38 protein-coding genes and 1 tRNA gene (1 of these 39 running past the window's edge) are annotated in these 44,668 nt (G+C 67.8%); 21 read left to right on the top strand and 18 right to left on the bottom strand.

Translation table 11 applies throughout. The features are described 5' to 3' along the window. Positions 1 to 265 precede the first annotated feature (265 nt). Entirely contained in the window at positions 266 to 901 is a 636-nt protein-coding gene (locus ABID37_RS20685; RefSeq protein WP_354198227.1) for a DNA-3-methyladenine glycosylase I, read from the bottom strand. A 206-nt stretch (positions 902 to 1,107) separates the two neighbouring features. On the opposite strand from ABID37_RS20685, the gene ABID37_RS20680 reads away from it, so the two are divergent. After that, positions 1,108 to 1,893 carry a L,D-transpeptidase gene (locus tag ABID37_RS20680; protein WP_354198225.1) on the top strand — a complete coding sequence of 262 codons (786 nt, stop codon included), beginning with the start codon at positions 1,108 to 1,110 and terminating at the stop codon, positions 1,891 to 1,893. Between the two features lie 102 nt (positions 1,894 to 1,995). Here the strand turns inward: ABID37_RS20680 and glcF are convergent, their stop codons facing one another. From glcF to ABID37_RS20650, 6 genes are all read right to left on the bottom strand, one after another. Beyond that, complete coding sequence (glcF, locus tag ABID37_RS20675; RefSeq protein WP_354198223.1) at positions 1,996 to 3,297, bottom strand: glycolate oxidase subunit GlcF; 1,302 nt, start codon at positions 3,295 to 3,297, stop codon at positions 1,996 to 1,998. A 17-nt stretch (positions 3,298 to 3,314) separates the two neighbouring features. Next, a complete protein-coding gene (locus tag ABID37_RS20670; RefSeq protein ID WP_354198221.1) occupies positions 3,315 to 3,698 on the bottom strand; it encodes a DUF4870 family protein in 384 nt (127 codons plus the stop codon). Next, positions 3,695 to 4,936: an FAD-binding protein gene (locus ABID37_RS20665; protein ID WP_354198219.1), complete on the bottom strand. Its 1,242-nt coding sequence runs from the start codon at positions 4,934 to 4,936 to the stop codon at positions 3,695 to 3,697. Before ABID37_RS20665 ends, ABID37_RS20670 begins: the two co-directional genes overlap by 4 nt. Beyond that, positions 4,933 to 5,514, bottom strand: a complete 582-nt coding sequence (locus ABID37_RS20660) for an ASCH domain-containing protein (RefSeq protein WP_354198217.1) — start codon at positions 5,512 to 5,514, stop codon at positions 4,933 to 4,935. Before ABID37_RS20660 ends, ABID37_RS20665 begins: the two co-directional genes overlap by 4 nt. Beyond that, positions 5,514 to 7,010, bottom strand: a complete 1,497-nt coding sequence (locus ABID37_RS20655; RefSeq protein ID WP_354198215.1) for an FAD-linked oxidase C-terminal domain-containing protein — start codon at positions 7,008 to 7,010, stop codon at positions 5,514 to 5,516. Before ABID37_RS20655 ends, ABID37_RS20660 begins: the two co-directional genes overlap by 1 nt. A 208-nt stretch (positions 7,011 to 7,218) precedes the next feature. Then, complete coding sequence (locus ABID37_RS20650) at positions 7,219 to 8,493, bottom strand: DUF3422 family protein (RefSeq protein WP_435521609.1); 1,275 nt, start codon at positions 8,491 to 8,493, stop codon at positions 7,219 to 7,221. A 232-nt stretch (positions 8,494 to 8,725) separates the two neighbouring features. Here ABID37_RS20650 and ABID37_RS20645 point away from each other — a divergent pair, with 232 nt between their 5' ends. The 3 genes from ABID37_RS20645 (at position 8,726) to ABID37_RS20635 (ending at position 11,543) form a co-directional block, all read left to right on the top strand. Further along, a complete protein-coding gene (locus ABID37_RS20645; RefSeq protein ID WP_354198211.1) occupies positions 8,726 to 9,508 on the top strand; it encodes an FCD domain-containing protein in 783 nt (260 codons plus the stop codon). Positions 9,509 to 9,608: 100 nt separating this feature from the next. Continuing rightward, on the top strand, positions 9,609 to 10,748 hold the full coding sequence (locus tag ABID37_RS20640; protein WP_354198209.1) for an alpha-hydroxy acid oxidase: 1,140 nt from the start codon (positions 9,609 to 9,611) through the stop codon (positions 10,746 to 10,748). 3 nt (positions 10,749 to 10,751) lie between these two features. After that, positions 10,752 to 11,543, top strand: coding sequence for a metallophosphoesterase (locus tag ABID37_RS20635; protein WP_354198207.1), 792 nt, complete (start codon positions 10,752 to 10,754; stop codon positions 11,541 to 11,543). Here ABID37_RS20635 and ABID37_RS20630 read toward each other — a convergent pair. Together ABID37_RS20630 and ABID37_RS20625 are read right to left on the bottom strand one after the other, a co-directional pair. Next, positions 11,516 to 11,656: a hypothetical protein gene (locus ABID37_RS20630; RefSeq protein WP_354198205.1), complete on the bottom strand. Its 141-nt coding sequence runs from the start codon at positions 11,654 to 11,656 to the stop codon at positions 11,516 to 11,518. The two genes, ABID37_RS20635 and ABID37_RS20630, sit on opposite strands and share 28 nt — an antisense overlap. 272 nt (positions 11,657 to 11,928) lie before the next feature. Beyond that, on the bottom strand, positions 11,929 to 12,627 hold the full coding sequence (locus ABID37_RS20625) for a type 1 glutamine amidotransferase (protein ID WP_354198203.1): 699 nt from the start codon (positions 12,625 to 12,627) through the stop codon (positions 11,929 to 11,931). A gap of 91 nt (positions 12,628 to 12,718) precedes the next feature. Between ABID37_RS20625 and ABID37_RS20620 the strand changes: the two genes are divergently transcribed. Together ABID37_RS20620 and ABID37_RS20615 are read left to right on the top strand one after the other, a co-directional pair. After that, a complete protein-coding gene (locus ABID37_RS20620) occupies positions 12,719 to 13,357 on the top strand; it encodes a hypothetical protein (RefSeq protein WP_354198201.1) in 639 nt (212 codons plus the stop codon). A 31-nt stretch (positions 13,358 to 13,388) separates the two neighbouring features. Continuing rightward, complete coding sequence (locus ABID37_RS20615) at positions 13,389 to 14,123, top strand: 16S rRNA (uracil(1498)-N(3))-methyltransferase (protein WP_354198198.1); 735 nt, start codon at positions 13,389 to 13,391, stop codon at positions 14,121 to 14,123. A gap of 7 nt (positions 14,124 to 14,130) precedes the next feature. On the opposite strand, the gene ABID37_RS20610 is transcribed toward ABID37_RS20615, so the two are convergent. Then, positions 14,131 to 16,122 (bottom strand): AI-2E family transporter, encoded by a 1,992-nt coding sequence (locus ABID37_RS20610; protein ID WP_435521606.1) that lies wholly within the window; start codon positions 16,120 to 16,122, stop codon positions 14,131 to 14,133. 229 nt (positions 16,123 to 16,351) lie between these two features. On the opposite strand from ABID37_RS20610, the gene ABID37_RS20605 reads away from it, so the two are divergent. Both ABID37_RS20605 and ABID37_RS20600 read left to right on the top strand, forming a co-directional pair. Continuing rightward, positions 16,352 to 17,725 carry a glutamate--cysteine ligase gene (locus ABID37_RS20605; protein WP_354198196.1) on the top strand — a complete coding sequence of 458 codons (1,374 nt, stop codon included), beginning with the start codon at positions 16,352 to 16,354 and terminating at the stop codon, positions 17,723 to 17,725. A 66-nt stretch (positions 17,726 to 17,791) separates the two neighbouring features. Further along, positions 17,792 to 18,730 (top strand): DUF937 domain-containing protein, encoded by a 939-nt coding sequence (locus tag ABID37_RS20600; RefSeq protein WP_354198194.1) that lies wholly within the window; start codon positions 17,792 to 17,794, stop codon positions 18,728 to 18,730. Positions 18,731 to 18,820: 90 nt separating this feature from the next. On the opposite strand, the gene ABID37_RS20595 is transcribed toward ABID37_RS20600, so the two are convergent. Then, complete coding sequence (locus ABID37_RS20595) at positions 18,821 to 19,102, bottom strand: DUF1127 domain-containing protein (RefSeq protein WP_354198192.1); 282 nt, start codon at positions 19,100 to 19,102, stop codon at positions 18,821 to 18,823. A gap of 187 nt (positions 19,103 to 19,289) precedes the next feature. Here ABID37_RS20595 and ABID37_RS20590 point away from each other — a divergent pair, with 187 nt between their 5' ends. Beyond that, the gene (locus ABID37_RS20590; protein WP_354198190.1) at positions 19,290 to 20,246 is read left to right on the top strand and encodes a LysR substrate-binding domain-containing protein; all 957 of its coding nucleotides are present in this window, start codon (positions 19,290 to 19,292) and stop codon (positions 20,244 to 20,246) included. 63 nt (positions 20,247 to 20,309) lie between these two features. Then, the gene (gene xseA / locus ABID37_RS20585; protein ID WP_354198188.1) at positions 20,310 to 21,887 is read left to right on the top strand and encodes an exodeoxyribonuclease VII large subunit; all 1,578 of its coding nucleotides are present in this window, start codon (positions 20,310 to 20,312) and stop codon (positions 21,885 to 21,887) included. Between the two features lie 148 nt (positions 21,888 to 22,035). Here xseA and ABID37_RS20580 read toward each other — a convergent pair whose 3' ends face one another. The 3 genes from ABID37_RS20580 to ABID37_RS20570 form a co-directional block, all read right to left on the bottom strand. Next, positions 22,036 to 22,341 carry a hypothetical protein gene (locus tag ABID37_RS20580; protein WP_354198186.1) on the bottom strand — a complete coding sequence of 102 codons (306 nt, stop codon included), beginning with the start codon at positions 22,339 to 22,341 and terminating at the stop codon, positions 22,036 to 22,038. Positions 22,342 to 22,748: 407 nt separating this feature from the next. Further along, positions 22,749 to 22,825: transfer RNA gene (locus ABID37_RS20575), tRNA-His, on the bottom strand. Positions 22,826 to 23,091: 266 nt separating this feature from the next. Further along, complete coding sequence (locus tag ABID37_RS20570) at positions 23,092 to 23,541, bottom strand: phasin (protein ID WP_354198184.1); 450 nt, start codon at positions 23,539 to 23,541, stop codon at positions 23,092 to 23,094. A 248-nt stretch (positions 23,542 to 23,789) separates the two neighbouring features. On the opposite strand from ABID37_RS20570, the gene ABID37_RS20565 reads away from it, so the two are divergent. Then, complete coding sequence (locus tag ABID37_RS20565) at positions 23,790 to 27,062, top strand: PAS domain S-box protein (protein WP_354198182.1); 3,273 nt, start codon at positions 23,790 to 23,792, stop codon at positions 27,060 to 27,062. Positions 27,063 to 27,503: 441 nt separating this feature from the next. On the opposite strand, the gene ABID37_RS20560 is transcribed toward ABID37_RS20565, so the two are convergent. After that, the gene (locus ABID37_RS20560) at positions 27,504 to 29,462 is read right to left on the bottom strand and encodes an acetoacetate--CoA ligase (RefSeq protein ID WP_354198181.1); all 1,959 of its coding nucleotides are present in this window, start codon (positions 29,460 to 29,462) and stop codon (positions 27,504 to 27,506) included. Between the two features lie 186 nt (positions 29,463 to 29,648). Between ABID37_RS20560 and ABID37_RS20555 the strand changes: the two genes are divergently transcribed. The 4 genes from ABID37_RS20555 (at position 29,649) to ABID37_RS20540 (ending at position 34,340) form a co-directional block, all read left to right on the top strand. Further along, on the top strand, positions 29,649 to 31,520 hold the full coding sequence (locus ABID37_RS20555; RefSeq protein ID WP_354198179.1) for an AsmA family protein: 1,872 nt from the start codon (positions 29,649 to 29,651) through the stop codon (positions 31,518 to 31,520). A 144-nt stretch (positions 31,521 to 31,664) separates the two neighbouring features. Further along, complete coding sequence (locus ABID37_RS20550; protein ID WP_354198177.1) at positions 31,665 to 32,009, top strand: hypothetical protein; 345 nt, start codon at positions 31,665 to 31,667, stop codon at positions 32,007 to 32,009. Between the two features lie 140 nt (positions 32,010 to 32,149). Next, positions 32,150 to 32,677, top strand: a complete 528-nt coding sequence (locus ABID37_RS20545; RefSeq protein WP_354198175.1) for a YcnI family copper-binding membrane protein — start codon at positions 32,150 to 32,152, stop codon at positions 32,675 to 32,677. A 55-nt stretch (positions 32,678 to 32,732) separates the two neighbouring features. Further along, on the top strand, positions 32,733 to 34,340 hold the full coding sequence (locus tag ABID37_RS20540; protein ID WP_354198173.1) for a copper resistance CopC/CopD family protein: 1,608 nt from the start codon (positions 32,733 to 32,735) through the stop codon (positions 34,338 to 34,340). Between the two features lie 2 nt (positions 34,341 to 34,342). On the opposite strand, the gene ABID37_RS20535 is transcribed toward ABID37_RS20540, so the two are convergent. After that, entirely contained in the window at positions 34,343 to 35,065 is a 723-nt protein-coding gene (locus ABID37_RS20535; RefSeq protein ID WP_354198171.1) for a L,D-transpeptidase, read from the bottom strand. A gap of 289 nt (positions 35,066 to 35,354) precedes the next feature. Between ABID37_RS20535 and asnB the strand changes: the two genes are divergently transcribed. Genes asnB through nadE form a run of 4 tightly spaced genes read left to right on the top strand, consistent with a single transcriptional unit; the run spans position 35,355 to position 40,111 of the window. Further along, positions 35,355 to 37,280 (top strand): asparagine synthase (glutamine-hydrolyzing), encoded by a 1,926-nt coding sequence (gene asnB / locus ABID37_RS20530; protein ID WP_354198169.1) that lies wholly within the window; start codon positions 35,355 to 35,357, stop codon positions 37,278 to 37,280. 24 nt (positions 37,281 to 37,304) lie between these two features. Beyond that, positions 37,305 to 37,565 (top strand): acyl carrier protein, encoded by a 261-nt coding sequence (locus ABID37_RS20525; protein ID WP_354198168.1) that lies wholly within the window; start codon positions 37,305 to 37,307, stop codon positions 37,563 to 37,565. A 6-nt stretch (positions 37,566 to 37,571) separates the two neighbouring features. Further along, the gene (locus tag ABID37_RS20520) at positions 37,572 to 39,128 is read left to right on the top strand and encodes a class I adenylate-forming enzyme family protein (protein WP_354198166.1); all 1,557 of its coding nucleotides are present in this window, start codon (positions 37,572 to 37,574) and stop codon (positions 39,126 to 39,128) included. 2 nt (positions 39,129 to 39,130) lie between these two features. Continuing rightward, complete coding sequence (gene nadE, locus ABID37_RS20515; RefSeq protein ID WP_354198164.1) at positions 39,131 to 40,111, top strand: NAD(+) synthase; 981 nt, start codon at positions 39,131 to 39,133, stop codon at positions 40,109 to 40,111. A gap of 7 nt (positions 40,112 to 40,118) precedes the next feature. On the opposite strand, the gene hutC is transcribed toward nadE, so the two are convergent. Further along, positions 40,119 to 40,844 carry a histidine utilization transcriptional repressor HutC gene (gene hutC / locus ABID37_RS20510; RefSeq protein WP_435521608.1) on the bottom strand — a complete coding sequence of 242 codons (726 nt, stop codon included), beginning with the start codon at positions 40,842 to 40,844 and terminating at the stop codon, positions 40,119 to 40,121. A 166-nt stretch (positions 40,845 to 41,010) separates the two neighbouring features. Then, on the bottom strand, positions 41,011 to 42,369 hold the full coding sequence (locus ABID37_RS20505; protein ID WP_435521607.1) for a formimidoylglutamate deiminase: 1,359 nt from the start codon (positions 42,367 to 42,369) through the stop codon (positions 41,011 to 41,013). A gap of 122 nt (positions 42,370 to 42,491) precedes the next feature. On the opposite strand from ABID37_RS20505, the gene hutI reads away from it, so the two are divergent. After that, positions 42,492 to 43,718, top strand: coding sequence for an imidazolonepropionase (hutI, locus tag ABID37_RS20500; protein ID WP_354198158.1), 1,227 nt, complete (start codon positions 42,492 to 42,494; stop codon positions 43,716 to 43,718). Between the two features lie 23 nt (positions 43,719 to 43,741). Then, positions 43,742 to 44,668, top strand: the 5' portion of a protein-coding gene (gene hutH, locus ABID37_RS20495; protein ID WP_354198156.1) for a histidine ammonia-lyase. Its footprint extends 609 nt past the window's final position; 927 of the gene's 1,536 nt are visible here — the first part of the coding sequence; it begins with the start codon at positions 43,742 to 43,744; its stop codon lies off the right edge, out of view.

Genomic DNA, 44,668 nt, shown 5'->3' with positions numbered 1-44,668 from the left:
TGCAGGCCCGCAGCCTCGCTGCTCAACCTACCCCATATCGATCAAACAATCCCGGAAGCCGAAGCAAAGCGGAGGCTGTCCGGGATCCATTCCGGGACCTTGCCGGCAGGACCGGGCAGCGGCCACTCGTCATCCGACCGGCATGGATCCCGGCTCGCGGTCGCTGACGCTCCCTTGGCCGGGATGACAGGCGCTTCAAGCCGCCAGTCAAATCTGAATACTGCCCCTTATGGGGAGGAGGCATACCAAGTGCGAAAACCCACTTTCAGCCCGGCCGCCTGAAACGGGCGCGCTCGGCCTCGACCTCGGCGCGGCAGGCGCAGCCCTCGATATGGTCGTTGACCATGCCCATGGCCTGCATGAAGGCATAGACCGTGGTCGCGCCGACGAAGCTCCAGCCGCGCTTCTTCAGTTCCTTCGAGATGCGGGTGGAAACGGCTGTGGTCGGGTTGGCGCGCAGATGGGCGAGGTCCACCACCGCCGGCCGTTCTTCCGGAGCCGGCTCGAACTTCCAGAACCACGCGGCCAGCGAGCCGGCCTCGTCCGCCAGTTCGCGGGCGCGGCGGGCATTGTTGATGGTGGAGACGATCTTGCCGCGGTGGCGAACGATGCCCGCATTGCCGAGCAGGCGCTCGACATCGGCCTCGGTGAATTCGGCCACGCGCCCGAAATCGAAGCCATCGAAGGCCTCGCGGAAATTCTCGCGCTTGCGCAGGATGGTCAGCCAGGACAGGCCCGACTGGAAGCCCTCGAGGCAGATTTTCTCGAACAGGCGGCGGTCGTCAGCCACCGGGCGGCCCCATTCATGGTCGTGATAGTGGATGTAGTCCGGCAGATTGCCGTGCCAGAAGCAGCGGTCCACGCCGTCCGGGCCGGTGATGATGCCGTCATTTCCGCTCATGCGATCCATCCGTTGCTACCTTCCCGGCAGGTTTACCGGCGCTTTACCAGATTCCTGAACCGCCGGATAACCATACCGAAAGCTTTCCTGACAAATGGGCATTCGACGCATCGGCGATTCACCTTTCGGTTGTCCTTCGCGCACAGGATCGCGTCATGACCGGACAAGCGTTTCCGGCCGACGACCATGTTCCAAGAGTGCGTCACATGAAACGAGCCCTTTTCCTGTTTACCTGCCTGGCCGGGGTGTTCTCCATGGGCTTTTCGCCGGCGCTGGCCCACGACCGCTATATCGAGCGCCCGCCGGTGCGGGTCAGCCCGGACCTCGCGGCGCCGTGGCTGCTGCAACTCGGCCACGCTCCTGACAGCGCGCGCCGCGCGGCACCGGAGCAGCGGCGCGCCTACCGCACGCAGCCGGCGCCGCGCGCCACCAAGCAGGCCCCGCAGCGCCAGCGCGCCGTGCAGACGCAGCCCGCGCGGGTGCAGCAGGCATCCGCGCCGAGGATGGTGCAGAAACGCGCCGTGCGTCCGCAGATCAACCCGATCTACCTGCCGCAGGTCGTCGCCTATGACGGCAAGCACAAGCCCGGCACCGTCATCATCGATACGCGCGACAATTTCCTCTTCCTGGTGGAAAAGAACGGCAAGGCGCGCCGCTACGGCGTCGGCACCGGCAAGCCGGGCTTCAAATGGGCCGGCACCCACAAGGTTTCGGCCAAGCGCGAATGGCCCGACTGGCGCCCGCCGGCGGAGATGATCGCCCGCGAGAAGGCCAAGGGCCGCCATTTGCCGACTTTCGTGGTCGGCGGCATCGAAAATCCGCTCGGCGCGCGCGCGCTCTATCTCGGCTCGACGCTCTACCGCATCCACGGCACCAACCAGCCATGGACGATCGGCGCCGCCGTCTCGTCGGGCTGCATCCGCATGCGCAACGAGGACGTGGTGGATCTTTACGAGCGCGTGCCTGTTGGCGCGACGGTCGTTGTCATGTAGAAGCTTTTCCCAACAACGGGGGACGGGCCGTGTCGGGGGACGTGGCCAGTCGCAGAAAAGGCAGCCGGTGAAAGCCGTGCTGCCTTTTCTGTTTTTGGCACCTCACTGCAACTGTCTGGGTTGCGCCCCGCCATAGGCCCAGTCGAGCAGTTCCACCGTATGCACCACCGGCAGCTTCGCCGCCGAGGCGATCTGGGTGATGCAGCCGATATTGCCGGTGGCGACCACCGCTGCCCCCGTGGCCGAGATATTCTTCACCTTGCGGTCGCGCAGCTTTGCCGAAATCTCCGGCTGCATGATGTTGTAGGTGCCGGCCGAGCCGCAGCACAGATGCCCCTCACGCGGCTCCTTGACCACGAAACCCGCTTTGGCCAGCAGCGTCTTGGGCTGGCGGGTGATCTTCTGGCCGTGCTGCATGGAGCAGGCCGAGTGATAGGCGACCACCGTGCCGGGTTTCATCGCCGGTTCCGGCAGGTCGAGCGTGTCGAGATATTCGGTCACGTCCTTCGCCAGCGCCGAGACCCGCGCCGCCTTTTGCGAATAGGCGGGATCGAGCCGCAACATGTAGCCGTAATCCTTGATCGTCGTGCCACAGCCCGAGGCGGTGATGACGATGGCATCCAGCCCGCCCTCATCGATCTGGCGTGTCCAGGCATCGACATTGCGGCGGGCAAAGGCAAGCGCCTCTTCCTCACGGCCCATATGGTGGACCAGCGCCCCGCAGCAGCCCTCGCCCGGCGGCACCACGACCTCGACGCCGAGGCGGTTGAGCAGCGAGATGGTGGCCTCGTTGATGCCGGGATCGAGCACCGGCTGGGCGCAGCCGGTGAGGATGGCGACGCGCCCGCGCTTCACCCCCCTGCCCCGATGCACGCCCGGCGAGGCAGCGGAAGACGCGCGCGGCACGCTGGCCGGGGCAAGCCTCAGCATCGCCGCCAGCGGCTTCAGCGCGGCACTGCGCTCGAACAGGCCGGCGAACGGCTTGCCCAGCTTCGCCAGCTTCAGGGCGGCGCGAAAGCGGGCCGGATAGGGCAGCACGGCGGCCAGGACGGCGCGGATCAGCCGGTCCGGCAGCGGACGCCTGTAGGTCTGTTCGATATGGGCGCGGGCATGGTCAACCAGATGCATATAGTTCACACCGGACGGACATGTGGTCATGCACGACAGGCAGGACAGGCAGCGGTCGATATGGGTGACGATCTCGCGGTCGGCCGGCCTGCCGCCCTCCAGCATGTCCTTGATCAGGTAGATGCGCCCGCGCGGGCTGTCCAACTCGTTGCCGAGCGTCACATAGGTCGGGCAGGTGGCGGTGCAGAAGCCACAATGCACGCATTTGCGCAGGATTTTTTCCGATTCCGCCACATGCGGATCGGCAAGCTGCTCGGGGGTGAAATGGGTTTGCACGGGCTTTCCGTCCTTGGTCAGTTGCCGAGCAGCCAGCTTTGCGGGTCCCGGACCGGCTCGCCGCGCTGCAAGGCCTGCATGCCGATGACGCAGCGGGCGATGAACCAGACGGCGACCGCCAGCATCAGCAGGAAGCCGATCCCGACGATCAACAGCACCGCCGACACCAGCGCGTAAAGCAGCCCGATCCAGAAGGTGCGGATCAGGAAAGCATAGTGGCTTTCGACATAGGTGCCCGCCTTGCCGCGGTTGATATAGGCGATCACCAGCCCGGCCAGCGCGCTGATGCCTATCACCAGGCCGAGCAGATAGAGCACGTAGATCACCAGCGCATTGGTGGGACCCGGTTCCAGCCAGCGATCGGTCTGGCGCGGTTGCGGCCTCATGTTGGTATCGCTCATGTCGATGCTCCCTCCATTGTCCGCACCGGAGCGGACCCCATCCGCCCCGGATTGAGGATGTTCTTCGGATCGAACTCGGCCTTCAGCCTTGCCGACAGGGCGGCGAGCGCCGGCGGCTGCGGCTGGAAGGTCGGAATTTCGGCGCGCTGTTCAGGCGTCGCACGCACCAGCATGGCATGGCCGCCGCCGCACTTCTTCACCAGCGACCGGACCAGCCCGGCTTCCGGATCGCCCGCCGCCATGGCGAGCCAGATCAGCCCGCCCTGCCAGTCGTAAAACGCCTCGACCGCCGCCTGCATGCGCAGCGCCATCACCATGTGGTGGCCGTTGGCCGGCGGCATGGACACGCGCCACACCGGCATGTGCGGCACCGATGCGAAAGGCAGGCAGTCGCGGACTTCGCGCCACAGCGCGCGCGAGGCTTCCGCTTCGATCTCGTGCATCGGCCCGGCCTTGGCCAGAAGCTCCTTCAGCAGCCGGATGCGATAGGCGACCGAAGGTCCGAAGCCCTCGACGCGCAGCAGGGTCGCCGGGTCGCTGCCGAGCGCCCCCCCGGCGACGCGGGTGACCGCCGGATAGGGCAGGTGCGCGGCACCCGACACTTCGGCGCTGGAGCCGAGCGCCAGGGACATCGCCGCCACGGCATTGTCGTCGAGCAGGCCGACAACGACCAGGGTCGTTTCCGTCTCTGCCGCCGGCAGCACCTTGAAGGTGACGTCGGTGGCGACCGCCAGCGTGCCCCAGCTGTTGGCCAGCGCCTTGGAGAGGTCATAGCCGGTGACGTTCTTGACCACCCGGCCGCCGGACTTGAACGCCTCGCCACGGCCGGAAACGGCGTGGATGCCAAGGATATGGTCGCGCGCCGCGCCCGCCTTCAGCCGCCGCGGCCCGCTGAGATTGGCCGCCAGCACGCCGCCAATGGTGCCGCGCCCGGCCTCCTGCCCGAGCAGCGGGCCATAGTCCAGCGGCTCGAAGGCAAGTTCCTGCCCGCGCGCCGCCACCACAGCCTCGATCTCGGCCAGCGGCGTGCCGGCCCGCGCCGACAGGATCAGCTCCTCCGGCTCGTAGAGCGTGATGCCGGACAGGCCCGACAGGTCGAGCACATGCCCCGCCTCGACCCTGCCGCCGATGGCGCGCTTGGAGCCGTGGCCGACGATCTCGACGGGCTGCTCCTCCGAAACCGCCCATTGCACGGCTTCCAGAACATCTTCGGCAGATGTGGGGGCAAAGGTGGTCATGGTCGAATTCCCAGGCGCTTGATGGCCGCCTCGCCTCGCACGGAAAGCCGGTACCCTGTTGCAAGGCTTTCGGTAAGGCCGAGTTCCTTCAGCTTGCGCACATCCTGCTTGAACCGCAGCTTTTCCACCTTCAAGCTTTCCGCCAGCACAGCCGCCGGCACTTCCGGATTGTCGCCGATCGCCTTCAGGATCGCGGGAAAATAGCCGGGCCGCGCCTTTTCCCAACGCGCGAAACGCTGTTCAAGCTCCGCAATCCCGGCCGCATCGAATGCGGCACGCGTGCGCAGCGTCACGCGCCTGTCGGCCTCGATGCCTGCCAGCGCGATCCGGTAGAGCGGCTTTTCGCCATCCGCGCCAAGCTCCCTCACCAGAGCGGCGCGGTCGTCATAGCCTGCCTTCCGCGCATCCGCCGGCGCAATGTCGCCAAGTTCGATCACCTCGAGAGCGCCTATCCGGACCACCCCCGCCGCAGTGCGGACGGCACCACCCGCCTTGACGGACGGCCTGCTCCAGCGGCGGAAGGCAAGCGTGATGCGGCCTTCGGCAATTCCTTCCAGAACAGCTTGCCTGAACAACATCAGAACCTCGGAATGTCCGGGAACGGCATCTGGCCGCGATGGATGTGCATGCGGCCGAGCTCGGCGCAGCGGCGCAGTTGCGGGAACACCTTGCCCGGATTGAGCAAATGGCCCGGATCGAAGGCGCATTTCACCCGCATCTGCTGGTCGAGGTCCGTTTCCGAGAACATTTCCGGCATCAGGTCGCGCTTCTCCACGCCCACCCCGTGCTCGCCGGTCAGCACGCCGCCGACCTTGACGCACAGCCGCAATATGTCGGCGCCGAAGGCCTCGGCCCTGTCCAGTTCGCCGGGCACATTGGCGTCATAGAGGATCAGCGGGTGCAGATTGCCGTCGCCGGCATGGAAGACATTGGCGACGCGCAGGCCATACTGTTCGGAAAGCTCGCGCATGCCGGCCAGCACGCGCGGCAGCTCCTTGCGCGGAATGGTGCCGTCCATGCAGTAATAGTCCGGCGAGATGCGCCCCACGGCCGGAAACGCCGCCTTGCGGCCGGCCCAGAAGGTCAGCCGCTCCTCCTCGCTTTGCGAGATGCGGCAGGAGGTGGAGCCGTTGCGGATCGCGATCTGCTCGACGAGGCCGATGAGGTGATCGACCTCCACCGCCGGGCCGTCCAGCTCGACGATCAGCAGCGCCTCGCAATCCAGCGGATAGCCGGCATGGACAAAATCCTCCGCCGCGCGGATCGCCGGCAGGTCCATCATCTCCATGCCGCCGGGAATGATGCCGGCGCCGATGATGTCGGCCACGCACTGGCCGCCCTGCTCGTTGGTGGGAAAGCCGATGAGCAGCGCCCGCGCCGTCTCCGGCTTGCGCAGGATGCGCACCGTGACCTCGGTGACGACGCCCAACAGCCCCTCCGAGCCGGTCATGACGCCCAGAAGATCGTAGCCTTCGGCATCGAGATGCATGCCGCCGAGGCGCACAACCTCGCCGTTCATCAGCACCATCTCCAGCCCCAGGAGATTGTTGGCGGTGAGGCCGTATTTCAGGCAGTGTACGCCGCCGGAGTTCTCCGCCACATTGCCGCCGATGGAACAGGCGATCTGCGACGACGGATCGGGTGCATAGTAGAAGCCCTCCGATTCGACCGCATGGGTGATGCCGAGATTGGTGACGCCCGGCTGGGCGACCACGGCGCGGTTGGGATAGTCGATTTCCAGGATGCGGTTGAAGCGGCTCATGACCAGCAGGACCGCATCCTGCAGCGGCAGCGCGCCGCCCGACAGCGAGGTGCCGGAACCGCGCGGCACGACGCGGATGTTGCGCTCGTTGCAATATTTCAGCACGCGCGACACCTGATGCGTGGTTTCCGGCAGCACCACCACCAGCGGCAGCTGGCGATAGGCGGTCAGCCCGTCGCTCTCGAAGGCGCGCATCTCGTTGACCGTCTCGACCACGCCCTCGCCCGGCACGATGGAACGCAGGTCGGCGACGATCTCGGCGCGGCGGGCCAGCGTCGCGGCATCGGGTTCGGGCATGGCCAGGCCGGACATCGGCGCTCATCCTCCTCAACTGGTAAAAAGCTTTTACCAGTTTGCGACGGCGCCTGTAAATTGTGCATTTCAAGAAAGCCGCACGGGACGCGGCGGCATGAGCCCAGCGGCAATCTGCCGCTGGGTCGGGGATTGCCGGCAAAATGCGGAGCCGGATTGCCGAACCGCCGGGGGAACCTCTCGACCACCCGGCGCCCTTACGCCGGGCTCAATCGGCGCCGGCGTGTTTTGTCGGCTCCGAATGCAGCCGCCGCACACGCCGCACGCCCCACCATACCAGAAGAATGGCCACGGGCACGGAAGCGGCGGTCACCGCCTCGGGGGCAACGGCATGGCCGAACCAGGTGGAGCCGCCCTTGGCCAGATAGCCGATGAGGCCGACCACATAATAGGACACCGCTGCCACCGACAGGCCCTCGACCGTCTGCTGCAGGCGAAGCTGGAGGCGGGCGCGGTTGTTCATGGAGGCGAGCAGGTCGCGGTTCTGCTTTTCCACCTCGACATCGACCCAGGTGCGCAACAGCGTCGTGGCGCGGGTGAGCTTGCTCGACAGATTGGCCTGCCGCTCCTCCACCGAGCGGCAGGTGCGCATGGCCGGCGCCATGCGCCGTTGCAGGAAACCGGCCCAGGTTTCGTGGCCCGGCACGACCATCTCGTCGAGCGCGCCGAGACGCTCGGTGACGATGCCGTCATAGGCGCGGCTGGCGCCGAAGCGGTAGAGGCTCGCGGCAGCGTCCGCCTCCAGTTCCGCCGCAAGCTCGGTGAGGTCGGCCAGAAGCTTCTGGCTGTCGCGGGTGGCGCTCTCGCGCATCTGGCCGGTGATGACGGCCAGCCGGTCCTCGATGCGGCGCACGCGGCCCGACAGCGACAGCGCCAGCGGCAGGCCGAGCATGGCAAGCGTACGATAGGTCTCGATGTCGATGAGGCGATGCGACAGCGCGCCGGCGCGGGCCGGGGTCAGGCCGCGGTCGAGGATCAGGATGCGGGTGAGCCCGTCGCCGTCCTGGCGGAAATCGGTGACGATCGCCGCATTGCCGCCCTCGACCAGCGAATAGCACAGGCTGGTCGGGTCGAAGCCGTCGATCAGCTTCTCGCTGTCCGGCGTCCAGTTGCGGATTTCCAGGCGGATGCCGGAAATGACCGTGCCAGGCGGCGAGAATCCGTTGCCGAAGGGCGAATCCTCCTGCCGGCGGCCGCGTTCGGAAAGCGGGCCTTCCCACAGATAGGTGGAGAATTCGGTGTGCCGCTCCCAGCGCAGCGTGCCCTTGCCCCATTTCATGGCGTGGTGGCGCGCCTGCCGGTCGGGCGCGGCGATGCCCAGCCGGCGCGACAGCTCCGACAGCACCGCCTGGTCGACGACGGAGCCGCCCTCGGTCATGAACGAGAGCTGCACCAGCACGCGCGGGGTGGTGACCAGCGGATAAGGCCGGGAGTGGACCTCGCCGAGCGCACCCGGCCTGCCCTCATGCGCGGGGAAGCCCATGACGCTGCCCGTCGGGCGCGGCTCGAACTCGGAACCGGTCGGACCTTCCTGCACGGCGGATCATCCCCAAAACTGGCACATCGGAGCCGTTTAAAACCGTTCCGCGCCCCGTGCAAACGATCTGTGCGTGCAGGGCGATCCGGACACACGGTCCAAACTGGATAAATTAATTGACCAGTTTTGGCGGTTGCCGCTATGTTTTGCGCTCATCGCTCCTTTCATGGGCATACAAGTGACAGAAATCTTCACGCGCATCGAACATTCGCGCACCGCCGACGAGGTGGTGCAGCAGATCGAGAGCCTGATCCTCGAGGGCGTGCTGCGCACCGGCGACAGGCTGCCCGGCGAGCGCGAGCTGGCGCGCCGGTTCGAGGTCTCGCGGCCGATCCTGCGCGACGCGCTGAAGGCGCTGGAGACGCGCGGACTGCTGCTCACCCGCCATGGCGGCGGCACCTTCGTGGCCGACGTGATCGGGCAGGTGTTCTCCCGGCCGGTGATCGAACTCATCTCCAACCACCGCAAGGCGGGGTCGGACTATCTCGAATATCGCCGCGAGATGGAGGGCGTGGCGGCCGAATATGCGGCCCGGCGCGCGACGGCGGACGACCTTGCCCTGCTCGACGCGATAATGGCGCGCATGGACGCCGCCCATCGCGACGCCGATTTCGAGGCGGAAGCGGAGGTCGACGTCGAGTTCCACCACGCCGTCGGCGAATGCGCCCACAACATCATCCTGCTGCACACGCTGCGCTCCTGCTACCGGCTGCTGTCGGAGGACGTGTTCCACAACCGTCTTCTGGTGTTCACGCAGCCCGGCGCGCGCGAGGCGCTGCTGGAACAGCACCGCGCCATCCACGCCGGCATCGCCGCTGGCGATCCGGCCGCGGCGCGCAAGGCGGCCATGGACCATATCCTGTATGTCGAACAGATCACCACGCAGGCGGAACGGGCCGGCGACTGGCGCCGCGTTTCGCGGCTCAGGCTGCAGCAGCGCACCGATCCGGGCGAGACCTAGGATCGGCCTTCCTGCCATCGACACCACCCCTGCGATGGGGACCCACGCGTCGCCATCGGCCTCAACAAGCCGGACAGAATACGAGAAGGACCGACCGTTCATGGCTGAACCGCTGACAATCGACGACCTCAAGCGCATGGCGCGGCGGCGCGTGCCGAAGATGTTCTTCGACTATGCCGATTCCGGCTCGTGGACCGAGGGCACCTATCGCGCCAACGAGGCGGATTTCGCGGATATCAAGCTGCGCCAGCGGGTGCTGGTCGACATGACGAACCGCTCGCTCAAATCCACCATGCTGGGCGAGGAGGTGGCGATGCCGGTGGCGCTGGCCCCCACCGGCCTCACCGGCATGCAGCACGCCGACGGCGAGATGCTGGCGGCGCAGGCGGCCGAGGAATTCGGCGTGCCGTTCACGCTGTCGACCATGAGCATCTGCTCGATCGAGGACGTGGCCTCGGTGACGAAAAAGCCGTTCTGGTTCCAGCTCTACGTGATGCGCGACCGCGGCTTCGTCGAAAGCCTGATCGAGCGCGCCAAGGCCGCCAACTGCTCGGCGCTGGTGCTGACGCTCGATTTGCAGATCCTCGGCCAGCGCCACAAGGATCTGCGCAACGGCCTGTCGGCACCGCCGAAATTCACGGCCAAGCACATCTGGCAGATGGCGACGCGGCCGGCCTGGTGCATGGGCATGCTGGGCACCAAGCGCCACACCTTCCGCAACATCGCCGGCCACGTCAAAGGCGTCGGCGACCTGTCGTCGCTGTCGTCCTGGACCGCCGACCAGTTCGATCCGCAACTGTCGTGGGACGACGTGGAATGGATCCGGCAGCGCTGGGGCGGCAAGCTGATCCTGAAAGGCATACTCGACCGGGAGGACGCGGAACTCGCCACCAGGACCGGCGCCGATGCCCTCATCGTCTCCAACCATGGCGGGCGCCAGCTCGACGGCGCGCCGTCCTCGATCTCCATGCTCGAGGACATCGCCAATGCGGTGGGCGACCGAATCGAAGTCTTCATGGACGGCGGCGTCCGCTCGGGGCAGGATGTGCTCAAGGCCCTTTGCCTCGGCGCCAAAGGCGTGTTCATCGGCCGCCCCTTCCTCTACGGGCTGGGCGCGCAGGGCAAGAAGGGCGTGACGGCAACGCTGAACATCATCGCCAAGGAACTGGACACGACCATGGCATTGTGCGGCAGGCGCGACATCAAGGATGTCGGCAAGGACATGCTCCATCGGGGCTGACGGATGGACGGCGACGTCGATCTTGCCCATGCGCGGGCGCCGCAAGGCCTGCGCCTCTACGCGGTCGGCGACGTCCACGGCCGCCTCGATCTGCTTGAGGCCTTCCACCGCCATGTGGCGGCGGAAATCGAGGCCGACGCGCCGCCGGACTGGCGCGTCGTGCACCTGGGCGACTACACCGACCGCGGCCCCGATTCCAAGGGCGTGCTGGCGTTCCTGGCCGAGGCACAGGCCCGCGATACCCGCAACGTGCTGCTGGCCGGCAACCACGATCTCGGCCTGCTCGAATTCATCGACCGACCAGAGCCCTACGGGCTGTTCATGACCAATGGCGGCATCGAGACGGCGGCCTCCTACGGCGTCCACTGGTCCCGCTTCGGCTTTCCGGTGGAGGACCAGGCCGCGCTGAGCGCCTTCCATGCGGCGCTGCTTGCGGCCATGCCGCCGGCCCATATCGACCTGCTGCGCTCGCTCACCACGTCCTTCGCATGCGGCGACTTCTTCCTGTGCCACGCCGGCGTGCGGCCGGGCATCGCGCTGGAGCGACAATCACGCGACGATCTGGTGTGGATACGCGGCGAATTCCACCACCACAGCGGGCTCTACCCGAAGGTGATCGTGCATGGCCACACACCGGTGGCGGCCGTCGAGGTGAAACCCAACCGGGTCAACCTGGACACCGGCGCCTACTATACCGGACGGCTCAGCGCCATGGCGGTCGAGGCTGGCGACAAGCGCCTGCTGACAATCACGAAGGAGGGGGTTTCTCAGTCCAGCGCGGCGGTGACGCCATAGCCGTCGGTCACGGCATGGCCGTTCGCGGCGTCGGCCGCGTAGATCCCGGCACCGCCGATGGCAAGCGCGGACAGCATGGCGAAGGTCAGAAGGGCTGCTTTCACTGAGGTCATCTCGGATTGTACCTTCCGGCATCCTGCACGAACATGATTACCATTGCATTGAAACGCGAAAGCCCCGGAAGGGTTCGATCAGCCGCCGGAAAATCGCTTGTATTGCCCGCTGCCGCGCCGTTGCGGTCGGCGTTCTAGGGGGCGGGCGAGGCCGGGCCAAGGCGAAAAGCAGCCATCCACAGCGGTTTCGCCGAAGCGTGCCAAAATTGTCACGCATGCGGCCGCTGACGGGCGAGGCCGGAGCCGGTCCAGCCCGCCGCCCGGGCAAAAAGTCAGATGGTCGCGACCCAGGCGCGGGCGATCGACAGGCCGGCGGAATCGGCCAGCACGCCGTTGCGGGCAACCTCGTCCTCCAGAACCTGCGCCCATTCGGGCCGGCGCTCGGCGATCAGTGGCGAGAACAACTCGCTCCACTGCCGCACCAGCCCGGTATCGGCCTCGAAATGGAACTGGAAGCCATAGGCGGCGCGACCGATGCGGAAGGCCTGGTTTTCCGCCACCTGGCTGCCGGCGAGGCGGATCGCGGATTGCGGCAGCGAGAAGGTGTCGTCGTGCCACTGGAAGATGGGAAAGCTCTGCGGCAAAGCGCCCAGCACCGCGTCGGCGCGGGCATCGGCGGTCAGTTCGACCGGCTGCCAGCCGAACTCCCTGGCGCCGCCGATCCGGTTCTCGCCGCCGAAGGCGCGGGCGATCAACTGGCTGCCGAGGCAGACGCCGGCAATGGCGCGGTCCTTGCCCTCGAAATCGCGGATGAGGTCGATCAGAGCCGGGAAATAGGGGCTGACATCGTCGGCCAGCGCATTCTGGGCACCGCCCAGCACCACCAGCGCATCGTGATCCCCGGCGGTCGCGGGCAAGGTGTCGCCGTCATAGGGCCGGCGCAGGTCGATCTCGCCGCCGGCTTCGGCGATGGCGATGCCGATCTGGCCAAGGCCGGCGTTCTCGAAATTCTCGACGACAAGTACCCGCATGATATCCACCCGTGACAAAGGCGCGGCAAGCGATACCATGGCCGGCCGAGGCAGGCAAAGCTCGGCCTGCTTCCAGCCTCGGGAAAGCGCTATGCCACTGCAAAACCGCGTCGATCCGTTCGGTGCCCTGCACGCCGTGCCCGAGCGCGGGCTGTTCACCGGCAACCGCGGCATCATCCACGATCCCGACACCAGAAGCCTGCTCGGCCGCCGCTGGACGACCAGGGCCTGGATCGTGTGCGAATGCGACTTCGGCGAGCGGCGGCGCGACCCGATGGGCTGCAACGGCCCGGGCGGCAAGGCCGGCTGGACCGAACTGTTCTTCCTCGACGAGGTGACGGCGCTCGCCGCCGGCCACCGCCCCTGCTTCTACTGCCGGCGCGAACGGGCCAGGGACTTCCTTGCCCGGTTCGGCGAAGCCTGCCGGATCGCCGGTCCGCGCGCCGCGAAGCTCGACGCACGCCTGCACGGCGAAAGGCTGGCCAGCGGCGGAACCCCGGCACCCCTGACCCGCGCCGAAGCCGACGCCCTGCCGGAAGGCGCCATGTTCTGCGACGGCGAGGCATGTTTCACCCGCCATCAGGGCAATCTGTTCCAGTGGTCGTTTGCCGGCTATGTGCCGGTCCGGCCTCCGGTGGCGGAAAGGGTGTTCCTGCTCACCCCGCCGGCCAGCGTCGCGGCCTTGGGCGCCGGCTACCGGCCGGTCTGGCATCCGTCGGCCACGGCTTGACGCGTCCGCGCGCCTGCCGCATCAGTCGGCCATGCGCGCCAATTACCGACTGCAAAGACTTTTCGTGCCCGGCGACCTCGCCGCCGAGGTCGAGATCGAGGCCGATCCGCAGCAGAGCCATTATCTGGCCCATGTGCTGCGGCTCGGCGAGGGGGCGGAGCTTCTCGTGTTCAACGGCCGCGACGGCGAGTGGTCAGCCTCCGTCGCGACGATCCGGAAAAAGGCGGTGCGGCTTCAGGTTCGCAGCCTGCAACGGCCGCAACCGGCGCCGTGCGACCTCGTCTACTGTTTCGCACCGCTGAAGCAGGGCCGGCTCGACTATCTGGTGCAGAAGGCGGTGGAGATGGGGGCGGGCGTGTTGCAGCCGGTCGTCACCCAGCACACGCAGGTGCCGAAGCTCGGGCTGGAGCGGTTGCGCGCCAATGTCGTCGAGGCGGCCGAGCAATGCGGCATCCTCGCCGTGCCCGAGGTGCATGAGACGGTGCGGCTGGAACGCCTGCTGTCGGACTGGGATGGCGGCCGGCGACTGATCTTCTGCGACGAGGACGCCGCCACCAACAATCCCGTGCCCGCACTCAAGGCCATTGCCGAACGCAGCCTCGGCCTGCTGGTCGGGCCGGAGGGCGGCTTCTCCGACGAGGAGCGGCGCATGCTGCGGGCCCTGCCCTTCGTCACCGCCATTCCGCTGGGGCCGCGCATCCTGCGCGCCGACACGGCGGCGGTGGCCGCGCTGGCGGTGATCCAGGCGACGATTGGCGACTGGTAAGGGCGGATCAGGCCGCGGCGCTGGCCGGCTTGCGCGGCCGTGCCCTTCTGCGCGAAAGACGGGCCGGCGCCGCCTTGAGGCGCACGGCCGGCTTGTCCTCGAGACCCGAGGTCACGGCCTCGGCAATAGAGCCGGCGACGAAATCGGCACTGATGGCGTCCGCCTTGACGGTGGCGCTCTCGCCTTCCGCGCGCGGCACGAAGATGCCGACCCGCAGGCCGGACTTCGCCCGCTTCAGCCGGCGCACGACATGGCGGGCATGCGCCTGCGAGCCGGCATTCAGGAAGGCCACGATGACGGTGTCGACCTTGCCGAGCGGCAGGGAGGTGACCGCGCGACCCTCCAGCGCCGTGTGGGCGCCGGTCGCCGCCTCGGCGCCCTGCACTTCCAGAACCTGCGCCAGCATGGCGGCGGCGGCATCGTCCAGTTCACCTCGCCCGCCGAGGCACAGCAGCGAATGGCCCTCGCCATCGGGCAGGTCCGGGGTCTCGATCGCGTCCTCCTCCTCTTCGGCGGGCGCGCTCTCGGCCTTGCCGGCATCCTTCTCGGCCTTCTCGGCCTTCTCGTCCTCCTCGTCGTCCTCTTCCTCCTCCTGCGCGACGTCCTCCAGGTTCTCGACCAGCGTCAGCGCGCTTGCGGCCAGCAGCTTGCGCTGCTCGTCGCTCATGACGCCGCGCTGGCGGTCGCTTTCGCCGATCAGCAGGGCGGGAATGCCGATGCGGTCGTAGTAGTCGACCAGATATTGCTCCTCCAGGAACTCCTCGGCATTGTCGGTCGCCTCGTCGGGGTCTCCGGCCAGCAGGCGCTGGTAGAGCCGCGCATGGGGTTCCAGCACCGGCTCGTTGCCGAGCAGCACGTCGAGGAAGGCGAATTGCGGCACATGCCGGCCGAGCACCACCAGGCATACGGTGAGCGGGGTGGAGAGCACCAGGCCGAGCGGCCCCCACAGCCACGTCCAGAAGATCGCCGCCACGATGATGGCGAGCGGCGACAGCCCGGTGCGGGAGCCGTAGAGCCACGGCTCCAAGATGTTGTTGGACACGAGTTCCATGACCAGGAACAGGCCCGCCGTCCACAGCACCAGCGACCAGCCGGGGGCGACGGCCAGCGCCAGAAGCAGCGGCAGCATCATGGCGATGGCCGGACCGATATAGGGCACGAAGCGCAGCACCAGCGCCAAGAGGCCCCACAGCAACGCGTTGGGAATGCCGATCAGCCACAGGCCGATGGTGATCGGAACGGCATAGGTGGTGTTGACCACGAGCTGCATCAGCAGATAGCGGCCGACGCGCTTGCCGGCGTCCTGCAAGGCCTCGGTGGTGCGGTGCAGGTCGCTGTAGCCGACGAGGCGGATGAAGCGGTCGCGCAGATCCTCCCGCTCCAGCAGCATGAAGATGACGACGACGATGATCAGGCCGGCGGTGGCGAAGGGCGCCGCCAGCGGCACGATGACGTTCTTCAGCGTCTCGATCGGGTTCTGGCGCGCCACGATCTCGACCGGCAGCGGCTCGCGCGGCGGCGTCTCCGGCTCGGCCGCCGGCGCGGTCTGGGTGCCGCGCTGAAGCTCGGCGCCGACGCGCTCGACGGCGCTGGACAGCCGGTCGATGATGCCGCCATTGGCGCCGACCTCGCGCAGCGCGCGGACCTTGTCGAGGATGTTGGACTGATAGGTGGGAATGTTCTGCGCCAGGGTGCTCACCTGGGTGGCGACGACGAAGGAAAACAGGCCGATGGCCATGAAGGCCAGCACGACCGTCAGGATCACCGCCGGCACCTTGGGCACCGAGCGCTTGCGCAGCGCCGAAACCATCGGCGCCAGGGCGAAGGTGAGCAGGAAGGCGACGGCCAGCGGCAAAAACACCTCGCGCCCCAGATAGAGGATGGCGGTGACGCCCACCATGGTGACGGCGGTGGGCACGAAGGGGCGCGAATAGTCGCCATCGGCCGTCACGGCCGCCCGCGCCGGACGCTTCGCCGCTGCTTCATCCGTTGTGGCCATGGCAGATCCCCTCACCTTGTCTTGCGCCTGTCAGGCGCATTCTGCAGGAAATGCCGCAGGCTGGCCAAGGTTCCCGCCATCCGGCGGCGAAACCGGCCGTTTTTTATGCGGCTTCACGCTGCGTGCAGTTTCGTTGATGCATGGCTCTACAGTTTTCGCTTGATCGGGCGGGGGCATATCGTCCAACTAGCCGGCAATTCTCCCGAGGGGCCACGGCAACGAGGTTTTCATGGCGCGCGACACGACCGATTTCAGCCCCGTAGAAGGCCTGGACGAACTGGTCGGCTATCTGGCCGCCGGCTGCAAGCCGCGCGAGAAATGGCGCATCGGAACCGAGCACGAGAAGTTCCCCTTCTATGTCGACGGCCACGCGCCGGTGCCCTACGGGGGCGAGCGCGGCATCCGCAGCCTGCTGGAAGGCATGCAGGACAGGCTCGGCTGGGACCCGATCCTGGATGCCGGGCGCATCATCGGCCTGGTCGAGCCGACCGGACAGGGCGCCATCAGCCTGGAGCCGGGCGGGCAGTTCGAACTGTCGGGCGCGCCGGTGGAGACGATCCACCAGACCTGCCGCGAGGGCAACGCGCATCTGGCACAACTGCGCGAGATCGCCGAGCCGCTCGGCATCCGCTTCCTCGGCCTCGGCGGCAGCCCGAAATGGACGCTGGCCGAAACGCCGAAGATGCCCAAGTCGCGCTACGAGATCATGACGCGCTACATGCCCAAGGTCGGCAGCCACGGCCTTGACATGATGTACCGCACCTGCACCATCCAGGTGAATCTCGACTTCGACAGCGAGACCGACATGCGCCGCAAGATGCAGGTCTCGCTGAAGCTCCAGCCACTGGCGACGGCGCTGTTCGCCAACTCGCCCTTCACCGACGGCAAGCCCAACGGGCTGCAAAGCTGGCGCGGCGAAATCTGGCGCGACACCGACAATCAGCGCGCCGGCATGCCCGAATTCTGCTTCGCGCCCGATTTCGGCTTTGCCGACTATGTCGAATGGGCGCTGGACGTGCCGATGTATTTCGTCATCCGCGACGGCCGCTATCACGACATGACGCACATGACCTTCCGCCAGTTCATGGAGGGTGCCGCCCGCAACGAACTGCCCGACGGCCTGCCGACCATGGGCGACTGGGCCAACCATCTGTCGACCGTGTTCCCCGACGTGCGGCTCAAGCGCTTCCTGGAAATGCGCGGCGCCGACGGCGGCCCGTGGCGGCGCATCTGCGCCCTGCCGGCCTTCTGGGTCGGGCTGCTCTATGACGAGGAAGCGCTGGCGGCGGCCGAAACCCTGACCTCGAACTGGACCTACGAGGAAGTGGTGGCGATGCGCGACGCGGTGCCGGCTAAGGGCATCGGCGCGCCGTTCCGCAACACCACGCTGCGCGAGATCGGCCGCGAGGTGCTGGCTTTGGCCCGGCTCGGCCTCAAGAACCGCGCCCGCCTCAACCGCGACGGCTATGACGAGACCTCCTTCCTGCAAACGCTGGACGAGGTGGTCAGCCGCGGCACCACCAGCGCCGAGGAGATGCTGTCGGCCTACCATACGCGCTGGGGCGGCTCGATCGAGCCGGCGTTCCTCGAATACGCCTACTGATTTAGCTTCAACAGCAGGACGAAAGGCTCTAGGCTTCGCCCCCACGCACAGGCTGGAGGAGCGAAGATGCAGAACCTGTTCGACATGCTGGCCCGGGCCCAGAACGGCCAGGGCATGGAAGCGCTGGCAAGGCAGTTCAACCTGTCGCAGGAACAGGCCCAGGCGGCGGTCGAGGCGCTGCTGCCGGCCTTCTCGCAGGGGCTGAAGCGCAACACCGCCGATCCCTACGGCCTCGGCGGTTTCCTCAACGCGCTCGCCAGCGGCCAGCACGCGAAATATTTCGAGGATGCAAGCCGCGCCTTCTCGCCGCAAGGCGTGGAGGAAGGCAACGGCATTCTCGGCCATCTGTTCGGCTCCAAGGACCTGTCGCGCGCCGTTGCCGCGCAGGCGGCGCAGGCCACCGGCCTCGGCCAGCAATTGCTGCAGCAGATGCTGCCGGTGATCGCCTCGATGATCATGGGCGGCCTGTTCAAGCAGTCGACCGGCCAGATGCAGGCCGCCGGCGGCTTCGGCAACAACCCGCTGGGCCAGATCATCGAGGAGATGATGAAGCAGGCAGGCACGGGACAGGCGGCCCCGCAGCCACGACAGGCGCCGCAGGGCGGCGGTGCCGGCAACCCGTTCGGCGAGAACCCGTTCGCCAACACGCCCTTCGGCAAGGTGCTGCAGGACATGTTCGGCGGCGGCGCGCAGCCGTCCCCGCAAACCCGCCAGCAGCCCCGGACTCCGACGGGGGACCCGGCTCAAAACCCGCTGGGCGACACCCCGTGGGGCAAGATCCTGCAGGATATGCTCGGCGGCGGCGCGGGCGGGACCGTCCCGGAACCCGAGCCGCAGCCCCGGCAGCAGCAGCGCCAGGCGAACCCCGGCGGGCGCCCCAAAAACCCGTATGACGACCTGTTCGGGCAGATGTTCGAAACCGGGCGCCAGCAGCGCGACGACTACCAGAAAGGCGTCGAATCGGTCTTCGACCAGTTCCTGCGCGGCATGGACCGCAACCGGTAGGCCGACATGAAAAAAGCCCGGTCCAGAACGGACCGGGCGAGGTTGCAGGCAGGCCGGAGGGGACCGGATGGGTATCGCCTGCGAGGGAGTTCAGACGGATTTCGCAACGCCCGTCAGGCCGGCGCGCGCATCGGCGATGGCCATCAGCCGCGCGGTCGGATCGGAAGGCGAAGCGCCGAGCGCGACGTCGAGATCGGCGCGGGCAAGGCCGATGTCGGCAAGCTCATGGTCGGTCAGCTCGGACAGGCGCCGGAAGGCGCGGCGGTTCCGCCACAGCTTCAGGAGGCGAAGGGTGGCATGGCCGATACGGGTCAGGGCAGCCGGACGCGTGGAAATGCGTGAGGTCTCGGCGGCGCAGTCATAGGCAGTCATCTCACTCTCCTCAGCCGTGCGGCAAACGGCGACACGACGCGCCGTGGGAGGCGACGCGAGGCGGCCGGATGCGCACTCGTTCCAGTTGCGGGCATTTCTATGAGCCTGCGCACCATGCCAGCGACAGATTGATTAATCCAACGAATGTTTTTAATGTTTAGGATCAACTCTGCTGATGGGTATGCCGATGAAGCCCCCGCTTGACCTCGACCAGTTGCAGACTTTCATCACCATTGCCGACACCGGCAGCTTCACGCGCGCCGCCGAAGAAGTGCACCGCACGCAGTCTGCGGTGTCGATGCAGATGCGGCGGCTAGAAGAGCGCATCGGCAAGCCGCTGTTCGAGAAGGAGGGGCGCTCCAACCGCCTCACCGAAGAGGGCGAGCGGCTGCTTTCCTATGCGCGGCGGCTGCTTTACCTCAACCGCGAGACGCTGGCCGCCTTCGACGACCAGCGGCTGGAGGGCACGATCCGCATCGGCACGCCGGACGATTATGCCGACCGTTTCCTGCCCGAGATCATGGCGCGCTTCTCGCGCTCCAACCCCCGCGTCGAGCTGACGGTGGTGTGCGAGCCGACGCCCGGCCTTGTCGACCAGATCAAGCGCGGCCAGCTTGACATCGCGCTGGTCACCCACAACGACGCGCGCGGCCAGTCGGAAGTGGTGCGGCGCGAACCCTTGCTGTGGGTCAGCTCCGTCAACCACGCCACCCATGAGCAGGAGGTGCTGCCCATGGCCTTCGGCCGGCCGAACTGCGTGTGGCGACGCGCCGCCTGCGATGTGCTGGACGGCATGAACCGCGAATACCGCATCCTGTTCACCAGCTTCTCTGCCACTGTCATCGCCGCGGCAGTGCTGTCCGGGCTTGCCATCTCGGTGCTGCCGGAATGCGCGCTCAGGCCCGGCATGCGGGTGCTGGGCGAGGCAGACGGCTTCGGCCCCCTGCCCGACTGCCGCATCGGCCTGATGCGCGGCCAGACCGAGCAGCCGGAGATCGTCGATGCGCTGGCCCGCCACATCGCCGAAAGCCTCGACAACATCTCGGTGCCGGGCATCGAGGAGACGACCGGGTTGGGCTTTGCCGCACAGGCGCTCAACCGGGCGCGGCGCGGCCAGCCGGCCACGATCCTGCCCGGCTGGTGAGGAAACGGCGGACAATGCCGGGCGCGCCTTGACCGGGCGCGCCGGAAGCTGCCCTATCTGCCCATGAGCGAAACCGTCCCCGAATCACGCAGCAACGCCGCCGAATTCACAGTCAGCGAGATTTCCGGCGCGCTCAAGCGCACCGTCGAGGACGTGTTCGGCAATGTGCGGGTGCGCGGCGAGATTTCCGGCTACCGCGGACCGCATACTTCCGGCCATGCCTATTTCGCGCTGAAGGACGACCGCGCCCGGCTGGAAGCGGTGATCTGGAAGGGCACCATGTCCCGCCTCAAGTTCCGGCCCGAGGAGGGCATGGAGGTGGTGGCCAGCGGCAAGCTCACCACCTATCCGGGCTCGTCCAAATACCAGATCGTCATCGACAATCTGGAGCCGGCCGGGGCCGGCGCGCTGATGGCGCTGCTGGAGGAGCGCAAGCGCCGGCTGGCCGCCGAAGGCCTGTTCGACCCGGCTGCCAAGCGCCGGCTGCCCTACATGCCCTCGGTCATCGGCGTCATCACCTCGCCGACCGGGGCGGTGATCCGCGATATCCTCCACCGCATCCGCGACCGGTTTCCGCTGCATGTCATCGTGTGGCCGGTGCGCGTGCAGGGCGAAACCTCCGGCGCCGAGGCGGCAGCGGCCGTCGCCGGCTTCAATGCCTTGCCGCAGGACGGCGCGATCCGCCGGCCGGACGTGCTGATCGTGGCGCGCGGCGGCGGCAGCCTCGAAGACCTGTGGGGCTTCAACGACGAGGCGCTGTCGCGGGCCGTGGCGGCTTCTCAGATCCCGGTGATCTCGGCCGTCGGCCACGAGACCGACTGGACGCTGATCGACCTTGCCGCCGACGTGCGGGCGCCGACGCCCACGGGTGCCGCCGAGATGGCGGTGCCGGTGCGGGCCGAACTGGAGGCGACGGTGGCGGCGCTGGCCTCGCGACTGCAAGCGTGCATGTCGCGCCGGCTGGAACGCGACCGGCAGGCAATACGGGCCGCCGCCCGCGCCCTGCCCTCGCCGGACCAGTTGCTGGGACTGAAGCGGCGTCGCTTCGACGAGGCGGAAAGCCGGTTGCAGCGGGCGCTGGAAGTGGGCGTCGAGCGCAAGAAGGCGCGGCTGGCGGCGATCCGGCTGACGCCGGCGGCCCTGTCGCGGCGCATGAACGAGGCCCGCCTGCTGATCGGCCGCGACATGGCTCGCGCCCAGGCCGCCTACTTCGCCGTGGTGCGGGAACGGCGCATGCGCCTTGGCCGCGCCGCCGGGCGGCTGACACCGGCGCCGATCCTGCGGCGCCAGCGCTTGCAGGCCGACATGCTGGCGGCCCTGTCCCGGCGCGGCGACCAGGCGATAAGCGTGCGGCTCGACCGGCTGCGCGCCCGCCTGATCCAGGCGGACCGGCTGCTGACGACGCTGAAACTGTCCGAGCAGGCGATCCTCGAACGCGGCTATGCGCTGGTTCTGGACGAACAGGGCGCGCTGGTGCGGCGGGCGGCCGACATACGGCCCGGGCAGAACCTGGAACTGCGCTTCGCCGACGGGGCGGCAAAGGCCGTGGCCGGCAGCGGCGAGGCCGCCCCGGCGGAGCCAGCCCGCGCGCGTCCGGCGCCGAAGCCGAAGGATCCCGGCGGACAGGGTTCCCTGTTCTGAAGATTTTCCGTGAAGGGGCCGGCCTGTATGCGACCCGCGCGTGAGACGGCAGAGCAATTCCAGCAGAAGTGCTGTGCGGTTTTGCGTCCGGAATTGCGTAAAGATAAAAGATGGAGCGTTTCGCGATTCGGAGAGAAGCGGAAATGCTCTAGCCGTTACCGGGACCGGTCTCGGCCTGCGCCTTGCTGTCAGGCTGCTTGTCTGTGGGCAGCGTAGAACCCTGAGGTTCCGGCCCGTCCGCCTCGGCCGCGTCCTCGAGATGCAGGGCAATCAGTTCCTGGATATCGCCGACCTCTTCCTGAATATCCTCGAGCGGAATGCCGGCCTGCGCCGCTTCCTTGGTGCATTCGCGGGCCAGGGTGTGCGCCTGCTCGTCGATGCGGGCCGGCATGGCCGGCGCCTGGCATTTCTCGCCGATCCATTCCTGCAGGAACTTGATCGCCTGTTCACTCATTCTTGCGTACCCCGTATCTTCTGATCCGGTTCCGTTGCAGTCAAAAGGGTCGGTAGCTCAAAATCGCGCCGGATGCTCATCACTCTGCGTTGCCGCGCGTCAGACAGCGGCACTGCCGGCCACAGAGGCCGGAAAAGGAGCGGCTTTTCCACATTTCATGTGAGGCGTTTCCATCATAGTGAAGGCAAGGCCATCCCGGCAAAACGTCGGTCACTCGATCGCCGCGCACCCCGATGGACGCATGTTGACGACCTGTCTCGTTGTTCAAGCACCCGCTTTCGCCTCGATGCTTCGTCCCTCCGCAAGGGAGCGATCATCTCCTAATCTAGGCGCTGGCCTCCAATGCTGCAACAGCGGAACGGCGATTCCCACTGCCGTGGGAGCATGGCACCTATGCATTGGGGAGATGGTACCGTTGCCTGGGCTCGAACCAGGGACCTCCGGATCCACAATCCGGCGCTCTAACCAACTGAGCTACAACGGCACAAGGCCATGGGGCCGCCTCGGCATCCGCCTTCCGCTTCCGGCGGAACGGCTTCAGCCCCGGCGAAGCGTCAATAAGGTCTAATGGAGTCTAATTCAAGCCATATGAGCCGGAAAACATCACGCACCGTGAAGAGATTGATGCTTCCGGCTTCAGGCACGGGCCTGAACGAAAAAAGGCCGGCGGGAGGAGGCCGGCCAGTTTCGTTTTGCCGTCATGAATGTCCCGCGGCCGGCCGGGAGGAAACCGGCCACAGGACAAGCAGGTCAGGCGGCCTTGGCGCCCTTGAAGGACTTCTCGACGGCGGCCTTGATCGGCCGGGAGACGTCTTCGAGGGCCTTGGCGGTGACGGCCTGGAAATCCTTGGCCTGGGCAACGCTCTCTTCGAAGCGCTGGCGCAGGAACGAGCTCTGCAGTTCCACCACTTCCGACAGCGAGCGGGCGCCGACCAGCGCCTCGAGGTGGGCGAAGCCGGCCTCGGCATTGGCGCGCATGGCGGCGATCGTCTTCAGCGACAGGTCGCTGGAGCTGGCGCGAACGGCCTCATAAGTGGTTTCGAGGGCCTTCTGGGCCTCTTCGGTGCCGGTTTTCAGCCTGCTATAGGCTTCCTTGGACTGCTCGATGCCCTTTTCGGCGAAATCACGGACGCGATCGGCGGTCTTGGACGCATCGAAGGTCGGGAATTCAACGGTTTCTGCGGTCTTGGTCTTGGTCATTTTCGATCCTTTCGGATAGGGGGGCTTTGACTCGACGCCAACGGGTTTCATCTGTCACCTATCCATATAGCACAATTTTTGTGCAATGCAATATTGCTGTTGCAATGCAGCATAAAATCGGGCGCCGTGTTAACCACACAGGCAGGATTCCCGCGCTTGCAGCCTGTGCGTTGTGGACGCGGGGGCGCAAGCCTTTTACTAACAAAGCGTTAATTACAACCAGTCGGCCATGAGGGTTGGTCAAGCACATGCCGCCCGCAACCTATTCCTTCCTCGACGTCGCCGTGCTCGACACGGTGCGGCAGCGCTTTGCCGTCGGGGATGCGATGGTCATCCTGGCCGCCGATCTCGGACGCGTGCTGTGGGCCAACGGGCCGGGCGCCGCCCTGCTCGGGCATGCCCAGGTGGATGCGGCGATCGGCGCCGAAGCCGGCCTGCCGGCCGTCGCCCGCCGCCAGATCGCGGCCACGCCGGGCTATCCGGATATCGGCGGCGACCGTCCGCTGCTGGTGCGGCTGACGAGCGGGGTCAGCGGCGCGGCCACACCCCTGCTGGCCAGCGGCGTGACGATGCCGGACGGCGAAAAGGCGCTGCTGCTGGTGGCGCCCATCGTTTCCGATGCGGCGGCGCCCGACCCGCGCGCGCTCGGCGGCTTCGACGAGAACGCCCAGTTCCTAGCCTTCATCGACGGCGACGGCAGGGTGGAGGCGAGCTCCGCCGGCTTCACCGAACTCGCAATCCCGGCCGCCACCCTTGTGGCGCTGGTCAAGGATGTCGCGCATGAGCGCGACCGCATGGTCAAGCGGCTGATCAGCGCCGGCGCAAGATCCTATCCGGCCGGCATGGCGCGCCTCAGCGACGAGCCGGTGCGCCACCTGCTGGTGGTGGTCGACGAGGGCGTCGCGGATGCCGAAACGATACGGGGCTCCGCTGCACGCTCCGCGCGGGACGAGGCCGGCAGCCACCACGACCACTGGTATTTCAGCCATGAAGACGGGCCGGAACCGCCGCCCGCATGGCCCGACAGCGCGCCCCCGGCCGATCTGCGCGAACCGCAGGAGCGGCCCCGGGCGGAGGCCCAGCCGGTCCGCTTCGTCTGGCGCACCGATGCGCAGGGCCGCTTCAGCATGTTGTCCGACGAATTCGCGGCGGCGGTGGGCGCACCTGCGGCCGACGTCATCGGCCGCCGCTTCCGCGAGGTGGCCACGGCCTTCGGCTTCGACCCGGCCGGCGAGGTGGCCGACCTGCTCGAACGCCGCGACACCTGGTCCGGCCGCTCGGTGCTGTGGCCGATCGCCGGCACCGAACTGCGGGCACCCGTCGATCTGGCGGCGCTGCCCGTCTACAACCGCGAGCGCGAGTTCGAGGGCTTTCGCGGCTTCGGCGTGGTGCGCATGGCCGAGGCCCGGCCCGATCCGGAAAGGATCGGCCTGGCGCTGGTGCCCAACGCGCCGGAACCGGCGCCTGCGGCAGACGAGGACAAGCCGGCCGACCCGTTCAACGGCGAGGTGCCGGCGCTCAGCATTGCGCCGCGGCCGGAACGCCGTTTCACCGACAAGGTCATCAAGCTGGCCGAGCACCGCCCGCCGGTGCACGAGCCGCCCGCCAACGACAGGACGCTGTCGACGAGCGAGCGCAACGCCTTCCGCGAGATCGCCGAACGGCTGAGGAAGGACAGCGGGGCCGATGCAGGCGCGTCCGCCGTCGGCAAGCCGGCACGCCCCGCCCCGCCCGAACAGCAACGCGAGGCGCCACCCAAGGCCGGGCAACCGGCCGGCCGCTCCTTGCTCGACTATGTGCAGGACGAGGACGACGACAGCCTCACGAACGCGGATTTCCGCGATGCAAGGCTGGACGGCAACGATGTCGCGCCCGTCGAACCGGACGGCACTCTTCCGGCCGAAGAGCCTCGACAGGCCGAACCGGCCGCGTTCGCCCCGCCCTTGCAGCGGGCCGGCTTCGTCCCGTCGGCCTTCGCGGCCGCAAGGCAGGCGCCCGACACCACCATCCTCGCCCGCCTGCCGGTGCCGGTGCTCATCCATTCCGGCGATGCGCTGCACTACGCCAATGCCGAATTCCTCGATCTCACCGGCTACCAAACGGTCGAGGAGCTGGAGGCGGCGGGCGGCCTCGACACCCTGTTCATCGACCCCCATGCCGACGAGCCGGATGCGGAGCGGGATGCCGGCACGAACGGCCGGGACGAGGTGCGCCACGCGCTGTTCCTGCGCAAGCGCGACGGCAGCGAGTTTCCCATCGAGGCGATCCTGCGCTCGGTGCCCTGGCAGGACGGCGCGGCCCTCCTGCTGGTCCTGCGCCGCGCCGGCGAGGACCTGGGCCGGCCGCAGGCCGAAGTCCTGCCGCCGGCGGCCAGCGCGGCGACCCAGGCCGACATTGCCGAGCTCAAGGCGCGCATCAGCGAAATGCGCACCATCATCGACACCGCCACCGACGGCGTGGTGCTGATCGGCCGCGACGGCAGCATCCGCTCGATCAGCCGGCCGGCCGAGGCGCTGTTCGGCTTCGACAGCGACGATGTCACCGGCAAGCCGTTCGCCTCGCTGTTCGCCATCGAGAGCCAGAGGGCGGCGCGCGACTATCTGGCCGGGCTCAGCGAGCCGGGCGTCGCCAGCGTGCTCAATGACGGGCGCGAGGTGATCGGGCGCGAATCACAGGGGCGCTTCATCCCGCTGTTCATGACCATCGGCCGCCTGCCGGGCGACAGCGGCTTCTGCGCGGTGGTGCGCGACATCACCCAATGGAAGCGCGCCGAGGAGGACCTGACCCAGGCCCGCGCGCTGGCCGAGCGGGCCTCATCGCAGAAGAGCGACTTCCTCGCCCGCATCAGCCACGAGATCCGCACGCCGCTCAACGCCATCATCGGCTTTTCGGAACTGATGGTGGACGAGAAGTTCGGCCCCATCGCCAACGACCGCTACCGCGACTATCTGCGCGACATCAACCGCTCGGGCAACCATGTGCTCGATCTGGTCAACGACCTGCTCGACATCTCCAAGATCGAGGCCGGCCAGCAGGAGATGGACTATGAGGCGGTGTCGCTCAACGACACATTGGCCGAAACGGTGGCGCTGATGCAGCCGCAGGCCAACCGCGAGCGCGTCATCATCCGCTCCAGCTTCGCCTCGCGGCTGCCCGACGTGGTGGCCGACCTGCGCAGCGTGCGCCAGATCGCCCTCAACATCCTCTCCAACGCCATCCGCTACACCCAGGCCGGCGGGCAGGTGATCGTCTCAACCGCCTACGAGCCCTCCGGCGACGTGGTGATGCGGGTGCGCGACACCGGCATCGGCATGACCCAGGCCGAGATCGAGCAGGCGCTGAAGCCGTTCAAGCAGGTCAACGCGCTGAAGCGCGCCCGTGGCGACGGCACCGGCCTCGGCCTGCCGCTGACCAAGGCCATGGTCGAGGCCAACCGCGCCCGCTTCACCATCACTTCGACGCCGGGCGAAGGCACGCTGGTGGAGATCGCCTTCCCCTCGGTCCGGGTGCTGGCGGGATAGGCCGGCCGTTTCGCAGTCTCGCAAATATCCAAAGCATTACAGGTTTTTACGAAAGCTGCCCCTCACCCTTACCCTCTCCCCGCCTGCGGTGAGAGGGGAGCCACCAGCGTTGCGGACGGCATCCCTTCTCCCCGTAAGCGGGGAGAAGGTCCCGGCAGAGAGATGAGGGGCAGCAACTGGCGCACCGGCAAAGGCGCTGCTACCCTTCAGGCAAAAAGAAAGGCGCCCGAGGGCGCCTGAATTTGAATATGTCACAACGGGCAGGGACTATTCCGTTCCACGCGGGGGCGCTGCCGAACGGGATTTCTCCCTTAACTCGCCCGTAACTATCGGGCCCCGGGCCTTAACAAATCCTTACCGGCGCGCCGAAAAATTTACGAATCCCTATCGGAGCTGAAGTTTAGGTAAACCTGCGCGTTAATGCTTCGTTGACCATGACGGTCAACTCGCCAGTTGCGGCAGGTCCCTGAACAGCTCGAGCGCCTCGGGATTGGCGAGCGCTTCCTTGTTCTTGACGGGGCGGCCATGGACGATGTCGCGCACGGCAAGCTCGGTGATCTTGCCGGACTTGGTGCGCGGAATGTCGGTCACCGCCACGATGCGCGCCGGCACGTGGCGCGGGCTGGCGCCGGTGCGGATGCGGGTGCGGACCTTCTTTTCCAGCTCCTCGTCGAGCTTCACCCCCGGCGCCAGCCGCACGAACAGCACCACGCGCACGTCGCCGTCGAAGTCCTGGCCGATGGCGAGCGCCTCGGCGATCTCCGGCATCTGCTCGACCTGGTTGTAGATCTCGGCCGTGCCGATGCGCACGCCGCCGGGATTGAGCGTCGCGTCCGAGCGGCCATGGATGACGATGCCGCCATGGACCGTCCATTCGGCGAAGTCGCCATGGCACCAGACATTGTCGAAACGCTCGAAATAGGCGGCGCGGTATTTGGCCCCGTCGGCATCGTTCCAGAAGCCGATCGGCATCGCCGGGAACGGCCTGGTGCACACCAGCTCGCCCTTTTCCTGGCGCACCGGCCGGCCCTCGTCGTCCCACACATCCACCGCCATGCCGAGGCCGGCGCCCTGGATCTCGCCCTCCCACACCGGCTCGGTCGGCACGCCGAGCACGAAGCAGGAAACGATGTCGGTGCCGCCGGAGATCGAGGCCAGGTGCACATCCTTCCTGATGCCGTCATAGACGAAGCGGAAGTCCTGCGGCGACAGCGGCGAACCGGTCGAGGAGATGGTGCGCACGGTGGAGAGATCATGGCTGTCGATCGGCCGCAGGCCGGCCTTGCGCACCGAATCGATGAACTTCGCCGAGGTGCCGAAATAGGTCATCTTCTCGGCGTCGGCATAGTCGAACAGCACGTTGCCGTCGGGGTAGAAGGGCGAGCCGTCGTAAAGCAGCAGCGTGGCGCCCGAGGCCAGCCCGCTGACCAGCCAGTTCCACATCATCCAGCCGCAGGTGGTGAAGTAGAAGAAGCGGTCGCCCTCCACGAGCCCCGCATGCAGCCGGTGCTCCTTCACATGCTGGAGAAGCGTGCCGCCGGCCGAATGGACGATGCATTTCGGAATGCCGGTGGTGCCCGAGGAAAACAGGATGAACAGCGGATGCGAGAAGGGCAGCCGCTCGAAGCGGACCTTGCCGACGGCGAAAGGCCGGATGGCGTCCTCCAGCGCCTCTGCGCCCGTAATGCCGGCGGCGACGTCCTGCGCGGTGCCGAGATAGTCGACAACCAGCACCTTCTTCAGCGTCGGCAGCTTGGCGGCCACCGCCGCCACCTTGTCGCCCACCTCGATGGCCTTGCCGTTGTACCAGTAGCCATCGGGGACGATGAACACCGCCGGCTCGATCTGGCCGAAGCGGTCGAGCACGCCCTGTTCGCCGAAATCGGGCGAGCAGGACGACCACACCGCGCCCAGCGCCGCCGTGGCCAGCATGGCGGCCACCGTCTCGGCCATGTTGGGCATCATCGCCGCCACCCGGTCGCCGGCCTTGACGCCGAGCGAGGCGAACAATTGCTGCAGGCGCGAGACCAGCGCCTCCAGCTCGGCCCAGGTCAGGCGCCGCTCCACCTTGTCCTCGCCGCGAAAGACGATGGCCTCGCCCTTGCCGGCGCGGCCGAGCAGGTTCTCGGCATAGTTGAGCCGCGCCTCGGGGAAGAAGGCGGCATCCGGCATCCTGTCGCCGTCGGCCAGCACCGTGCCGCCCTTGTCGCCGACCACGCCGCAGAAATCCCACACCAGGTCCCAGAACGCCTCGGGCGCGGCCACCGACCAGGCATGCACGTCGCCATAGGACGCGAATTCCCGCCCCGCGCGCCGCTCGGCCTCGACCCGAAATGCGGTCAGCGGCAAGGCCGCAATCCGCTCCGCCGACGGCGTCCAAAGCGGGGTTTCTGTCGTCATCAGCCGCCTCCCATGCGCATTCCGTTCCATTCAAGTCACGTTAAGCATACTGCGTCCGCGTACCGCAAGTTCCGTGACTCCGACAACAGCATGTGCGCAATACGTCATGGCCAGGCCATAAAGACTTGAAATGCGTCAGCCACGGGTTACACCTTGCGCCACCTGACGTGACGCGGAAAGGGCGAGATGACGTCGAGCTGGATCCGGCGCGGCCTATGGGCGCTCGGCATCGCGGCGGTTGCCGCGGCGCTGGCGGTGGCTGCGCTGCCCTATGTCGCCTCCAACCGCATCGTGCGCGACCGCATCGCGTGGGAGATGAGCCGCTGGACCGGCTATCGCGTCACCATTTCCGGCGCACCGAAGATCGAGGTGTGGCCGCAGCTCAATGCGGTGCTGTCGCAGGTGACGCTGTCCCGGTGGAGCGACCCCGAGCAGCAGCCGGTCATCTATGCCGAGCGCGTCGAGATCGGGCTCGCGGCCATGGCGGCGCTGCGCGGCGAGGTCGTGTTCTCCTCCACCCGGCTGATCCGTCCTACCATCAAGGTCGAACGCACGGCGTCGGGGCTCTACCTGCCGCCCATGCCGGACAGCGGCAGCATCGGCCGTTCCCTCGAGATGGCGCGCGCCATGGTCAAGGCCGGGGCGGCCGAGCCGGACCCGGCGCGGATGCCGGCCGCCATCGGCAATGTCGAGATCCGCGACGGGCGCATCGTCACGGCGGTCAACGGCAAGGACAGCGAAATCCTCAGCGGCCTTTCCGCCCGCGCCAACTGGCCGGAACCCGGCGGGCCGGCAACACTGTCGGCCTCGGCCATCTGGCGGGGTGAAAGCGTCACTATCGACGCGGCCTCCCAGAAGCCGCTGCTGCTGGCGTCGGGCGTCACCGCGCCGCTTTCCTTCTCGGTCAAGGCCGCGCCGGCCAACCTGTCCTTCGACGGCAAGATCGGCCTCGCCGCCAACGCCTTCATCGACGGCGACGCGAAGTTCCAGGCGCCCTCCCTGCGGCGCGTGCTGGAGTGGACCGGCACGCACATGGCCAACGCCACGACCGTCGCCGCGATTTCCGTATCCAGCCATGTGCTGGGCGAGGCGGAGCGGGCGAAATTCGACAATGCCCAGATCATGCTCGACAAGAATCCGGGCACCGGCGCGCTGGACCTCGCCTTCGGCGAGACCGGCCGCCCGGTGCTGTCGGGCACGCTGGCCTTCGAGACGCTCGACCTCGGCCCCTTCGTCTCCGCCTTCACGCCGCTTGTCGCGCCCGCCGAGGCTGCCGGCAATGCCGGCGACATCGAGACCACGCTGGCGGGCCTGCTCAATCTCGACCTGCGGCTGTCGGCCGCCAAGGCGACGGCGGGCGCCATTCCGCTGACCGAGCTGGCGGCCACGGTGCAGGTCAAGGACGGGCTCTCGGTGTTCGACGTTTCCGACGCCGGCGCCTTCGGCGGCAACATCCAGACCGGCATCCGCTTCGACCGGAAGCCCGGCGGCACGCAGGCCGAGATGCGCCTGCTCGCCTCCGACATCAACGGCGCCGCCTTCGGCGCGGCGGTCGGCATGACGCGGCTGATGCCGACCGGCAAGGGCACCATTTCGGTCATCCTCAAGGGACCCGGCAAGGGCTGGCATTCCGTCATGGAAAGCGCCGACGGCTCGATCTCGGCCACCTTCGGCCCCGGCACGCTGTCCGGCCTCGACCTCGCCGCCTTCATCAGGCGCAACGGCGAGGGCGGCTTCTTCCCGCTCGACGATGTCGACGACGGCTCCGTGCCGATCGACGGCGCCGAACTCAAGGCCAGCGTCGCCAAGGGCGTGGTGCGCATCGAGAAGGCGCAGGCCAATCATGGCGGCTCGCGCCTGTGGCTGACCGGCATCATGCCCTATGCCGGGCGCGGCCTGGCCCTGACCGGGGGCATCGCCAGCCAGCAGCCGCCGGCCGCCGCCAATGGCGAGAGCGGCGAAGCACCCGCCCCGCCGCCGAACCAGACCCTGTTCTTCGTCGGCGGGAGCTGGACCGCGCCGTTCATTTCCCCGATCTCCGGTTCCGGCCAGAACTGATTTCCGTCCTCCCGGACAGGCCCCTCTCCGGAACTGGCCTTGATGTCGCAGCCGCCCGTGCCGTCTTTTCCCGGCGCGGCAGTGCTGCTAGCCTGTTTCTCGAGGGGACACGTCTTGTTCAAACCGGCTCACAGATCGCGGACCATGGTTGCGCTCGTCGCAACCCTGATGCTCGTTCTGCAAACCCTCGCCACCGCCTGGGCCGGCGCCACGCCGAGCGCGCCGCTGGACATCTTCGGCAACCCGCTGTGCATCACCGGCATCGACCATTCGTCGGGCACCACGGACGGCCAGGCGACGCTGCCCGATTGCTGCACCTTCGGCTGCTGCCAGGTGTCGCCGCTCTTTGCCGGAAATGGCGGCGGCGCAGCCCTTGCCGTGCCGTTCATGGTGAAGGCGCGGGCGCCTTCGCTTTCGCGCAAAACCATCCATGTCGCAGGGCCGGATCACAATCCCGGCAACCCGCGCGCGCCTCCCGCGACAGCCTGAAGCCGACCGGCGGGCACCATGACGCCCGCACCGGACAGGCTTTGTCCGCACGTCCACCAATCACATGAATGAAATGACGGTCCGGCACGCGGCCTGCGAAACGCGGCCATGCCCGCCGTTCCATATACAGGAAACATCCCATGAAGAAGCTCGTTCTGTCCGCCGCGCTGGTGCTCGGCGCCCTTGTCCCGGCCGCCGCCCACGTCACGCTCGAGAAGGGCGAAGCGCCGGCCGGCTCCACCTACAAGGCCGTATTCCGGGTGCCGCATGGCTGCGAGGGCGCACCGACCAATGTCGTGCGCGTGCAGATCCCCGAAGGCGTCATCTCGGTCAAGCCGATGCCCAAGCCCGGCTGGACGCTGGAAAAGGTGCGCGGCACTTATGAAAAAGCCTACGACTATTACGGCACGCCGACCAGCGAGGGGGTCAAGGAGGTGATCTGGAAAGGCGGCAATCTCGGTGACGACGAATATGACGAATTCGTCCTGCGCGGCTTCCTGACGCCGGACCTCAAGGTCGGCGAGACGGTCTATTTCCCCGTCGTGCAGGAATGCCCGGAAGGCAAGGTCGAACGCTGGATCGAAATCCCCGCCGCCGGCCAGAGCAGCGACGACCTCGAACTGCCGGCGCCCGGCGTCAAGCTGCTGGAAAAGACCGGCGGCCATTGAAGACTGGCCGGCGGGCGGCTGCCGCCCGCCGGCTTCCATCCCGAAGGAGAGTGGAATGGTCGACGAGGTCTTCCGTCACGGCCGCCATGCACTGGCGGCACTTTTCACCGCACTCGCCCTGCTGTGGCTGAGCGTGGCCGCCGAGGCCCATGCTTCCCTGGTCGGCTCCACGCCCGCCGACGGAACCGTGGTGGCCAGCGCGCCGGCAAGCTATGTACTGCAGTTCAACGAGCCGGTCTCGCCGCTGAAGCTGACGCTGGTGCAGCCCGACGGCAACACCTTGTCGCTCGACGGCTTCGAGCTGAAGGACCGGACCCTGGAAATCGTGGCGCCTTCCGGGCTCGGAAGCGGAACGCATGTGCTGAGCTGGCGCGTGGTTTCGGAGGACGGGCATCCGATCGGCGGCTCGGTGGTCTTCTCGATCGGCGAGCCCAGCGCCCGGCCGGACACGGCCGGGAACCAGATCGACTGGACGGTGCGCGCCGGCCTGTGGACCGGGAAGCTGATGCTCTATCTCGGCCTGTTCATCGGCGCCGGCGGGGTCTTCGCCCTCACCTGGCTGATCGACGGAACGCGGCACGGAAGCCGCCCGGTTCTGGCCGCGCTCGGCATCGGCTTTGCCGGCATTCCCCTGTCTGTCGCCTTCCAGGGGCTCGACCTGCTCGCCGCCGCGCCGGCGCGCATCCTCGATCCGTTCATCTGGTCGGCCGCCGCCGGGTCGAGCTTCGGCCGCACCGCCGGGGTCGCCCTTTTGGCCCTTGCCGCGGGCGGCATAGCGCTGGCGGTGCGGGGCACGGCCGCGCGCCTCGCCGCGCTCGCCGCGGTCCTGCTCGCGGGAACGGCGCTGGCGCTGAGCGGCCATGCCAGCGCGGCCAACCCGCAACTTCTTGCGCGGCCGGCCGTCTTCCTGCACACCGTGACCGTGGCCCTGTGGACCGGGGCGCTGGTGCCGCTCGGCCTCGCCTTGAAACGGAACGATCCGCGATCGCTGGCGGCGCTGCGGCGCTTTTCGGCCGCGATCCCCTATGCCGTCGCCATTCTGGTTGCGGCGGGGATCGTTCTGGCGGCGCTCCAGATCGACCGCCCGGCGTCGCTGACCGGCACCGCCTATGGCAGGGTGTTCCTCGTCAAGCTGGCGCTGCTGGCGGCCCTGTTCGCGCTGGCCGCCTTCAACCGCTGGCGGCTGACCCACGGCGCGCAAGCCGGTGAAAGCACGGCCCGGCGCGGGCTGACCCGCTCCATCGCCATGGAGACCGCGCTGGTCGTCGCCATCTTCGCCGCCGTCGCCTGCTGGCGCTTCACGCCGCCGCCGCGCTCGCTGGCGGAAGCCGCCGCACAGCCCGAATCGGTGCATATCCACACCGAGAAGGCGATGGCCGAGATCACCGTGACGCCCGGCCGCGCAGGCCCGGTCGACGTGTCGGTGATCGTCATGAGCGGCGAGTTCGGACCTCTCGACGCCAAGGAGATCGGCCTGGTGTTCTCGCAACCGGAAAGCGGCATCGAGCCGATCCGGCGGCCGGCCGGCAAGTCGGCCGATGGCGTCTGGCGCGCGCAGGGGCTGGTGCTGCCGCTGACCGGAACCTGGCAGGTGCGCCTCGACATCCTCATCAGCGACTTCGAGATGACGCGGCTGGAGGGCGAGCTGCGCCTGCGACCCTGATCTCAGACCGCAAGCAGATGGCGTTTGGCCGGATCGGGGATCACCACGATGGGGCTGCCGTCCCGGACGCTGCCGTGCAGATGGATGATGTCCTGATTGACCAGGCGGATGCAGCCGGACGAGACTTCCTTGCCGATCGACCAGGCTTCCGGCGTGCCGTGCAGGCGATAGAGCGTGTCCTTGCCATCCTTGTGGATGTAGAGCGCACGGGCGCCGAGCGGATTGCGCAGGCCCGGGCCCATCCCGCCATTGGCGATGCTGTAGGGCTCCAGCTCCGGCTGGCGCGCCACCATGGCGTCGGGCGGCGCCCAGCGCGGCCATTCGCGCCTGTAGGCCATGATGGCGCGTCCGGCCCAGGAAAACCCGTCGCGGCCGACGCCGATCTCGTAGCGCACGGCCCGCCCGCCGGGCCGCACGTGATAGAGATATTTTGCCGGCGTATCGACGATCAGCGTGCCCGGCACTTCGCGCGCGTCGTAGTCGATCTCGGCGCGCCAGAACCTTTCCTCCAGCCTGGAGATATCGACGGCCGGAATCGGGAAGCGTTCATCGGGCAAAGCCTCGTACATCGGCGGCCGCACGCGCTTTTCCCGCACCGGGACCTGGGGTTGCGGCGCCACGGAAGGCGGCCTGGCGGAAACACAGCCGGCAAGCGTCGCCGCGCCGGCGCCAATGACAAATGCCCGGCGCGTGAGGCTGCCGGCGCTGCTGCTTCGGTCGGTCAAGGCTCGCAAATCCTCTTCATCCCTGCTTCGGATGCGGCGATCAACCGGCCCTGCCTTAAGCCTACCTTAAGGCTGTCGGCCGGCAACCGCCGCCGACAGGCGTGCCTTGACAGCTTGTTAGGGATCGGCGCCTAGCTTGGCCGCGAAGCGCAACCTTGATCCGGGGGGATCGATTGGCCCGTTGTCGACGGCCACGCGCGACGGGCATCGGCCCCGCCGCCTCAAGCCTGCACGAACTCGGCCGCAAGCCGGGCGAGGCCGGATCGTCCTTGCCAGCCGGAGCCGGCGCATGTGCGCGATAGCCGGCTATCTCGGTCCGCTGCCGTGGGCGGAAGGCACCCGGCTCCTGCAGCGCATGTGCGCGTGCCTCGCCCATCGCGGACCGGACGGGCAGGGTGTCCATGCCGACGACCATGCCGGGCTCGGGCACAGGCGGCTCGCCGTCATCGACCTGTCGCCTGATGCAGCGCAGCCCATGGCCAGCGACGACGGCACGCTCCACATCACCTACAATGGCGAGGTGTTCAACCATGTCGAACTGCGCGCCATGCTGGAAGCGCGCGGCCGGCGGTTCCGCACCTCGAGCGACACCGAGGTGGTGCTCCAGCTCTACGAGGAATTCGGCCCGGATTTCGTGAGCCATCTCAACGGCGATTTCGCGCTCGCCATCCGGGATGCGCCGCGCCGGCGGCTGGTGCTGGCCCGCGACCGCATGGGCGTGCGGCCCCTATTCTACACCTGGCATGAAGGTCGTTTTCACTTCGCCTCGGAAGCCAAGGCGCTGTTTGAGGTGCCCGGCATCGCCGCCGAGCTCGATCCGGTGGCGCTTGACCAGATCTTCACGCTGTGGGCGCCGCTCGCGCCCCGCACAGCCTTCAAGGGCATTTCGGAACTGCCGCCCGGCCATGTGATGATCGTCGCGGACGGCGAGGCCCGGATACACCCCTACTGGACCCTGTCCTTCCCGGATCAGGGCGATGAGGACCAGCGGCCCGTCCCGGTTCTGGCGGAAGAATTGCGCGCCCTGCTGGAAGACGCCACCCGCATCCGCCTGCGCGCCGACGTCGAGGTCGGCTCGCTTTTGTCCGGCGGGCTCGATTCCTCCATCGTCACCGCGCTCGCCGCACGCATGGCTCCGGGCCGGCTGCGCAGCTTCGGCATCACCTTCGACGATGCCGAGTTCGACGAAAGCGACTGGCAGCAGGCGACCGCGCGGGCGCTGGGCGTCACCCACCATGCCATCGCCTGCCGGACCGGCGACATCGCCCGCGCCTTTCCCTCCGTCATCCGCCATGCCGAGCGCAGCGTGCTGCGCACGGCGCCGGCGCCGCTCCACCAGCTAGCCCGGTCCGTGCGCGAACAGGGCGTGAAGGTGGTGCTTTCCGGCGAGGGCGCCGACGAGCTGTTTGCCGGCTACGACCTGTTTCGCGAAGCCAAAATCCGCCGCTTCTGCGCCCGCCGTCCCGGCTCGACGATCAGGCCGCACCTGTTTCGGCGAATCTACCCCTACCTGCCCTCGCTCAGTCAGCAGACGCCGGAATATCTGGCGGCCTTCTTCGGCGTCGGCCAGGACAACGCTTCCGACCCGCTGTTCTCGCACCGGCCACGCCTGCGCAGCACGGCGGGAGCCAAGATGTTCTTCTCGCCCGACCTGCGCGCCGAACTGGCCGGCTACGATGCAGCCGAGGAGATGGCGTCCCTGCTGTCGGACGACTTCGCCCGCTGGCATCCGCTGCATCAGGCGCAATATCTGGAAACGCGGTTCCTGCTGCCGGGCTATATCCTGTCCAGCCAGGGCGACCGCATGGCCATGGCGCATGGCGTCGAGGCGCGCTTTCCGTTTCTCGATCACCGGTTGGTGGAATTCGCGGCAAAGCTGCCGCCCGGCACCAAGCTCAGGGGCCTGCGCGAAAAACACATCCTGCGGGAGGTGGCCGCCGGCCTGTTGCCGCCGTCCATCGCCGCCCGGCCCAAGCAGCCCTATCGCGCGCCCGACAGCGCCTCCTTCAGCGAGGCCGCCTATGCCGCCGAGCTGCTTTCGCCGCAAGCCGTGGCCGCCACCGGCCTGTTCAACCCGGCGACCACCGCCCGGCTGCTCGACAAGAGCCGCCGCAGCGGACTTGCCGGCTTTCGCGACAACGCCGCCTTCGTCGGCGTGCTCTCCACCCAGCTCTTGTCGAGGGAATTTTCAGGGCAGGCGCCGCAAGGCGCCTGACGTGTCCAGGAAAGGCAACACCCCATGTCCGAAACCACCCACAGCCAGGTCCGCAGCTTCGTCGTGGACAACTTCCTGTTCGGCGACCATGCCACGCCGCTGGCCGATGACCAGTCGCTGATCGAAAGCGATGTGATGGACTCCACCGGCGTGCTGGAGCTGGTGTCGTTCATCGAGGAGCGGTTCGGCATCGCCATGGCCGACGCAGACATCGTGCCGGCCAATCTGGACTCCGTGGCGCGCATCGTCGCCTTCGTCGACCGCAAGCGCGAACCCGTGCACTGACCCGCCATGCGCATGGAGGCGTTTCTCAGGCACAGCGCGCGCGCCGCGCCGGACGGCATCGCCGTCGTGGCCGGCGAGACGCGCCTGAGCTATGCCGAACTCGACGGCCGCTCCGACCGGCTGGCCGCCGCGCTGGCGGCGCAAGGCGTGAGGCGCGGCGACCGTGTCGTTGTGCTGATGGAGAACATTGCCGAGGCCGCCGTCGCGATCTACGCCGTGCTCAAGGCCAGCGCCATCTTCTGCCCCGTCAACCCTCAGCTCAAGGGCGCCGGCATCGCCTTCATCCTGCGCGACGCCCGGCCGGCCGCCATCCTGACGCAGGCCAGGTTCATCGAGCCTTGCCGGCAGGCTTCGGACGGGCTCGCCGCGCCACCCGTGCTGATCTCCACCCAGGCGGGGGCCCCGCTGCCGGAAGGCGTGCTGCCGTTTGCCCGGCTTGTCGGGGAAGGCGGCGAGAAGCCGCCGGAAGCCGGCGACGACGGTGAACTCGCCATGATCATCTACACGTCGGGCTCGACCGGCCGGCCCAAGGGCGTGATGATGAGCCATGCGGCCATGGACGCAGCCTCCGCCTCCATCGCGCTCTACCTGCAAAACAGTGCGTCGGACGTGGTGCTGTGCGCGCTGCCGCTGGCCTTCACCTATGGGCTCTACCAGCTTGTGGCCAGCGTGCGCAGCGGCGCCCGGCTGGTGCTGGAGAAGAATTTCGCCTTCCCGCACGCCGTGCTGGAGAAGGCCCGCGCCGAAGGCGTCACCGGCATGCCGCTGGTGCCGACCATCGCCGCCCTTCTGCTGTCCATGAAGGAGCTGGAGCCGGGCGCGCTGCCGGCGCTGCGCTACCTCACCAACGCCGCGGCCCCGCTGCCCCCCGCCCATGTCGAGGGCTTGCGCCGGCTGTTTCCCGGCGTGCGGCTCTACTGCATGTACGGGCTCACCGAATGCGCCCGCGCCGCCTATCTCGACCCGGCCGAACTCGACAAAAGGACCGGTTCGGTCGGCAAGGCCATTCCCGGCACCGAGGTCGCGGTGGTCGACGAACATGGCGTTGCGGTCCCGCCCGGAACGGTCGGCGAACTGGTGGTGCGCGGGCCGCATCTGATGCGCGGCTATTGGGAAAACCCGGAGGCGACGGCGGCTGCCCTGCGCCCCGACCCGGCTTCGGGGCAGCGCCAGTTGCACACGGGCGACCTGTTCCGCACCGACGCGGACGGTTTCCTCCATTTCGTCGGCCGCAAGGACGACATGCTGAAGGTGCGCGGCGAAAAGGTCGCCCCGCGCGAGGTGGAGGCTGCGCTTTGCGCCTGCCCCGGCGTGGTCGAAGCCGTGGCGTTCGGCAGGCCGGACCCGGTGCAGGGCACGATCCTGCATGCGGCGGTGGTGGTTTCCGATCCCGGGCTCGGCGAACGCGACCTGCTGCGCCACTGCGCCCGGGCCCTGCCCGACTTCATGGTGCCGAAGTCGATCGAATTCCGCGACGACCTGCCGAAGACGGCCAGCGGCAAGATCACCCGCCGGCTGCTTGCCGAAGCAGGGGCCGAAGCCGGCACCGAGACTGGAGAGTGACCATGTCCAAACCGATTCCCTTTTCCGCGCGCACGCTCGACATCGACGCGGAGGCCGAAACCGCCCGCATCGTCGAGGCCTTGCGGGCGCAGCTGCGCGGGGCGGTGCGGCGGCGCGGGCTGGTGCTCGGTCTGTCCGGCGGCATCGATTCCAGTGTCTGCGCCGCCCTTGCAGCCCGCGCCGTCGGCCCGAAGAACGTGTTCTGCCTGTTCATGCCCGAGCACGATTCCGACCCCGAAAGCCTGCGTCTCGGGCGGCTGGTGGCCGACACCTTCGGCCTCGACGGTGCGGTCGAGGACATCGGGCCGACGCTTGCGGCGATGGGCTGCTACGAACGCCGCGACGGCTTCATCCGCGAGGTCGAGCCGGATTACGGGCCGGGCTGGAGCAACAAGATCGTGTTCGCCAATGCGCTCACCACCTCGGGCTTCAACATCTCCTCGCTCGTGGTGCAGACCCCGCAGGGCGAAATCCGCAGGCACCGGCTGCCGGCGCATGTCTATCTCGGCATCGTCGCCGCCACCAACATGAAGCAGCGCACCCGCAAGCAGTTCGAATACTACCATGCGGACCGGCTGAACTATGCCGTGGTCGGCACGCCCAACCTTTTGGAATACGATCAGGGTTTCTTCGTCAAGAACGGCGACGGGGCGGCCGACGTCAAGCCGATCGCCCATCTCTACAAGAGCCAGGTCTACCAGCTCGCCGAATATCTGGGCGTGCCGGAAGAGGTGCGCCGCCGCCCGCCGACCACCGACACCTATTCGCTGGCGCAGACGCAGGAGGAGTTCTACTTCGCCCTGCCCCATGACCGCATGGATCTGTGCCTCTACGGGCTGAACCACGATGTGCCGGCGGCGGAGGTGGCCAAAGCCGTCTCACTGACGGCGGAACAGGTCGGGCTGGTGTGGACCGACATCGCCGCCAAACGCAAGGCGGCGCGCTACCTGCACCTGCCGCCGCAGACGGTGGTTCCGCTCTGAATGAAGTTCAGGATGCCGGCGCGAAGCGCGCGACCAGCGTGTGGCTGTCTCCAGGATAGGTCAGCCGCACAAAGGTGACCGGGCCGGCATGGCTCCAGGTGCGGCGCTCGACCACGAGGCAGGGCGAGCCCTTCGGCTGTTCGAGCAGGCGCGCCGTCTCCGCCGAAGCGGCCACGGCCAATATGCGGTTTTCGGCCGCGCTCCACGGCACCTGGGCGATCAGCCAGCCGCCGGGCGCATGCACCTTGAAATCGGTTCCGAGCGCCTCCGGCACGACACCGGCATTGATGCGACGTTCCTCGACGCAGAACGGCTTGCTTCCGGCACGATGCACGGCCACCAGCTCGACCATCGGCGTCGTCCCGGCCAGCTCCATCAGGCTCCGGTCCTTCGCGTTGGAGGGGCGTTCCTTGCGGGAGACGAGGCTGTAGCTGTAGGGCAGGCCCAGCGACTTCACCTCGGCCTCGATGTCGTGCAGTTCCAGCACCGCCGACTGCGCGCGCGGCCTGGTGACGAAGCTGCCGGCCTTGCGGTGGCGCTCGACCAGCCCCGCCTTGGCGAGCTGGGTCATGACCTTGTTCACGGTCATGCGCGAGCAGCCATAATGCTCGGCCAGATCGACCTCGAACGGCAGCCGGAAACCGGGCGGCCATTCACCGGATACGATGCGGCCCTCGATCTCGCTCAGGATCGTCTGGTGGAGGGTCGCCTCCTTGCCGTTTGCCTTCGCCACGTCGCCTTCGCTCTTGTTGTGCCCGGCATTCACTAGAGCCTTTCCGCTTTTCCTTGAATCGCGAAAACGCTCTAACCTTTTGTTTTGACGCAATTCCGACGCAAAACCGCTTCGCACTTTTGCTGGAATTGCTTTAGCCTATTGGAATCCTGTTTCGCAACGCGCCCTATTCGGCGAGTTCCGCCATGACCTTTGCAAACCGCGTGGCGATCGCATCGCGCCTGCGATGGCGACCGCCCTCGACCTGCTTCGTTCCGCCGACCCAGACGCTGTCGATGCCGATGCCGCGCGCAAAAATGAAATGGTCGAAGACCTTTTCTGTCGGCAAATAAACGACGGCCGAAAGATCGAGGGCCAGCAGGTCGGCCGGCTTTCCGGCCTCGATGCCGCTTGCCGTGCCCAACGCCTGTGCGCCTCCTTCCAGCGCCTTGCCGTACAGGTTGAGCCCGGTCGATTGGCCCGGCTCGGCCACGACATTGCGTGAGCGGCGCAGCAGGCGCTGCGAATATTCGAGCGTGCGCAGCTCCTCCTCCAGCGAGATCAGGATGTTGCTGTCCGAGCCGACGCCGAACCGTCCGCCGGCGGCAAGGAAGGTCGGCGCCTCGAACACGCCGTCGCCCAGATTGGCCTCGGTGATCGGGCACAGGCCGGCGACCGCGCCGCTTTTCGCCATCCGCGCCGTCTCGTCCGGCGTCATGTGGGTGGCGTGGATCAGGCACCAGCGCTCGTCGACCGGCAGGCTGTCGAGCAGCCATTCCACCGGCCGCCTGCCCGACCACGCGACGCAGTCCTCCACCTCCTTCACCTGTTCGGCGACGTGGATATGCACCGGTCCGCCCCTGGCGAAGGGCGCGACCTCCTTCAGTTCCTCCGGCATCGCGGCCCGCAGGCTGTGCGGGGCGATGCCGAGCACCGCGCCGGGCAGGCCGGCGACGATCGCTTCACACCGCTGCATCAGCCGGGCGAAAGCATCCACATCATGGATGAAACGGCGCTGGCCCTCGATGGGCGCCGCGCCACCGAAACCGGAATGGGCGTAGAACGCCGGCAAGAGGGTGAGCGCGATGCCGGCCTCGGTGCTGGCGGCTCCGATGCGCGCGGCCATCTCGGCCGGATCGGCATAGTGCGAGCCGTCCTTGTCGTGGTGCAGATAGTGGAACTCGCCGACCCGGCAGAAGCCCGCCTCCAGCATTTCCATGTAAAGCTGCGCGGCCACCGCCTCGACCTGCTCCGGCGTCATCGACAGGGCGACGCGGTACATTTCGGTGCGCCAGCTCCAGAAACTGTCGGCGCCCGGGCCGCGCGTCTCGGCCAGCCCCGCCATCGCCCGCTGGAAGGCGTGGCTGTGCAAATTCGGCATCGCCGGCGCCACGAAGCGGTGGCGCTCGTCGCCGGATTGCGCCGCCACGCCCTTTTCCACGCGCTGGATTCGGCCATCCGAGAAAGTGATGCGCACATCGCGCGCCAGACCTTCCGGCAGAAGCGCATTTTCGGCGTGGATGACTGTCATGAGACTCTCCCGGATCGCTGCTGCCCGCGCGCAGGCTTGACTTTTTGGCTTGCGCCGATTTCGATTAAGTATATACATAACAGCAAGAGGACGCTTGCGCAACGCGCCAGTCGAAAAGCTTGTCAGGGAGATCACCGATGGCACAAGGCGACCGCATCTGGACCAATGCGCGGCTGGCGACGCTCGATCCCGCCAGGCCCGGGCTCGGCATCGTGGAGAAGGGCGCCATCGCCGCACGCGACGGCCGCATCCTGTTTGCCGGCCCCGCCGCCGACCTGCCTTCCGTCGAACTTGCCGGCGCCGAGACCATCGATTGCGACGGACGCTGGATCACCCCCGGACTGATCGACTGCCACACCCATCTCGTCCATGCCGGCAACCGGGCGCGCGAGTTCGAGATGCGGCTGGCCGGCGCCTCCTATGAGGAGATCGCGCGGGCCGGCGGCGGCATCGTCTCCTCCGTCACCAATGTACGCGCCGCCGACGAGGACACGCTGATCCGCGAGAGCCTGCCGCGCCTCGACGCGCTGCTGGCCGAAGGCGTGACCACGGTCGAGATCAAGTCCGGCTATGGCCTCACAATAACCGACGAGCTGAAGATGCTGCGCGCCGCCCGCGCCCTTGCCGGCAAGCGCGACGTGGCCGTCGCCACCACCTATCTCGGCGCGCATGCGACGCCCGCCGAATACAAGGGCCGCAATGGCGATTTCCTGCGCGAGGTGGTGCTGCCGGGGCTGGAAGCCGCCCATGCCGAGGGTCTTGTCGATGCCGTTGACGGCTTCTGCGAGGGCATCGCCTTCTCGCCGGACGACATGAAGCTGGTGTTCGACGCCGCGCAGAAACTCGGCCTCAGGGTCAAGCTGCATGCCGACCAGCTTTCCAACCTGCATGGCGCCGCCCTTGCCGCTTCCTATGGCGCGCTGTCGGCCGACCATCTGGAATATACCGACGACGAGGGTGCCGCCGCCATGGCCGAGGCCGGCTCGGTCGCGGTGCTTCTGCCGGGCGCGTTCTACTTCATCCGCGAGACGAAGAAGCCGCCGGTCGAGCTGTTCCGCAAGCACGGCACGCCCATCGCGCTCGCCACCGACAACAATCCCGGCACCTCGCCGCTGACCTCGCTGCTGCTCACCATGAACATGGGCGCGACGCTGTTCGCGCTTACCGTGGAGGAGTGCCTCGCCGGCATCACCCGCGAGGCGGCGCGCGCGCTGGGCAAGCTGGATACCATCGGCACGCTGGAAGCCGGCAAGCAGGCGGACCTCGCCATCTGGGACATCGCCGAGCCTGCCGAGCTGGTCTACCGCATCGGCTTCAACCCGCTGCACGCCCGCATCCGCGCCGGCCGCGACGCCACAATCTGAACCCTTTCCGGAGGCAACCGCACATGACCATCACGCTTCATCCCGGTTCCGTGCCGCTGGCCGATCTGGCCGCGATCTACTGGAACGGCGACAATGCCGTCCTCGACCGCAGCTTCGATGCCCGCATCGAGAAGGCAGCGGCCCGCATCGCGGCCATCGCCGCCGGCAACGAACCGGTCTATGGCGTCAACACGGGCTTCGGCAAGCTGGCCTCGATCAAGATCAACGCCGCCGACACCGCCACCCTGCAGCGCAACCTCATCCTGTCGCATTGCTGCGGCGTCGGCACGCCGCTGCCGGAAAACGTCGTGCGGCTGATCATGGCGCTGAAGCTCGTCTCGCTGGGGCGCGGCGCCTCCGGCGTGCGGCTGGAACTGGTGCGGCTGATCGAGGGCATGCTGGAAAAGGGCGTGGTGCCGCTGATCCCTGAAAAGGGTTCCGTCGGCGCGTCCGGCGACCTCGCCCCGCTCGCCCATCTCGCCGCCGTGATGATGGGCGAAGGCGAAGCTTTTTATCAGGGCGAACGCCTTTCGGGCCGTGCCGCACTCGAGCGCGCCGGCCTCACGCCCGTGGTGCTTGCCGCCAAGGAAGGTCTGGCGCTCATCAACGGCACGCAGGCCTCGACCGCGCTGGCGCTGGCCGGCCTGTTCCGCGCCCATCGCGCAGCACAAGCGGCGCTGATCACCGGCGCGCTTTCCACCGACGCGGCCATGGGCTCGTCCGCGCCCTTCACCGCCGACATCCACACGCTGCGCGGCCACAAGGGCCAGATCGACACGGCGGCGGCGCTCCGCGCCCTGCTCGACGGCTCGGCCATCCGCCAGAGCCATATCGACGGCGACGAGCGCGTGCAGGACCCCTACTGCATCCGCTGCCAGCCGCAGGTCGACGGCGCCTGCATCGACCTGCTGCGCCAGGTCGGCTGCACGCTGGAGATCGAGGCCAACGCG

The sequence above is a fragment of the Aquamicrobium terrae genome (assembly GCF_040545735.1).
GTDB classification, from domain to species: domain Bacteria; phylum Pseudomonadota; class Alphaproteobacteria; order Rhizobiales; family Rhizobiaceae; genus Mesorhizobium; species Mesorhizobium terrae_A.
Note: the sequence above shows the minus strand (reverse complement) of the source record. Positions and strands in the feature narration are given on the sequence as shown.

Bases quoted from the DNA above. Each gene is read 5' to 3' on its own strand.
- ABID37_RS20670 (WP_354198221.1), bottom strand. From the start codon at position 3,698: ATGAGCGATACCAACATGAGGCCGCAACCGCGCCAGACCGATCGCTGG.
- ABID37_RS20605 (WP_354198196.1), top strand. From the start codon at position 16,352: ATGGCGCGCGACACGACCGATTTCAGCCCCGTAGAAGGCCTGGACGAA.
- ABID37_RS20555 (WP_354198179.1), top strand. From the start codon at position 29,649: ATGACGTCGAGCTGGATCCGGCGCGGCCTATGGGCGCTCGGCATCGCG.
- ABID37_RS20640 (WP_354198209.1), top strand. From the start codon at position 9,609: ATGGCTGAACCGCTGACAATCGACGACCTCAAGCGCATGGCGCGGCGG.
- ABID37_RS20655 (WP_354198215.1), bottom strand. From the start codon at position 7,010: ATGTCCGGCCTGGCCATGCCCGAACCCGATGCCGCGACGCTGGCCCGC.
- ABID37_RS20630 (WP_354198205.1), bottom strand. From the start codon at position 11,656: ATGACCTCAGTGAAAGCAGCCCTTCTGACCTTCGCCATGCTGTCCGCG.
- ABID37_RS20665 (WP_354198219.1), bottom strand. From the start codon at position 4,936: ATGACCACCTTTGCCCCCACATCTGCCGAAGATGTTCTGGAAGCCGTG.
- ABID37_RS20650 (WP_435521609.1), bottom strand. From the start codon at position 8,493: ATGGGCTTCCCCGCGCATGAGGGCAGGCCGGGTGCGCTCGGCGAGGTC.
- asnB (WP_354198169.1), top strand. From the start codon at position 35,355: ATGTGCGCGATAGCCGGCTATCTCGGTCCGCTGCCGTGGGCGGAAGGC.
- ABID37_RS20615 (WP_354198198.1), top strand. From the start codon at position 13,389: ATGCGCGCCAATTACCGACTGCAAAGACTTTTCGTGCCCGGCGACCTC.
- ABID37_RS20570 (WP_354198184.1), bottom strand. From the start codon at position 23,541: ATGACCAAGACCAAGACCGCAGAAACCGTTGAATTCCCGACCTTCGAT.
- ABID37_RS20540 (WP_354198173.1), top strand. From the start codon at position 32,733: ATGGTCGACGAGGTCTTCCGTCACGGCCGCCATGCACTGGCGGCACTT.
- xseA (WP_354198188.1), top strand. From the start codon at position 20,310: ATGAGCGAAACCGTCCCCGAATCACGCAGCAACGCCGCCGAATTCACA.
- ABID37_RS20580 (WP_354198186.1), bottom strand. From the start codon at position 22,341: ATGAGTGAACAGGCGATCAAGTTCCTGCAGGAATGGATCGGCGAGAAA.
- ABID37_RS20625 (WP_354198203.1), bottom strand. From the start codon at position 12,627: ATGCGGGTACTTGTCGTCGAGAATTTCGAGAACGCCGGCCTTGGCCAG.
- ABID37_RS20635 (WP_354198207.1), top strand. From the start codon at position 10,752: ATGGACGGCGACGTCGATCTTGCCCATGCGCGGGCGCCGCAAGGCCTG.
- ABID37_RS20520 (WP_354198166.1), top strand. From the start codon at position 37,572: ATGCGCATGGAGGCGTTTCTCAGGCACAGCGCGCGCGCCGCGCCGGAC.
- hutI (WP_354198158.1), top strand. From the start codon at position 42,492: ATGGCACAAGGCGACCGCATCTGGACCAATGCGCGGCTGGCGACGCTC.
- ABID37_RS20525 (WP_354198168.1), top strand. From the start codon at position 37,305: ATGTCCGAAACCACCCACAGCCAGGTCCGCAGCTTCGTCGTGGACAAC.
- ABID37_RS20565 (WP_354198182.1), top strand. From the start codon at position 23,790: ATGCCGCCCGCAACCTATTCCTTCCTCGACGTCGCCGTGCTCGACACG.
- ABID37_RS20550 (WP_354198177.1), top strand. From the start codon at position 31,665: ATGGTTGCGCTCGTCGCAACCCTGATGCTCGTTCTGCAAACCCTCGCC.
- ABID37_RS20620 (WP_354198201.1), top strand. From the start codon at position 12,719: ATGCCACTGCAAAACCGCGTCGATCCGTTCGGTGCCCTGCACGCCGTG.
- ABID37_RS20600 (WP_354198194.1), top strand. From the start codon at position 17,792: ATGCAGAACCTGTTCGACATGCTGGCCCGGGCCCAGAACGGCCAGGGC.
- nadE (WP_354198164.1), top strand. From the start codon at position 39,131: ATGTCCAAACCGATTCCCTTTTCCGCGCGCACGCTCGACATCGACGCG.
- ABID37_RS20560 (WP_354198181.1), bottom strand. From the start codon at position 29,462: ATGACGACAGAAACCCCGCTTTGGACGCCGTCGGCGGAGCGGATTGCG.
- ABID37_RS20680 (WP_354198225.1), top strand. From the start codon at position 1,108: ATGAAACGAGCCCTTTTCCTGTTTACCTGCCTGGCCGGGGTGTTCTCC.
- ABID37_RS20545 (WP_354198175.1), top strand. From the start codon at position 32,150: ATGAAGAAGCTCGTTCTGTCCGCCGCGCTGGTGCTCGGCGCCCTTGTC.
- ABID37_RS20660 (WP_354198217.1), bottom strand. From the start codon at position 5,514: ATGTTGTTCAGGCAAGCTGTTCTGGAAGGAATTGCCGAAGGCCGCATC.
- ABID37_RS20685 (WP_354198227.1), bottom strand. From the start codon at position 901: ATGAGCGGAAATGACGGCATCATCACCGGCCCGGACGGCGTGGACCGC.
- ABID37_RS20610 (WP_435521606.1), bottom strand. From the start codon at position 16,122: ATGGCCACAACGGATGAAGCAGCGGCGAAGCGTCCGGCGCGGGCGGCC.
- ABID37_RS20595 (WP_354198192.1), bottom strand. From the start codon at position 19,102: ATGACTGCCTATGACTGCGCCGCCGAGACCTCACGCATTTCCACGCGT.
- ABID37_RS20590 (WP_354198190.1), top strand. From the start codon at position 19,290: ATGAAGCCCCCGCTTGACCTCGACCAGTTGCAGACTTTCATCACCATT.